The sequence below is a fragment of the uncultured Limosilactobacillus sp. genome (assembly GCF_934202705.1).
Lineage (GTDB): Bacteria > Bacillota > Bacilli > Lactobacillales > Lactobacillaceae > Limosilactobacillus.
Genome location: NZ_CAKPYE010000012.1, coordinates 1 through 53,665 on the forward strand (window position 1 = coordinate 1; position 53,665 = coordinate 53,665).

49 protein-coding genes are annotated in these 53,665 nt (G+C 43.5%); 6 read left to right on the forward strand and 43 right to left on the reverse strand.

The annotated features are described in order from the left end of the window. Window positions 1–471: 471 nt before the first annotated feature. The 11 genes from lysS to pth all read right to left on the reverse strand — a co-directional run bounded on the left by lysS (window position 472) and on the right by pth (window position 13,695). The gene (gene lysS / locus Q0C76_RS07860) at window positions 472–1,971 is read right to left on the reverse strand and encodes a lysine--tRNA ligase (RefSeq protein WP_295731702.1); all 1,500 of its coding nucleotides are present in this window, start codon (window positions 1,969–1,971) and stop codon (window positions 472–474) included. A 14-nt stretch (window positions 1,972–1,985) separates the two neighbouring features. Further along, the gene (gene dusB, locus Q0C76_RS07865; protein WP_295731704.1) at window positions 1,986–2,990 is read right to left on the reverse strand and encodes a tRNA dihydrouridine synthase DusB; all 1,005 of its coding nucleotides are present in this window, start codon (window positions 2,988–2,990) and stop codon (window positions 1,986–1,988) included. A 57-nt stretch (window positions 2,991–3,047) separates the two neighbouring features. Further along, window positions 3,048–3,935 carry an Hsp33 family molecular chaperone HslO gene (hslO, locus tag Q0C76_RS07870; protein ID WP_295731706.1) on the reverse strand — a complete coding sequence of 296 codons (888 nt, stop codon included), beginning with the start codon at window positions 3,933–3,935 and terminating at the stop codon, window positions 3,048–3,050. A 97-nt stretch (window positions 3,936–4,032) separates the two neighbouring features. Continuing rightward, window positions 4,033–6,141, reverse strand: coding sequence for an ATP-dependent zinc metalloprotease FtsH (gene ftsH, locus Q0C76_RS07875; RefSeq protein ID WP_295731708.1), 2,109 nt, complete (start codon window positions 6,139–6,141; stop codon window positions 4,033–4,035). 85 nt (window positions 6,142–6,226) lie between these two features. Continuing rightward, window positions 6,227–6,778, reverse strand: a complete 552-nt coding sequence (hpt, locus tag Q0C76_RS07880) for a hypoxanthine phosphoribosyltransferase (RefSeq protein ID WP_295731710.1) — start codon at window positions 6,776–6,778, stop codon at window positions 6,227–6,229. A gap of 15 nt (window positions 6,779–6,793) precedes the next feature. Further along, entirely contained in the window at window positions 6,794–8,140 is a 1,347-nt protein-coding gene (gene tilS / locus Q0C76_RS07885; protein ID WP_295731712.1) for a tRNA lysidine(34) synthetase TilS, read from the reverse strand. Next, a complete protein-coding gene (locus Q0C76_RS07890) occupies window positions 8,140–8,643 on the reverse strand; it encodes a S1 domain-containing RNA-binding protein (protein WP_295731714.1) in 504 nt (167 codons plus the stop codon). The genes tilS and Q0C76_RS07890 overlap by 1 nt, the downstream gene beginning before the upstream one ends. Window positions 8,644–8,765: 122 nt before the next feature. Continuing rightward, window positions 8,766–9,137: a septum formation initiator family protein gene (locus tag Q0C76_RS07895; RefSeq protein WP_295731716.1), complete on the reverse strand. Its 372-nt coding sequence runs from the start codon at window positions 9,135–9,137 to the stop codon at window positions 8,766–8,768. A 148-nt stretch (window positions 9,138–9,285) separates the two neighbouring features. Further along, on the reverse strand, window positions 9,286–9,561 hold the full coding sequence (locus Q0C76_RS07900; RefSeq protein WP_295731718.1) for an RNA-binding S4 domain-containing protein: 276 nt from the start codon (window positions 9,559–9,561) through the stop codon (window positions 9,286–9,288). Between the two features lie 10 nt (window positions 9,562–9,571). Next, a complete protein-coding gene (mfd, locus tag Q0C76_RS07905) occupies window positions 9,572–13,108 on the reverse strand; it encodes a transcription-repair coupling factor (protein WP_295731720.1) in 3,537 nt (1,178 codons plus the stop codon). A 23-nt stretch (window positions 13,109–13,131) separates the two neighbouring features. After that, window positions 13,132–13,695, reverse strand: coding sequence for an aminoacyl-tRNA hydrolase (pth, locus tag Q0C76_RS07910; protein ID WP_295731722.1), 564 nt, complete (start codon window positions 13,693–13,695; stop codon window positions 13,132–13,134). 181 nt (window positions 13,696–13,876) lie between these two features. Between pth and cbpA the strand changes: the two genes are divergently transcribed. Then, window positions 13,877–14,518 (forward strand): cyclic di-AMP binding protein CbpA, encoded by a 642-nt coding sequence (gene cbpA / locus Q0C76_RS07915; RefSeq protein WP_295731724.1) that lies wholly within the window; start codon window positions 13,877–13,879, stop codon window positions 14,516–14,518. A gap of 131 nt (window positions 14,519–14,649) precedes the next feature. Here the strand turns inward: cbpA and Q0C76_RS07920 are convergent, their stop codons facing one another. The 8 genes from Q0C76_RS07920 to Q0C76_RS07955 form a co-directional block, all read right to left on the reverse strand. Next, window positions 14,650–16,131: an MFS transporter gene (locus tag Q0C76_RS07920; protein WP_295731726.1), complete on the reverse strand. Its 1,482-nt coding sequence runs from the start codon at window positions 16,129–16,131 to the stop codon at window positions 14,650–14,652. A 70-nt stretch (window positions 16,132–16,201) separates the two neighbouring features. Further along, window positions 16,202–16,552, reverse strand: a complete 351-nt coding sequence (locus Q0C76_RS07925) for a type II toxin-antitoxin system PemK/MazF family toxin (protein ID WP_295731728.1) — start codon at window positions 16,550–16,552, stop codon at window positions 16,202–16,204. A gap of 15 nt (window positions 16,553–16,567) precedes the next feature. Next, complete coding sequence (gene alr / locus Q0C76_RS07930; protein WP_295731730.1) at window positions 16,568–17,695, reverse strand: alanine racemase; 1,128 nt, start codon at window positions 17,693–17,695, stop codon at window positions 16,568–16,570. Beyond that, entirely contained in the window at window positions 17,688–18,059 is a 372-nt protein-coding gene (gene acpS / locus Q0C76_RS07935) for a holo-ACP synthase (RefSeq protein WP_295731732.1), read from the reverse strand. The genes alr and acpS overlap by 8 nt, the downstream gene beginning before the upstream one ends. A 19-nt stretch (window positions 18,060–18,078) precedes the next feature. Then, window positions 18,079–19,548, reverse strand: a complete 1,470-nt coding sequence (locus Q0C76_RS07940; RefSeq protein ID WP_295731734.1) for a DEAD/DEAH box helicase — start codon at window positions 19,546–19,548, stop codon at window positions 18,079–18,081. Window positions 19,549–19,632: 84 nt separating this feature from the next. Further along, window positions 19,633–21,012 (reverse strand): UDP-N-acetylmuramoyl-tripeptide--D-alanyl-D-alanine ligase, encoded by a 1,380-nt coding sequence (murF, locus tag Q0C76_RS07945; protein WP_295731736.1) that lies wholly within the window; start codon window positions 21,010–21,012, stop codon window positions 19,633–19,635. Window positions 21,013–21,117: 105 nt separating this feature from the next. Continuing rightward, entirely contained in the window at window positions 21,118–22,011 is an 894-nt protein-coding gene (gene htpX, locus Q0C76_RS07950; RefSeq protein WP_295731738.1) for a zinc metalloprotease HtpX, read from the reverse strand. 14 nt (window positions 22,012–22,025) lie between these two features. After that, window positions 22,026–22,595: a LemA family protein gene (locus Q0C76_RS07955; RefSeq protein WP_295731740.1), complete on the reverse strand. Its 570-nt coding sequence runs from the start codon at window positions 22,593–22,595 to the stop codon at window positions 22,026–22,028. Window positions 22,596–22,724: 129 nt separating this feature from the next. Here Q0C76_RS07955 and Q0C76_RS07960 point away from each other — a divergent pair, with 129 nt between their 5' ends. Continuing rightward, window positions 22,725–23,186: a low molecular weight protein-tyrosine-phosphatase gene (locus Q0C76_RS07960; protein ID WP_295731742.1), complete on the forward strand. Its 462-nt coding sequence runs from the start codon at window positions 22,725–22,727 to the stop codon at window positions 23,184–23,186. A gap of 38 nt (window positions 23,187–23,224) precedes the next feature. Here Q0C76_RS07960 and Q0C76_RS07965 read toward each other — a convergent pair whose 3' ends face one another. Beyond that, window positions 23,225–23,911, reverse strand: coding sequence for a class A sortase (locus tag Q0C76_RS07965; RefSeq protein ID WP_295731744.1), 687 nt, complete (start codon window positions 23,909–23,911; stop codon window positions 23,225–23,227). A 68-nt stretch (window positions 23,912–23,979) separates the two neighbouring features. Here Q0C76_RS07965 and Q0C76_RS07970 point away from each other — a divergent pair, with 68 nt between their 5' ends. Beyond that, entirely contained in the window at window positions 23,980–25,197 is a 1,218-nt protein-coding gene (locus tag Q0C76_RS07970; RefSeq protein ID WP_295731797.1) for a multidrug efflux MFS transporter, read from the forward strand. A gap of 45 nt (window positions 25,198–25,242) precedes the next feature. On the opposite strand, the gene Q0C76_RS07975 is transcribed toward Q0C76_RS07970, so the two are convergent. The 5 genes from Q0C76_RS07975 to Q0C76_RS07995 all read right to left on the reverse strand — a co-directional run bounded on the left by Q0C76_RS07975 (window position 25,243) and on the right by Q0C76_RS07995 (window position 29,903). Continuing rightward, window positions 25,243–25,494, reverse strand: coding sequence for a type B 50S ribosomal protein L31 (locus tag Q0C76_RS07975; RefSeq protein ID WP_295731746.1), 252 nt, complete (start codon window positions 25,492–25,494; stop codon window positions 25,243–25,245). A 96-nt stretch (window positions 25,495–25,590) separates the two neighbouring features. Further along, window positions 25,591–26,853: a UDP-N-acetylglucosamine 1-carboxyvinyltransferase gene (locus tag Q0C76_RS07980; RefSeq protein WP_295731748.1), complete on the reverse strand. Its 1,263-nt coding sequence runs from the start codon at window positions 26,851–26,853 to the stop codon at window positions 25,591–25,593. A gap of 197 nt (window positions 26,854–27,050) precedes the next feature. After that, window positions 27,051–28,655 carry a CTP synthase gene (locus Q0C76_RS07985; RefSeq protein ID WP_295731750.1) on the reverse strand — a complete coding sequence of 535 codons (1,605 nt, stop codon included), beginning with the start codon at window positions 28,653–28,655 and terminating at the stop codon, window positions 27,051–27,053. Window positions 28,656–28,802: 147 nt separating this feature from the next. Continuing rightward, entirely contained in the window at window positions 28,803–29,360 is a 558-nt protein-coding gene (gene rpoE / locus Q0C76_RS07990; RefSeq protein ID WP_295731752.1) for a DNA-directed RNA polymerase subunit delta, read from the reverse strand. Between the two features lie 45 nt (window positions 29,361–29,405). After that, window positions 29,406–29,903, reverse strand: a complete 498-nt coding sequence (locus tag Q0C76_RS07995; RefSeq protein ID WP_295731753.1) for a DUF1934 domain-containing protein — start codon at window positions 29,901–29,903, stop codon at window positions 29,406–29,408. A 49-nt stretch (window positions 29,904–29,952) separates the two neighbouring features. Between Q0C76_RS07995 and Q0C76_RS08000 the strand changes: the two genes are divergently transcribed. Then, window positions 29,953–31,305 (forward strand): HD domain-containing protein, encoded by a 1,353-nt coding sequence (locus Q0C76_RS08000; RefSeq protein ID WP_295731755.1) that lies wholly within the window; start codon window positions 29,953–29,955, stop codon window positions 31,303–31,305. Between the two features lie 63 nt (window positions 31,306–31,368). Here the strand turns inward: Q0C76_RS08000 and Q0C76_RS08005 are convergent, their stop codons facing one another. The 18 genes from Q0C76_RS08005 to Q0C76_RS08090 form a co-directional block, all read right to left on the reverse strand. Further along, window positions 31,369–32,076, reverse strand: a complete 708-nt coding sequence (locus Q0C76_RS08005) for a hypothetical protein (RefSeq protein ID WP_295731757.1) — start codon at window positions 32,074–32,076, stop codon at window positions 31,369–31,371. Window positions 32,077–32,180: 104 nt separating this feature from the next. Next, window positions 32,181–33,164, reverse strand: coding sequence for a ribose-phosphate diphosphokinase (locus tag Q0C76_RS08010; RefSeq protein WP_295731759.1), 984 nt, complete (start codon window positions 33,162–33,164; stop codon window positions 32,181–32,183). Window positions 33,165–33,228: 64 nt separating this feature from the next. Continuing rightward, a complete protein-coding gene (gene glmU, locus Q0C76_RS08015) occupies window positions 33,229–34,596 on the reverse strand; it encodes a bifunctional UDP-N-acetylglucosamine diphosphorylase/glucosamine-1-phosphate N-acetyltransferase GlmU (protein WP_295731761.1) in 1,368 nt (455 codons plus the stop codon). 15 nt (window positions 34,597–34,611) lie between these two features. Then, window positions 34,612–35,442, reverse strand: a complete 831-nt coding sequence (purR, locus tag Q0C76_RS08020) for a pur operon repressor (protein ID WP_295731763.1) — start codon at window positions 35,440–35,442, stop codon at window positions 34,612–34,614. A 156-nt stretch (window positions 35,443–35,598) separates the two neighbouring features. Next, the gene (locus Q0C76_RS08025; RefSeq protein WP_295731765.1) at window positions 35,599–36,393 is read right to left on the reverse strand and encodes a metal ABC transporter permease; all 795 of its coding nucleotides are present in this window, start codon (window positions 36,391–36,393) and stop codon (window positions 35,599–35,601) included. Continuing rightward, window positions 36,386–37,060: an ATP-binding cassette domain-containing protein gene (locus Q0C76_RS08030; protein ID WP_295731767.1), complete on the reverse strand. Its 675-nt coding sequence runs from the start codon at window positions 37,058–37,060 to the stop codon at window positions 36,386–36,388. The genes Q0C76_RS08025 and Q0C76_RS08030 overlap by 8 nt, the downstream gene beginning before the upstream one ends. A gap of 1 nt (window position 37,061) precedes the next feature. Further along, window positions 37,062–37,973 carry a metal ABC transporter solute-binding protein, Zn/Mn family gene (locus tag Q0C76_RS08035; protein WP_295731769.1) on the reverse strand — a complete coding sequence of 304 codons (912 nt, stop codon included), beginning with the start codon at window positions 37,971–37,973 and terminating at the stop codon, window positions 37,062–37,064. A gap of 116 nt (window positions 37,974–38,089) precedes the next feature. Continuing rightward, a complete protein-coding gene (gene ispE / locus Q0C76_RS08040) occupies window positions 38,090–38,941 on the reverse strand; it encodes a 4-(cytidine 5'-diphospho)-2-C-methyl-D-erythritol kinase (RefSeq protein WP_295731771.1) in 852 nt (283 codons plus the stop codon). 121 nt (window positions 38,942–39,062) lie between these two features. Then, window positions 39,063–39,953 carry a 16S rRNA (adenine(1518)-N(6)/adenine(1519)-N(6))-dimethyltransferase RsmA gene (gene rsmA / locus Q0C76_RS08045; RefSeq protein ID WP_295731773.1) on the reverse strand — a complete coding sequence of 297 codons (891 nt, stop codon included), beginning with the start codon at window positions 39,951–39,953 and terminating at the stop codon, window positions 39,063–39,065. Next, window positions 39,940–40,512, reverse strand: coding sequence for a ribonuclease M5 (gene rnmV / locus Q0C76_RS08050; RefSeq protein WP_295731775.1), 573 nt, complete (start codon window positions 40,510–40,512; stop codon window positions 39,940–39,942). The genes rsmA and rnmV overlap by 14 nt, the downstream gene beginning before the upstream one ends. Next, window positions 40,499–41,308: a TatD family hydrolase gene (locus Q0C76_RS08055; protein WP_295731777.1), complete on the reverse strand. Its 810-nt coding sequence runs from the start codon at window positions 41,306–41,308 to the stop codon at window positions 40,499–40,501. Before Q0C76_RS08055 ends, rnmV begins: the two co-directional genes overlap by 14 nt. A gap of 25 nt (window positions 41,309–41,333) precedes the next feature. Then, window positions 41,334–43,358 (reverse strand): methionine--tRNA ligase, encoded by a 2,025-nt coding sequence (metG, locus tag Q0C76_RS08060; RefSeq protein WP_295731779.1) that lies wholly within the window; start codon window positions 43,356–43,358, stop codon window positions 41,334–41,336. A gap of 91 nt (window positions 43,359–43,449) precedes the next feature. Beyond that, window positions 43,450–44,301, reverse strand: coding sequence for a DUF72 domain-containing protein (locus tag Q0C76_RS08065; protein WP_295731781.1), 852 nt, complete (start codon window positions 44,299–44,301; stop codon window positions 43,450–43,452). A gap of 403 nt (window positions 44,302–44,704) precedes the next feature. Further along, the gene (locus Q0C76_RS08070; protein WP_295731783.1) at window positions 44,705–45,892 is read right to left on the reverse strand and encodes an MFS transporter; all 1,188 of its coding nucleotides are present in this window, start codon (window positions 45,890–45,892) and stop codon (window positions 44,705–44,707) included. A gap of 80 nt (window positions 45,893–45,972) precedes the next feature. Then, entirely contained in the window at window positions 45,973–46,674 is a 702-nt protein-coding gene (locus Q0C76_RS08075; protein ID WP_295731785.1) for an NAD-dependent protein deacylase, read from the reverse strand. A gap of 4 nt (window positions 46,675–46,678) precedes the next feature. After that, a complete protein-coding gene (locus tag Q0C76_RS08080; RefSeq protein ID WP_295731787.1) occupies window positions 46,679–47,650 on the reverse strand; it encodes an IpaB/EvcA family protein in 972 nt (323 codons plus the stop codon). A gap of 4 nt (window positions 47,651–47,654) precedes the next feature. Beyond that, on the reverse strand, window positions 47,655–48,902 hold the full coding sequence (locus Q0C76_RS08085; protein ID WP_295731789.1) for a hydroxymethylglutaryl-CoA reductase, degradative: 1,248 nt from the start codon (window positions 48,900–48,902) through the stop codon (window positions 47,655–47,657). Next, a complete protein-coding gene (locus Q0C76_RS08090) occupies window positions 48,895–49,839 on the reverse strand; it encodes a Ppx/GppA family phosphatase (protein WP_295731791.1) in 945 nt (314 codons plus the stop codon). The genes Q0C76_RS08085 and Q0C76_RS08090 overlap by 8 nt, the downstream gene beginning before the upstream one ends. Window positions 49,840–50,015: 176 nt before the next feature. On the opposite strand from Q0C76_RS08090, the gene helD reads away from it, so the two are divergent. Both helD and asd read left to right on the forward strand, forming a co-directional pair. Beyond that, window positions 50,016–52,331: an RNA polymerase recycling motor HelD gene (gene helD / locus Q0C76_RS08095; RefSeq protein ID WP_295731793.1), complete on the forward strand. Its 2,316-nt coding sequence runs from the start codon at window positions 50,016–50,018 to the stop codon at window positions 52,329–52,331. Window positions 52,332–52,479: 148 nt separating this feature from the next. Further along, window positions 52,480–53,574 (forward strand): aspartate-semialdehyde dehydrogenase, encoded by a 1,095-nt coding sequence (gene asd, locus Q0C76_RS08100; RefSeq protein ID WP_295731795.1) that lies wholly within the window; start codon window positions 52,480–52,482, stop codon window positions 53,572–53,574. Window positions 53,575–53,665: the final 91 nt, after the last annotated feature.

Sequence of the window (53,665 nt, forward strand, 5' to 3'; positions counted from 1 at the left end):
CTTTGACCTTCCGATCAAAGACCCTACACATTTGATTCGTCGAAACTTTATTCAGTTTTCAAAGGTCTACCATGCTTTTTGATAACTCAGAAAGCATTTATTATATTACAACGTTACCAATCATTTGTCAACATCTTTTTTGAAGAAGAAAACTAAAACTGACAACTTTTAAAATATATCATATCGTTAACTTAACGTCAACAATAAAATAATTTACTTTTTTATTGAAACGACCATCTGCCGTAACAACGTTTATATACTATAAAGAATCAATTGCCAAAAGTCAACAACCTTTTTTAACGTAAACTTTTTCGATCTTGACAATCACGAACAAAAGTTGGTATTAATGATATTTCATTCATAGATTAAGCTAATATCTCTTTCTGATTCCGTTAAAGTTCTCCTTTAGCATTTTAAAAATTAACAATAAAAAAATAGAGAAAAATCAAAATGATTTTTCTCTAGCAAATTTTAGCTATTTTTCTTTGGCCGCATTGTAGGGAACAACAATATATCACGAATGGATTTGGCATCTGTCATTAACATCACCAGTCGGTCAATGCCAACCCCAAGTCCACCTGTTGGTGGCATTCCGTATTCCAACGCTTCTACAAAGTCCTCATCGATTGGTTGATATTCATCATTACCTTCAGCGTGTTCTTTAGCTTCCGCTTCAAAACGTTGTCGTTGATCAATTGGATCATTCAATTCGGTAAAGGCATTCGCATATTCATTACCAAGAATGTAAAGTTCAAACCGGTCAGTAAACCGCGGATCTTCCCGATTCATATGAGCGAGTGGTGAAATTTCCTTTGGATGACCATAAATGAAAATTGGTTGTTCTAGCTGGTCTTGGACCTTTTCTTCAAAGAAGGCGTTAATGATATGACCAACCTTCCACCAATCTTCATATTGGACCCCATGTTCATCCGCTAATTGGCGGGCTTCTTCAACTGTCATTTCTGGCCAGAAATCAACACCAGTGAACTTCTTAATGGCATCAACCATATGCATTCGTTCAAATGGTTTGCCAAAGTCCAACTCGGTCCCTTGATAATTAACCTTGAGATCATCACTAACAACCTTAGCAGCAGCTTTAAAAATCCCTTCAGTTTCCTTCATGACATCATTGAAATCAAAGTAAGCTGCGTATGTTTCCATTGTGTCAAATTCAGGATTATGGTGAGGGTCCATCCCTTCATTTCTAAAGATTCGGCCTAATTCATAAACCCGTTCCATACCACCAACGATTAACCGCTTCAGCCGTAATTCTGTCGCAATCCGCATGTACATATCAATATCCAGCGCATTATGGTGCGTAATAAATGGGCGCGCTTCTGCACCAGAAGCAACATTTTCCAAAATTGGCGTTTCCACTTCCGTAAAGTCATTACTATCCATATAATTTCGGATTGCCTTAATAATCTTTGTCCGTGTCTGGAAGCGTTCAAAACTATCACGGTTGGTAATTAAGTCTAAGTACCGTTGACGATAAACTAATTCTGGATCTTGTAATCCATGATACTTATCAGGAAGCGGACGGAGCGCTTTCGTGAGGAAGGTCATCTTCCGTGCCCGAATGGTTAATTCACCCATCCGCGTCTTAATCACATCACCAGTAATTCCCCAGAAATCCCCAATATCAGAGTCCTTAAAGATTTTGTACGTATCTTCACCGACAACATCTTGGCGAACGTAGAATTGAATCTTGCCACCGCGGTCTAGCAGGTCCGCAAAACTAGCTTTACCGCTCCCCCGCTTAGCAATCATCCGACCAGCAATGGTCACCTCATTTTGTTGTTGGGCAAGTAATTCTTCACTTTCGTTACCATACTTTGCACGAATATCAGTTGAAATATCATGGTCAGGCGCAAAGCGGTGCCCAAACGGGTCGATCCCTTGTTCACGCAAGGCATCCATCTTTTGACGCCGTACCACCATCTGATCATTCATCTTTTCTTCTTTTGCCATCAAAAATCCTCCTCTTACTGTTCAATATTTTTCTTGGCTAATCGTTCTTTATATTGATCCAAAAACCGATCAAAGATTTCATCAGCTTCGCTCTGTTTCGTTGCAGACATCAATGCCACTTTTGTGCGCGCAGAACGGGGAATTCCTTTCAGGTAATACGCAGCTTGACCGCGAAACTCCCGAATACCAACATATTCACCCTTTAGATCACAAAGTGCCGCCAAATGTTCTTTGGCAGTCTTAATCTTTTGTTCTGGGGTCGCTTCAGGCAGCAGCTCTCCAGTTGCTAAGTAGTGTTCTGTTCGCGTCAGCATCCACGGATTTCCCATTGCTGCACGTCCAATCATGACCGCATCCGCACCAACTTCATCTAACATTCGTTTGGCATCTTCAGGGGTGCGGACATCACCATTACCCATAAATGGAATGGTTAATTGTGAAGCCACTTCTTTTAGAATATCCCAATTAGCATGTCCTGTATACATTTGTTTTCTCGTTCGACCATGCATAGCAATTGCAGCTGCCCCGGCACGTTCTGCCGCTAAGGCATTTTCCACCGCTAAAATATGTTTATCATCCCAACCAGTTCGCATTTTTACAGTCACTGGTTTTTTCACAGCGTCCACAACATAGGAAACCATTTCATAAACTTTATTGGGATCTAAAAGCCAGCGCGCCCCGGCATCAGTATTCACAACCTTATTAACCGGGCACCCCATATTGATATCAATCACGTCAGCATCCGTGTGTTGGTCAATAAACTTGGCGCCTTCCACTAAGGTCTCCTTGGTTCCGCCAAAAATTTGAATCCCCATTGGATGTTCATGCGGATCCACAGTGGTCATCGAAAGCGTTTTTTTATTATGGTACATGATCCCCCGATCGGAGATCATTTCACAAACCACGTAACCTGCACCAAATTTCTTACATATCACCCGAAAAGCCTTATTCGTTACCCCTGCCATTGGCGCAACGACCACTTGATTGGGAATTGTTACGTCCCCAATGTGCCATTCCATGAGCTTTCCTCCTCCATTTTCAAAATCACAATCACTATTGTATCACAGCAACGCAAGCTATTCGTGATCATTCAACATTGCCCGCAATTCATCTTCTGAGAACTCGTAATGCTTCCCACAAAACTGGCAAACTGCTTGTGCTCCATGATCTTGATCAATCATCGCTTTTAAATCATCTTGGTTAACGCTCGCCAATGCTTTCGCAAAACGTTCTTTGTTACAGTTGCATTCATACTTCACCGGCATTTTATCCAACAATTTGAGGTCCTTACCAGCAAAAATCCGTTTTAGAATATCCTCTGGCGTATTACCATTCCGCAGCATTTCTGAAACAAGCGGCAAGCTTTGAATAGATTTTTCCAAATCAGTAATTTGTTCATCCTTGGCTCCCGGCAAGACCTGCACCATAAAACCACCAGCGACACCAATTGAATCGTCTTTTTCTACAAATACCGATAGGCCAACGGCAGATGGAATCTGTTCTGATTGAGCAAGGTAATAGGTAAAATCATCACCCAATTCCCCGGAAACAAGGTTGACCTCACCAGTGTATGGAGTTTTATCACCCGGATTCATCTTGGTGACCGCCAACGTTCCCTGATGGCCGACCGCACCAGCAACATCAATTTTCCCCTGACTGTTCAGCGGAAGGTTAACATGTGGATTGTGAACATAACCTTTGACCGTCCCATCAGCTGTACCATCGGCCACAATAAAACCGACTGGTCCATTCCCTTGAATTTTGACAGTGAGCCCTGCGTCACCTTGTAAACCGGACGTTGATAACAATAATGTTCCAATCAACGTTCGGCCCAGCGCCGCTGAGGCTGCACTCCACGTCTTATGAATTCGTTGGGCGTCAGCAACTAGGTTCGTCGCGTTCACCGCATAAGCGCGAAACATTCCATTTTCTGCTACGGCCTTTACTAAATAGTCTTCCGTCATCTTAACTCCTCCATTTAAAATCTCTGCACTTATTCTATCATCAAATTATTATTAAAAAAGGAATTGTGTTCCTTAATCAACACAATTCCTTAATTATTTATTCACCATCAGTTGAGTGATGATCATCATCATGATCAATCTTTGGTTGGTCATGATTGTCTAATTGTTCTTCGTCTTGGCTATCATCAGATGTTGCTGAATCCTGTTCAGTTTTAGCATTTTCTCGTCGCTCTAACTCACGTTTGGATTCTTCAAAGGTTGCCGCCCGTTGTTCATCCGCAGCAGCTTCAACATCCTTCTCTGGCATCTTACCGTCTTTATAAAGACTAAGAATTTGCTTCTCATCAAGCGTTTCATACTTCAATAATGCTTCCGCAATCAACTTATGCTGGTCACGATGCGTTTCAATAATATGTAACGCCCGTTGGTGACCTTCTGTTAAGATCCGCCGAACTTCTTCATCGACTAACGCAGCTGTCTTCTCAGAGTACGGTGATTGATCGTATCCTTGACCAGTAAAGACTTGACCTGAACTTTGGAGCTCCACCGGACCGATCTTATCACTCATTCCGTACTGGGTAACCATCGAACGAGCAATTTGCGTTGCCTGCTCAAAGTCGTTGGAAGCCCCAGATGATTGGGAATTAAAAATTAATTCTTCGGCTGCACGACCACCCATTAATCCAGCAATTTGTTCTTCAGCATTCTTCTTGCTCATTAACATCTGATCTTCTTTAGGAAGCATGATTGCATAACCACCGGCACGACCACGCGGCACAATTGTGACCTTGTGGACAACTCGAGCATCATTCAACACCAGTCCGACGATCGTGTGCCCTGCTTCATGGTAAGCCACAGTCTTCCGCTCTTGCGGTGAAACGACCCGATCCCGTTTAGCAGGACCAGCAATAACTCGATCTTCAGCTTCATCAACATCTGAAGCATCAATTGCGGTCTTATTTCGCCGGGCAGCCAATAACGCAGCTTCGTTCAGCAAGTTAGCTAAATCAGCACCAACAAATCCTGGCGTCTGCTTAGCAATCTCCTTCAAGTCAACGTCTGATGCCAATGGCTTGTTCTTCGCGTGAACACGTAAAATTGCTTCACGACCCTTAACATCAGGACGACCAACGAGGATCTTTCGATCAAACCGTCCTGGCCGTAGCAACGCTGGATCCAGCACATCAGAACGGTTAGTGGCAGCCATCACAATGACTCCTTCATCCCCTTGGAATCCATCCATTTCAACCAGTAACTGGTTTAGAGTTTGTTCACGTTCATCATGGCCACCGCCCATACCGTTACCACGGCGTCGACCAACCGCATCAATTTCATCAATGAAAATGATCGATGGCGCATTCTTCTTAGCTTGATCAAAAAGATCCCGCACACGACTGGCACCGACCCCAACGAACATTTCGACAAAGTCTGAACCAGAAATCGAGTAGAATGGTACTCCCGCTTCACCAGCGACGGCTTTGGCCAGTAAGGTCTTACCAGTACCCGGAGGCCCCTCCAGCAAGACTCCAGATGGGATCTTAGCACCTAATTTCATAAATTTCTTCGGATCTTTTAGAAATTCAACAACTTCAACCAGTTCCTGTTTTTCTTCTTCTTCACCGGCAACGTCGGAGAAGCGGACCTTATTATCCTTAGAATTAGATGGCTTAGCTTTGGTCTTGCCAAAGTTCATCACGCCACGACCGCCACCTTGACCAGCCTGACCCATCATCATGTAGAAGAAGAGGATCATAATTACAATTGGTAAGGCAGTTACTAACAGGTTCACCCAAATGCTGTTGGATTCTTCGGGATGTGTCGTGATTCTGACGTTGTTTTTATCCGCATACTTCTGTAATTGGTTAACCGTCACGTCACTTTGCAAAATCGAGCTTTGGAAACTCGTAGTGGTACTAGAGTGTTGGTTCATTAAGGAAAAACCAGTTTGGTTGTCACTTGACACTTTTTGTGGCTTTCGGTAAGTCCCCGTAACTTTGTAAACACCACCATTTGGTTGCACTTGGAAACTCTTAACCCGATCCTTCCGCAATGCAGTTACAAATTGGGTTTGAGAAACATTCTTACTTTGACCTGAATTATTATTACCGCCAAAGAAGAAGTAAACAATCCCCATAATACATAGAAAAATAACTGCATAGAAGAGCACGTTATGAGTAAATCCGTTATTTTTACGATTGTTGTTCATAACAACCTCCTATTTCTAGCAGTGTTGGTGCTGTTTGATTACAGTGCATTTATAATAGCATATTTGACTATCACTGACCAATAATTTAGTCATGTTTTTTTTGGTAAACTGTCGGCTTTAAAACACCGATATATGGAAGATTACGATAAAGGCCTTGATAATCAAGTCCATAGCCCACCAGAAATTCATTTGGAACGTCAAAACCAACGTAATCAGCCCGCACGTTGACGACTCGACCTTCTGGTTTATCAAAAATTGAACAAATCTTAATGCTATTGGCCCCACGCCCTTTTAACAGGTCGATCAAAAATTTCAACGTCCGCCCAGTATCGACAATATCTTCACAAATAATGACGTCTTTTCCTCGAATATCATTTTTTAAATCATGCAACAATTTCACGGATCCGGTTGATGATGTTCCACCTTGATAACTGGAAACATCAACGAAATCAATGTGTGCATACAAATCGAGGCGCTTGTATAAGTCCATCGCAAACACGATGGCTCCCGTTAAAACTGCCACAACCACTACATCTTTTTTACCCGCATAGTCATGATTTAATTGTTCCGCCAGTTCTTGGACCCGTTGATCAATTTCCTGTTGATCATAAATAACCCGTTCAATATCGTTGTTCATCATTCTCTCCCGTATCTACTTTTGACAAAAATACTTTTTTTCATATTGTTGCTCACGAACCGGTGCTCGATCAAGCCAGGCCGTTTTTTGACCGATCAACCACAGAACTTGTCCCTGCTGATCAACCACCACTAACCGTTGCTGCCGTTGATTAAGGGGGACTTTTTGGTCAATTAAAATCCTTCGTACGGCCTGATGATTTCCCGATTTCAAGCGAATCCGGTCGGCCGGCTGCCATGGACGAACCTGCAAAGGTAGCTGATTCTTCATTAACCATAATTCAGCCACAGTTTGGCTTTGTGGATGCGCAAAAATTCCCCATTGCTGACCATATGGTTCGCTGTACCAACGGTCAAATTTTACCATAAAACCACCATTTTTTCGGGCTTTCATTGATAAATTATCCACCATTTTTAGCTTGGCTTGCTGATAGTCCTTAATTAACTGACGGCCCTCACCAACCGCAATTAAAGATGATGGTCGTTGGGGATTACACAAGAAGTGATCAATTTGTTGTAACTGCTGTTGAGGAAGGTCAAAGATTTGTTGTGAATTTAGCCAACTCCGTAGTAGCCACTGACGGGTTACCCGGCTATGCTTTTGGTACTCGATTAAATTAAGTTGTCCATCCTGAATCATTTTTGGGAGCAGTTGGGTGATAAGTTCATTCTTCAGTACCAATAATTCGCTTAATTGGTTATGAAATTGTCGTAGGTGTTCAACTACTCGTGGGTTTTCTCGTTCTAATTCCGGCAAATAGTGATTACGAATCCGATTACGAAATGTCAGATCTTGATGATTAGTCTCATCTTCATACCACCGAATGTGATGCCGTTTGGCATATTGAATTAATGACGTCTTGGGTGTTCCTAGCAAAGGACGAATTAACTTTCCATCTGCAAATGGTCGTGATTCCTGAAGGCCAACTACCTCCGCAACATCCCCCGTTCGAATCAATTTCATCAACATCGTTTCAGCAAGATCGTTCTCATGGTGGGCAGTGAGCAAATATGGTGCACGTTCCTGGTTCATCACCCGAGCAAAGAATTGATAGCGTTCCTGGCGCGCTGCTGCCTCAATTCCATGATCAGGATGATGTCTCCACTGATCAACAACCAATTTGATTCCCCATTGCCGACAGACTTGGCGTAAAAATTGTTCTTCCCGTTGACTTTGCTGCCGCAAATGATGATTAACATGTGCGACTACGATCTGCTTTGTTGGAACCAACGTTTTGAGCACATGTAGTAAAGCCATGGAATCAACCCCAGTTGAAACGGCAACTATCAGTGGGTGATTCAACGAAAAAAAACGGTACCGTGTCAGGCACCGCTTTACCGTTAGTTGAAGCCGTTCTGCCATCAGCTTCGCCGTCCTCCACGACCACCACGTTTGCCATCCGTTTGTCGCTTTAATGTGGATAATCGTGATTCGCTTTCTTTCATGTAACTTGCTAGCATGTCATCAAAATGACTCTTTTCATGATGACCACCAAAGCCACCTTGCGAATGGTAATGCTTTTTCTCAACATTTTCTGATCGTTCTGAGTGGTGATCATTTGATGCATGGTATTTATGAGCATGATTTGGTTCATGACTGCCATGAGGTTCATGGTGACGCGAACTATCTTGATCCGCTGCTGCTTTAATGGACAAAGCAATCTTACCATCGTCAGCCACTTTCATTACTTTAACCGTGACTTCATCACCGATTGATAAGACATCATGAATATCCTTCACATAATGATTTGAAATTTGACTGATGTGAACCAATCCGGTTTGGTGATCAGCCAAATCTATAAATGCCCCAAAATTCGTAATGCCTGAGACTTTCCCAGTCACCTTTGCTCCTTCTTCAATTGCCATGAACTAGCAATCCTCCTACTTCTAATAAAATTTTAATCTCCCCGAGTATAGCATATTCTGGGATCAAATTAATAGTCCTAAAAACAAACAGGGCTGATGATCCTCAGCCCCGTCACTAATTGCTACTTAACAAAGTTATAAATTGTTTCGCCGTCTTTCGCGTAATTATACTTTTCACGAACTAATTCCTGCAGATAACTCGGATTATGTAATTTCTTGACTTGTTTTTTTAACTTCTTGTTGGTGGCTTTGCGATTCGTTAACGTCACATTGGCTTTTGCAGTTTGTTGGTTAACCTTTCCCAACTCACGCTTTGTGCCAATAATTTGAATTGCTAAGATTAGGAAGAATACAATAAAAACGCCCAAAATAACTTTCGCTCGTCGCATGTGAACACGGTAGCGATACGATTTTTCGCTACTCTGTTCTAACTCACGCTGGCGGGAAAAGGGGGTATTTAATTTTGTAATGTTATTTTTTAACCCATTTTTCATTCCATAATCTCCACTTTACTTATCAGTAACAAAGTGTACTGATCAATCCAACAAAATTTTTACAACTTTACTAATAATCCTAGCAGAAAATTCTCTGAATTTCTAGCGTTCGTCATAATAATTTATCTTATCTAAGTGCCTGCAGTCATTAAATTGGTTCGTCAAAATTTTCAGCATAACTAACATCTAATATTTCGTACATATCTTCGGCTTCCGACTTTTTCGTGGTTTCTAAGATCCGATTAACCTTAACCTGCTCAGTTTTATTGCCAAACTTAATTGTTAAAATGTCACCTTCCCGAACGTCACTTGATGACTTAGCAACCTTATCGTTCACCATAATTCGTCCTTGATCGGCAATTTTTTTGGCAATTGTCCGCCGCTTAATTATTCGTGAAACTTTTAAAAATCGATCTAAACGCATGTAAATTTCCTCATTTCTCTTCTTGATCCGTTTGCTGACTCTGAGCAGTCGTCGCCAGCAATTCGACAATTTTTAGTAACTGGTGAAGCCAATCTTGTTGGGTCATTTTTGGTTGAATAATCAGTCGCACCGTTAATGAACCATCATCCGCTGTTCCCATCGTAGATTTAAAGCGCGTCTGAGCCACTGCTTGCATCACATCTGCAGCCTTGATGTATCGACTAGCCTGTTTAGTAAATTGCAAATTAATATTGTCACATTTTTGCTTAATTCTGCTCAACATTGCCTGGTCTGCGTCCATTTTCAATTCACCAATCAACAGTAAATTAGCTACTGCCGGACCATATTCACCAAACCGATCAATTAAGTCCCCTTGTAGGTCCAGCAATTCATCTTTACTTTGGGCTTTGCGAATTTGTTTATACAGTTCAATCTTTTGTCGCTGATCTTCTACATAATCGTTTGGTAAGTACGCTTCGACTGCCACATCAATTTCCGCATTAGTCGTTGTCGGTCGCTGGTGACCCTGCTTTTTCGCCACAGCATCCGCCAACATATCTGAATACAGGTCATAACCAACAGAATCGATGAACCCATGTTGCTGCTTACCAAGGAGATTACCAGCGCCACGAATTGCGAGGTCACGCATTGCAATCTTAAAACCGCTTCCCAGTTCAGTAAAATCCCGAATCGCAGCGAGCCGTTTCTCACCCGGCTCTGTCAACACCTTATTCGGTTGATACATAAAGTAAGCGTAAGCGACCCGATTACTGCGACCGATCCGTCCACGAATTTGATATAACTGGGCCAATCCCATCCGATCAGCATTTTCAACAAACAACGTATTCACGTTTGGAATATCCACCCCAGTTTCAATAATGGAAGTTGTCACTAGGACATCATACTCACCGCGAATAAAATCATATAAGACCCCTTCCAATTGGGCTTCCGTCATCTGACCATGAATGTCTGCTACCCGTGCTTCTGGCACAAGCGTTTCAATTTCATGAACGACGCGTTCAATGTCATTTACCCGATTATGCAGGTAATAAACTTGTCCGCCCCGCTTCATTTCCCGCAGGATTCCATCCCGAATTGCCGACCAATTTTGTTCGAGGACATAAGTTTGAATTGGAAACCGACCAACTGGTGGTGTTTCGAGCACTGACAAGTCTCGAACCCCCAGCATTGACATATGAAGCGTTCGTGGAATTGGTGTTGCTGTCAACGTTAAAACGTCAACGTTCGCTTTCAACTGCTTGAGTTTTTCCTTGTGTTTCACTCCAAAGCGTTGTTCTTCATCAACGATTAATAACCCCAAATCTTTAAAATGAACATCTTTAGACAGGAGCCGGTGGGTCCCGACGACAACATCAATTGAGCCATCAGCTAACCCCTTTTCAATCGTTTTCATTTGTTTGGGAGTACGGAACCGCGACATCATTTCAATCTTAACCGGGAAGCCTTCAAACCGTTCACGCATGGTGTCGTAGTGCTGCTGAGCAAGAATCGTGGTGGGCACCAGAAAGGCGACCTGTTTGCCGCCTGTGACTGCTTTAAAGATCGCTCGTAAGGCCACCTCTGTTTTGCCGTAGCCAACGTCACCGACCAATAACCGATCCATTGGCTTTGGCTGTTCCATGTCTGCTTTGACTTCGTTAATACTGCGTAATTGATCTTTCGTTTCCGAATACGGAAATTCGCGATCAAACTTTTCTTGCAGATAGTCATCTTTTGGATAGGCAAAGCCTTTGGCTGTCTTACGCTGTGCATAAAGATCCACCAGGTCACCCGCAATATTCTCGATCTTTTGTGCTACCTGACGTTTAGTTTTGGCCCATTCATTGCCACCCAATTTGTTAATCCGTGGCTTGGAGGACTCTGACGAAACGTACTTTTGCACTAAATTGAGTTGGGTGACCGGGACAAAAATTTGGGCATGGTCACGGTAATCAATCACGATGTAATCCTGGTGAACCCCATCAACCGTCATTGTTTTAATTCCCGCAAAAATACCAATTCCGTGGTTGACGTGGACAACATAATCGCCAGGTTTCAGGTCCGTATAATTTTTTATCCGTTCCGCGTTGGCCAGTTTTTGCGCTCGTGGTCGCCGTTTTTTCACCTGCTGAAACATTTCTGCTTCGGTAATGACTACCAATTGAGCGGCCGGCATGTCAAAGCCATGATTTAAATTAGCAGCCACTAATTGAATCTTATGCAGTTGTAAATCATTCACGGCTGTTTCAACTGAATCAATCTGAAACTCCTGAAGGGTTTGGGCAACTTTGCGCCGCCGCTCATCGCTTTTGGTCATGATAATGACCGTTTCTCCTTGATCACGAAATCGTTCCAACTCCGTCTTTAATAATTCCATCTGACCAAAGAATTGTTGCATGCTCCGCGCGGTCAATTCAGTAATTTGTTTAAACCGCAGCGAACCCATGCCTTTTTTAAAGCGAGCTAAAAACATCCCAGACTGCTGGGCATTGATGATCAATTGTTTAGCGTCATTTCCTAGAGTTCCTTGTTGTTGGCGTTGATGATAACTAATCCGTTCCTGCAACCACTGTTGTTCGTCAGTTGCTAAATTCTGATTGGCCTCTTTGATTCGGGAGAAATCCTCGATAATTAAGCGCCCATCTACTGGTAAGTAATCAAAAAGACTTGCTGGTTTGGGATAAATAAGATCCGCATACGTCAGCAAACCATTTTCCAAGCTACCAGCTGCTAAACTAGCTAAGAGCGGTCGAAAGTGGTTTTCAATTTGGCGAGCATCCTGCTCATCAGTTGCTTTGGCATGTAATTTTGCATACTCATTCTTTAATAATTCCTGGACCTGTGGCAGTTGTTGCGGATCAATTATTAAATCCGTTGCCGGCAACACGGTGACTGATTGAATGTTTTTGATACTCCGCTGACTGTTAGCTTCGAAATATCTTAATGAATCAACTTCCGTATCAAAGAGGTCAATCCGAACTGGGTTGCTAGTATTGAGTGCATAGATATCAATGATTGATCCGCGAATTGCGAAATCACCTGGTGCCATCACCATTTTTTGCCGTTGATAGCCCATCCTGGTCAGCTGCCTAACTGCTGCTTGTGGATCTAAATCGTCGCCAACCTTCACCATTAATCGTGCTTGGGCAAAAATCTGGGGTGCTACTAAGGGGCGTCGCAATCCCCCCGTTGCAGTCACAATTACTGCAGACTTTTTTTGCAGCAGCGCATTTAACGCTTGAACCCGTTGCAAACGAAAATCGGGGGAACTGGTGGCGATCTCCATCGCTAGTGACTCTTCAACCGGAAATTGATAGACCGCTGTTTCTGGTAGGAGGTTTTCCAAGTCCGTTGCGAGTGCTTGCATATGAAATAGACTATCTGTGACGACCACTAGCGGTTGATCGCTTTGCTGTTGTAATGCTGCCAACAACGTTGTTTCTGCCGAACCGCTCAACCCCGTTACTAACTGTCGACCGCCAGCCTGAAAACCAGCTTGAATCTGTTTGAATTGGGACGTCTTTTCAACCAATTCTTCAATTTGCAAGTTGCTTCCTCCTTTGCGATTAATTAGTTATAATCATTCATTAATTCTGCAAAGTTTTCGCCATGAATCCAATCTTCTAAAGCATGCTCCGCCGTTACTACAGCTTCATCAAAATGCGGCCGTTCTTCTTGGCTAAACTTGCCCAACACGTGACTCACCACTGTCCCGTGAGCAGGATGATCAATTCCCAGCTTAACCCGGTTAAACTGATCAGTACCAATGTAATGAATAATACTCTTCAAACCATTATGACCGCCTGATTTACCATGGGTCTTGAGCCGAACTTTACCAACTGGCATATCTAAATCATCATTGACCACCACCATGTCTGGCAAATCGATATCGTAATAGCTCATTAAAGGCTTGACGGCCCGTCCCGAATCATTCATGAACGTTGTCGGCTTGACTAACAACACTTTTTCACCATCAATCACCCCTGAAGCGATGACCGCCTCAATCTGCTTGGCATGTTTAAATGATCCTAAATGATAATCGCGTGCTAGTTGTTCGACCACCATAAAACCTGTGTTATGGCGGGTTTCGTCATAACGAGTGCCCACATTACCAAGCCCAACAATCATTTTCATTTTAAAATCTCCTTTAAACTACAAAAAGGCCGCGCTGGGGCAACTTGCCCCTTGCCCAGCTTTGACTAATTCTATTATACCGTACGTTGGCTAAATACAAAATTTTCTACTTGCTTTCTCATGATTTTTTAATTTTATGGTATGATGAGGGTAAATACAAACGAATAATGGAGTTTTAATTATGATTTTTAATTCACTCATCAAACCACAAAAGGAGCTAACCACGCTGACCGAAAACGTAACCCTTGCAGAAGCTCTCAAGGTTTTGGAGGATTCTGGTTACCGATGCGTACCAGTTTTAGACCCTTCTAAACAAATGTTCCGTGGTAATATTTACAAAATGCACATTTACCGTCATAAATCACGGGGCGGGGATATGAACCTCCCAGTGACCGCGTTACTAAAAAATTCAACGAAATTTATTTCAATTAACGCTGACTTTTACAAAGTCTTTTTTACCATCCGCGACCTTCCCTATATCACTGTTTTAGATAGCAATAATCATTTCTATGGGATTCTGACCCATAACAGCCTTTTAAAATTACTGGCCGAAGCGTGGAACGTTAATAATGGACGGTACGTTTTGAATGTCCATCTCTCTGATGAACGTGGCGAACTCGCACAAACTACGAAGGAAATCACCCGCTTCTGTCGAATTGTCAACGTCATTTCGCTAGACCCAGATGGTCAAGACGGCAAACAAGTATTGTTTACCCTCCCTGAAGAAGTTGACCAGGAAAGAGTTGACAAAATTGTTAAGCGCCTTCAGAAAAAGGGCTTTACCGTGACTGAAGTCGAAGATCTCCATCAAAATAATTTTTAAAAGGCGGTTTACGACTTCGTTTTCATACCGCCGCGAGCATAAATCGGGCTGTAGAGTTTGGCTTTGCCGAGTTCTACAGCCCGATTTGTATACCGCGTTTTCCAGATTTGAAATTAGCAAATGTCCTGGTTTCACATTTCCGTTTGTTTAATTTTCAAATGATGTTGCCAACCCAACGGAATCACAATTATTAGTGAAACCACAATCAGTACCACAGCAGCCCAGATAATATCACGATAGCCCTGGTAAAGAATTCTCCTCATCAGCGGTAGCAAATGCTGTGGCAAATCCACCGCTGTTTTGGCATTTGATAATTGGTTCAACATCCGCAAACTAATTCCAGGATGATCTTTGACCCCGATGAAGAGTTGACGATTTAAAATTACTCCATAGACTGCGGACATTAAAGTTTGACTTAAAATCCGGAGTAAATACCCCAGTGAAGTCGCAATTGGCACATCTCTTAGTTCAGCGTCAGTCTGGACATTAATTTGTAAGATGTTGAAAACTAATCCCACGCCAAATCCTTCAAACGCGCCCATCGCTAAAATCAACCAGAATGGTGAGGACTGTCCACCAATCATAATTCCAAGGTAAGCAATGAAAATTGCTGTCGCCCCGCATGTCACAATCCAATACTTCCCCCACCGATCTTGTAAAACTGGTACTAGTTCTGAACCAATAAAGTTCGTCACGGCTCCAGGAATTTGGGTCATCCCACCGAGTAGGGCACTCAATCCAAGAATTCCTTGCGCCCACATAGGAATATACGTAATAAAAGCAATAAATGATCCCCAAATAATGACAAATAATAGAAAGTCAATTACCAGTTCACGGTTTTTAAATAAGCGGCTTGGGATAATTGGGTCTTCAGCAACTGTGTCTACCCTCATCATCCAAATTAACAATGCTAGCCCACCAACAATTAAGCCAGTAATTATCCATGGTGAAACCGCTCCTAACAGCTGCACTGCCACCAGAATCATTACTAAGCTGATCACCAGTAAGGTGGCTCCTAAGTAGTCAACTGCCTTCCCAGCAGCCTGCTTAGAAACATTTTTATAGAATAAGGCAACGATTGTGATCGCTAACAACGCAATCGGCACATTCACATAAAACACCCAATGCCAGCTCAAAGCGTCAACAATCCAACCACCTAAGAGTGGTCCAATGATTGATGCCGTCCCAAAACAAGCACTAGCAATGCCCAGAACTTGTGCACGTTGGTGTAAATTTTCGTATAACTCTGCGAAGACGATAAAGGGAATGGTATTCATTCCACCGGCCCCAATGCCCATGAATGTCCGAGCAATGATGAACCATAAAATATTTGGAGCGAGCCCTTGAAAAACTGCGCCAATTAAAAATAACGTCGTGGCTGTGATGTATGCTTGCTTATTCCCCTTATGTTCACCGAACTTACTCCAAAGGGGAGTTGCCACTGCCATTCCTAACAAAAAAGTTGCAATGATCCAGCCCATATATTGTAAGCCGTGTAAATCACTCGTAATGGCTGGCAGCGCTGTGTTTACAATCGTTCCATCCATTCCGGCCATAATGTTTGACAACAAGAGGGCCCCAGTCACAATTGTTCGTCGCTGATGCTGTTCCAAAATCCTTCCTCCTTGAAAAGCGGCCCCTAGTCGTCACCAATGGCGAAAACTAGAGACCGTTATTTAATAATTAATTTAGCCCTAAACTAATCCGTAGTGCGTGATCCACCGCACTCATCATCGAATGGTTCAGCTGACCAATTTGATCAGCCAACCGCTGTTTATCAATCGTTCGAATTTGCTCTAATAGGATCATCGAGTCGCGTTTAATCCCCTTCACAACCTGCTTAATTGGGACATGCGTTGGTAGCTGGTGTTTCTGCAATTGTGCAGTAATTGGCGCCACAATCACCGTTGGACTATGTCGATTGCCAACATCATTTTGAATAATCACTACCGGACGAAAACCGCCCTGCTCTGACCCCACTACTGGTGACAGTCGTGCATAGTAAATCGTTCCACGCTCGATTTGTGGCCTCACAAACGTTCACTCCTCTTACTGGCAATCCAAATACCGCCGATGGAGACGGTCACCAAAACCGGTTAAAACTTCATAATTAATTGTTCCCAATTGATCAGCTAAATCAGTTGCTGTGATTTTTTGATTTCCAGACCGTCCTAACAGCACCGCTTCAGTTCCCACCGGCATTTCGTGAGGGAGGCGGACCATCATTTGGTCCATACAAATCCGCCCGAGAATGTCACAAACTTGTCCATCAATTAAAACGTGATAGCCAGTTAAGCCTCGACGGTAACCATCAGCATAACCCACAGGCAAGGTTGCAACCCATTCATCTTGTTGGGCTGTGTAAGTGGCACCATAACTAACGGACTCACCCTGGTGCAATTCTTTAACAAATGTGGCATGGGTAACTAACGATGTCACTGGTTGCAAATCGAAAGTTGGCGTTAAGTCGTGGCCAGATGGATTACACCCATATAGTGAAATCCCCATCCGCACTGTGTTACTTTCGATGTCTTTTTGGTGCCAGAGCCCAGTTGCTGAATTGGCCATATGAACATAACGTGGTCGTTCATCAACAACCGTTAAAAATTCTTTCCACTTTGCGAGTTGTCGATCAAAGTAAGCATGATCGGCGCTATCTGCTGTTGCAAAGTGCGTAAAGATCCCTTCAAAGTCGAATTCCGGTGCTTTAAGCAGTTCAATCGCTTGCTTAAATTGCGCTACATCCTGGAAGCCAATTCGACCCATTCCGGTATCTAATCCTAAATGAACCTTGAGTGGCTGCTGGACATGGTTAGTTTTCGCCACCTGCTGATACTGTTTTAACCAGTCGACTGAGCCGACCGTTAACGAAATATTATTTTCAGCTGCTAATGGCGCATATTGAACTGGGGTAATCCCTAAGACCAAAACGGTTTCCTGTAAACCTTGGTCGCGCAGTGTGATCCCTTCATCTAGTAAAGCCACACAAAAGCCTGCAACCCCTTCTTCAGAAAGGACGCGTGCTACTTGAGGCATTCCATTACCATACGCATCAGCCTTAACGACCCCGAAAATATGACTGCCAGCTGGTAATGCATCCTTTTGGGCACGAATATTATGACGTAATGCACCAAGGTTGACTACCACATCTGTATTTCGTAAACGAGCGCTATTCATGATTTGTCGTCTCCTTTTCTAAAACTACCTGTGTTACTACTAGTTTACCAGTATGGCTAACTGAAGCCAAAGATTGTCCTGGAAAAGGTGACTTAGTGATCACCGGTTTACCCTGGCCATTATCAAGAATTTCAATATCTTGGAAGCCCACTTGCTGACCAATGCCGGTCCCATAGGCTTTCGCGAACGATTCTTTCAGTGACCAGCGACCACTTAAATACTCCCATTGCCGTTGACCTTGCAACTGAGTCATTTGCTGCCGTTCATTGCTGGTTAAGACTTTGGTAATAAATTGCGGTTGGTTTGCGACCACTTTTTTTACGCGTTCAATTTCTGTGAGATCAATGCCAATTCCCTGTAACATTTCTGTCACCTGATTTCAACTAATCCTTTTTGCGACGCACACTAAACTTATGGTTCTTGGAACGGCGCTTCCCATTACCGTAGCGCCGGTGCTCACCTGCATTATGACGACCACGATAATGATGATTATTCCGCCCATTGCGACCGTGATATTGATGACGGTGCCGCTTTGGCAACGGCCGTTCTGGAGTAATCTTGACTGGAACTTGGCTAGCATCATCAGTCGTTAAGTCATTTAATAATGCTGCAACTAGATCAACGGCATCATGGCTAGCCAGTAATTTTTCCGCTGATTCACGATACTTATCGGTAGCATCATCATTAATTAGATCATCAATATCATTAACTGCGCTCGCGACTTGTCCACGGAACGCTTCTTCCTCAGTCGGTGGTTTCAGTGGTAACATCCGCACCCGTGTTAACTTTTCAATTTCGTGGAGATAATCCATTTCATTTGGCGTTACAAAAGTTAACGACACGCCATGATGTCCGGCACGGCCCGTCCGTCCAATCCGATGAACGTAACTGTCCGGATCTGACGGAATATCATAATTATAAACGTGAGTTACTCCAGAAATATCTAATCCCCGGGCGGCGACATCCGTTGCAACTAAGATGTCCAAATCACCATGTTTAAATTTCTTCATGATCTTGGAACGACGATCTTGGGTAAGGTCACCATGAATGCCGGCCGCATTATAACCACGCGCAACGAGTCCCTTTGATAATTCATCGACCCGGCGTTTGGTTCGGCCAAAGACAATCGTTAAATCAGGATCCTGAACATCGATCAGCCGGGTCATAATATCAAACTTTTCATAATCCTTAGCACGGACATAATATTGATCCACTAAATCCGTTGTCAGTTCCTTTGCCTTAATCTTAACGGTTTGTGGTTCATGCATAAATTGCACCCCAATCCGTTTGATTTCCGGTGGCATCGTCGCTGAGAACAATAGCGTTTGTCGCTGTTCGGGAGTTTCCTTAATGATTGCCTCGATATCATCCAAGAACCCCATGTTCAACATTTCATCCGCTTCATCCAAAACTAACGTCTGAATATGGTCTAACTTGACTGTTCCCCGACTAATATGGTCGCGTAACCGTCCTGGTGTACCAACCAAAATTTGGGGGTGCTTTTTCAAGGCATTAATTTGTCGGCGAATATCAGCACCACCGTATACTACTTGAACCTTAACATGCTTGTCATGGCCCAATCGATATAATTCTTCCTGAGTTTGAATCGCTAATTCCCGGGTTGGCGAAATCACGATTGCTTGGATTGCTGGATTGTCTAAATCCACGTGCTCAATAATGGGTAACCCAAACGCCGCGGTTTTCCCAGTCCCTGTTTGAGCCTGACCAATCACATCCTGTCCTTTTAAAACCATTGGAATCGTCTGTGCCTGGATTGGCGTGGCTTCTTCGTAGCCACTTTGTTTAACGGCTCGTAATAAGCTCTTTGATAAACCTAATTCTCCAAATTTCAAAAAATCCACCTCATCTTTGTTTCTGATGAAAACACCACTACTTAATTGGCGTTGATATCTGGCCAATAGTAGTGGTGCCAAACATTATTTTACTTTTAGTGCGTTTAAAACTTTTTCTAAGTGAATGCCATGACTACCCTTTAATAGAACGATATCATCCGCTTGAATTGTCTTTTGTAGATCATTAATCAGCTGATCTTGATCGTCAGTATCATAATGATACAAATCATTTTCTGGATAACCATCTGCCAATAATTGTTTTTGGAGGGCCACCATTTCATCACCCACCAGAAATACCTTTTGGAAGTGTTGGTGATCAATCTCCGCTGCCAATCCAGCATGGAGCTTTGCTGAAGCATCACCAAGTTCGAGCATATCTCCGAGAACGATTACCCGTCGACCGGTTTCCGGTAATTCGTTAAGGGTTTCTAAGACCTCTTTCACGGCCGTTGGATTAGAATTATACACATCAGACAAAATCTTTTCGTCCTGCTGACCAGTTAGCCATTCCGCCCGATTTTCGGTTAGGTGAACGTTAGCTAGTCCGATCTTAATATGGTTTGCTGTTACATGCAAAAGGTGACCAACCATCATCGCAGCAAGGGCATTGTTGACGTTGTACTCACCAATCATTGGCACCTGAAATTCTTCATCCGGCCACAGATTAACCTTAAACCGTAAATCATGATCAGATTGTTCAACACTGGTTGCATAAATATCATTATCTAATTGTCGGCCAAAGGTCCTTTGCACTTGCTTAAGATTTTTGGTGCGTTCACGTAATAACGGTTCATCACCATTATAAACAAACGTCCCATCTTCTCGCAGACCATGGGTAATCTCCATCTTTGCATCGGCAATTCGATCACGAGTGCCAAAAAATTCAATATGCGCCTCACCAATCATTGTTAAAACTGCAATGTCTGGCGTTACCAATTTACTCAATTCATCTAACTCACCAAAATGGCTCATCCCCATTTCGACCACTACGGCTTCCGTATTGGATTCCATATTAAGAAGTGTTACTGGAACACCAATCGCATTGTTAAAATTGGCATGCGTCTTGGTAACGTTCATTTGGGTGCTCAGAATTGAAGCAATCATGTCCTTTGTGGTCGTCTTACCGTTGCTTCCACTGACGGCAACGACCCAAGGATTGATTTTGTGCAGGTAGTACTTTCCTAAGTGCTGGAGCGCCCGCAACGGGTCATCCACGACAATCCGCGGGTAGCCATCGTCATCATATGGATGATCAGCCGCCCATAAGGTTGCGTTCGCCCCATTTTTAAATGCAGTTGCTACAAACTCATGACCATCTCGAGCTCCTTGTAGCGGAATAAATAAATCACCGTTCTTGAGGTTGCGACTGTCAAAAGCAACACCTGATACTTCAACCTCAGACCACTGCTCAATATCATTTTGTGCATCCACCGCCCGGGCGATTTCCGCGATGTTCATTTTCATGAGTATTCCTCTTCTTCTTTCATCCAGTTAATGATCAAGTTAAAATTATATCACTGTTCGCCCTATCGGGACAATATAAAAAGCCAACCATTTCTGGTTAGCTTATTACATCCGCTGTAAACGGGCAATTCGATCGTCCAACGGTGGGTGCGTATCAAAAAGATGACTAAACCACCGTTTTTTTCCATTTTTCTCTGGATCACTAATGTACAGGGCAGACGAATTGGGATCTGGGTCCCTCATTGGCTGCGCATTTTTTAACTTCGTTAACGCTGAGATCATTCCATGCGGATTTCTCGTTAGTTCAACCGAACCAGCATCAGCTAAATACTCACGGTTCCTCGATAACGCCATTTGCGCAATTGAAGCCGCCAGCGGCGCTAAAATAATTAGTAAAATCGAACCAAAGACCGCAATGACCCCTGATCCATCACGATCATCATCACGGTTGCTGCCGCCGAACCACCAAAAGTGACTAACAAATCCCGTCAGAGCACCAATTGCCGAAGCAAGAGCCAACGCAATTGTTTGGAGACGAATGTCATAATTACGAACGTGCGACATTTCATGGCCCATCACCCCTTCTAATTCTTCACGGTTCATCATCTGTAACAAGCCTGTGGTTGCCGCTACTGCCGCATGTTCTGGATTATTCCCCGTTGCAAATGCATTCGGACTAGGATCATCAATAATAAACACTCGTGGCATTGGCACTTGAGCAACCATCGCCATATCTTCAACGACATGCCATAACTCGGGAGCTTCATCTGCAGAGTGAATTTCGCGGGCATGATTCATCCGCATCACCACCTCTGTTGATTGGCCAACCATCACTGAAATGTAGATGAGAGCAATTACCAACGCAATTACGATCCCGCCAGTAGCAGTCCCTGCAAAGAGATAGCCCACTGCCGCGCCAACCAATGCCACAAGGGCAGTAAATCCTGTCATCACCACAATTGTCATCCGTTTATTTCGTGCAATTTGTTGGTATAACATCAGCGTTCACCAACCTATTGGTCTAAGTCACTGAAGTCAACTTGTGGGTTTGCCTTCGCTGATTCAGTAACTTTGAGGTATTCAAGCTTCGTAAAGTGATGAATACCTGCCACAATGTTCGCTGGAAAAGTTTGAATTCGGGCATCAAAAGCAGCGACTGTTGAATTATATAGCTGACGGGAATACGCAATTTTATTTTCTGTATTACTCAGTTCTTCCATTAGCTTGCTAAATTCATTACTAGCCTTTAAATCTGGATAGTTTTCTGCCACTGCGTACAGGGAATTCAGTGCACCAGTCAACCGATCAGAAACCGCCATCTTTTCTTGCCGGGCATCCGCTGGCAAATCTCTAATTTGTTGACGAAGTGCCGTCACCTTTTCCAAGGTTTTGGCCTCATATTTACTGTAGCCTTTAACCGTCCTTACTAAATTTGGAATTAAATCGTTTCGTCGTTGCAATTGCACGTCAATCTGACTCCACGATTCTTCAGCGTTGGTCCGCATCTTGACCAATCCATTATAAATACTGATATATAATAGGACGAGTAAAGCAACGATTACGATAATAATAATTGTTGTCATTCGATCAATCTCCTTTAATATTTTTATATAATGGTACCAGTGATTTGAATGCAGGAAAAGTTAAGTTTTTCCTAAAAACACTGATTATCATCGCCTTTTCCAAAAATCAATCAGAAATGAGGAATCTATATGAAAGTTTTATTCGTTTGTCTCGGTAATATTTGTCGTTCACCACTGGCCGAAGCAATGTTTCGTCAAATGGTAGCAGATCACGGCCTCACTGACCAGGTGACCGTTGATTCTGCTGGGACTAGCAGTGAGGAAGAGGGTAATCACCCCTACCCTGGAATTCAACACATCATGACCAAGTATCACCTGGCTGGTCACCAACTGGTCTCCCGGCCAATCACCCAGGCTGATTTTGAACAATTTGACCTCATTATCGGTATGGACGAGATGAATCTCCACCATCTCCACGCCATTGCCCCTGCAGATGCTCAGCATAAAATCCATGGTATTTACGACTTAGTCCCAGGCAAACAGGGTCGAGCTATTCCTGACCCTTGGTATACTCATGAATTTCAAAAAACCTATGACGCGCTCCATGAAGCACTACCATATTGGTTAGATTATGTGGTTGACCATCAATAATTACTAAAAAAGGAGGGATCCCCCTCCTTTTTTAGTAATTAACGATTTGTATAGCCACGACTAAGGCTCTTTTGTACCTTAACTGGTGCCTGCTTAAACTTCATTGACTTCACATATGCTCCTCTAATCATCAACCGCCGGGAACCGGTTTTATTGCACGTGATGAGGGTAACAATCTTTTCTGGCGTATTGTCAACAACATCCACCCGCGTTGCATCAATAAACTGCCGTTGGGTAATCCGATATTCATAAATATTTGTCATATCCGTCAAATAAATTTTCTGTCCCACTTTGGCATCATAGTACAATGGCGAGAATAAAATCCGTGAGCCATGAGCCATATTGTGGCCGGCCAACGCATAGTTACCTTGGCCCATCTGCTGGTCAGCACGCATTGTTCCTGCCGCTAGCGCTAACGTGTTATTATCAACACCCTTACCAATGGGTACGGACATTTTAATCGCGGGAATTGAGATGACCCCAATTACGTTAATGGACTGGCGTTTAGCTCGCGCTCGTGCTACCGATTGTAAGTTTAAATCTTGCACATTGCTAAAGTCATATCGCGCCTTTTTTTGATTATTCTTTTTCACTGTTTGCTGCGTAATTTGGGGATGATATGTCCCAACTAAGTAATACTTAATCTGTTGGTTAAAGATTAATACTAAGCTCACAATGAAGAGGACGACAATGGTCGTCCAGCGCAACCATGGTTTCTTTTTCATTCTTTTACCTACTTTTCGTTAGTGTTATGATAACAGAATTAGTATACAACATTTTGAACGGGAGTGTGATAATATTGTCCAGTCAACAGCCAGTGTGTATTAGAAATCTCCGGGTACTTTCCGTGGGCGTGTTCTTTGCTGGAATGGGATTTTCTGAAATTATGCCTTTCCTGTCACTCTACATTGCGACACTCGGCCACTATTCACATCAACAACTTAATTTTTATTCAGGCGTTGTTTTTGCGGTTATGTACTGCGTCTCTGCAGTTGTCTCCCCGTACTGGGGAAAACTAGCCGATCAAAAAGGACGGAAGCCGATGATCCTTCGTGCTTCCCTCGGTATGGCAATCGTTATCGCCACAATGGGGCTGGTAACCAATGTTTGGCAATTAATCGCTCTGCGAATGGCTCAAGGAGTGTTTGCTGGCTTCGTTAGCAATTCCAACGCCCTAATCGCAACTGAAACCCCAAAAGAAAAATCTGGTCAGGCCCTAGGAACCATGGCAGCTGGCGTAACTGGTGGCAACTTACTAGGCCCCTTACTTGGTGGAACCCTGGCCGAAATTTTTAATTATCGAGTCACCTTCTTTATCACCGGAACCATTCTCTTCATGATTTTCCTTGGTTGCCTCCTCTTCGTTCATGAGGAAGGTTTCCAACCAGTTCAAGATCAAAAACTCGAACGCGCCAGTGGGGTAATCCATGAATTACACTCACCACAGGTCATTTTTGGTCTCTTAATTACCACGATGATTATTCAAGCCGCCAATAATTCTATTAATCCGATCATTTCGCTCTTCATTAAAGAACTGATGCATAATTGCAAAGGGGTTACCTTTGTCAGCGGCGTGATTGCAGCCCTTCCCGGAATTGCAACAATGGTTGCCGCACCCTTACTTGGACGATTAGGTGATCAAATTGGCACCCAAAAAATTCTGATTGCTGGGTTCATCGTTAGCACCATCTGCTTTATTCCAAGTGCTTTTGTTCAGAATCCCTGGCAATTAGGGGTCTTCCGTTTCACTATCGGCATTGCCGATGCATCACTCTTCCCACAAGTTCAAACGTTGTTAACTAAGAATTCTCCCAGTCAATTAACTGGTCGCATCTTCAGTTGGAATCAAAGTTTTATGTATATTGGTAACATCCTGGGCCCCTTAATTGGGGGCTTAGTTGCCGGCCTATACGATTATCGGGCAGTCTTTCTGTCCACTGCCTTTCTCGTGGTGATTAACCTAATCCTATTTATCATTAACGTTTATCATCCACTGCAAACCCAGAACTAAAAAAGATCCCGGAAAACCGGGATCTTTTTTTGATCATCGTACAGCTTAGTTGTTCTTGAAACCGTACTTCTTGTTGAACTTGTCGACTGCCCCATCGGCTTGAGTAAACTTTTGCTTACCAGTGTAGAATGGGTGTGAGTCAGAAGTAACTTCAACCCGAATCAATGGGTATTCGTTACCGTCTTCCCACTTTACAGTTTCCTTTGAAGTTGCAGTTGAGCCAGATAAGAACTTGTAGCCAGTTGAAGAATCTTCAAAAACTACGTAGTGATAATCTGGATGAATTCCTTTTTTCATAATTTATACGCTCCTTTGCCATGAATCATTGCCTGAAACATAGTTATTTTTACAACTACGATAGAATAACATAAATCGAAACTGAACGCAAACTAATTAATCGTCATCCTCGATCGTGACGTCTCCATTCAAGCGATTGAGTTTCCACACGATCCGGTCATATCCGCGCAAAATATTATCTGCTTTATGAATGACCGTGGTGCCTTCAGCCATCAACCCTGCAATCACTAAGGACGCCCCGGCACGAATTTCACCGGCTTCAACATCCGCCCCATGTAATTTTTCAGTATGGTCAATTGTGATTTGGCCGTTACCAGCACTAATCTTCATCCCCATCTTTTGCAATTCAGGGATATGCTTGACTCGTTTCGGATAAATGGTGTCAACGACCGTACTTTCCCCATCCGCTAACGACATCAACGGCGTTAATGGCTGTTGTAAATCAGTTGCAAAGCCAGGATATGGCATTGTCTTAACATGCACCGGCTTGAGATGGCTGGTCGATGGAACATAAATCTTGTCACTATCAATATCTAGATCAACGCCCATTTCCATTAGCTTGCTGGTATATGCCTCTAAATGTTCTGGGATGACGTTCTTTAGCATCACTCCGTCACCAAGGGCTGCGGCCAATGATAAGTACGTTCCCGTTTCAATCCGATCCGCAATAATCGTATGGGTATTCATTGATTGCAGAGTATCAACTCCGGTAATCCGCACCACGTCTGTCCCCACACCACGGATTTTAGCTCCCATGTTGTTGAGGAAAGTTGCCAAATCAATAATTTCCGGTTCACGAGCTGCATTTTCAATAACGGTCGTTCCTTCAGCACGAACCGCTGCTAAAATTGCGTTAATCGTTGCCCCAACCGACACCATATCCATAAAAATCCGTGTCCCGTGCAATCCATTTGGTGCATCCAAGTGAACTGTTCCAGCATGTTCACTGACACTTGCACCCAGTGCTTTAAACGCCTTCAAGTGCTGGTCGATTGGCCGCGGACCAATATTATCGCCACCAGGAAACGTCAAGGTCGCGCGGTGAAAACGTCCTAATAACGCTCCCATAAAGTAGTATGACGCACGCAAACTCTTAATCGCTTTACTCGGTAGTTCTGCCTCGATGATTTGTGTTGGATCAATGTCCAATACCCCATGGGTAAAGTTTGATTTAACGTTCATTGATTTCAAAATAATCATCAAGTTATGAACATCCAAGATGTCAGGGACAGTATCAAACTGGACTGGCGTGTCAGCCAAGATAGCTGCCGGAATTAATGCCACCGTACTATTTTTAGCACCACCGATGGTCACTTCGCCAGCTATTCGGTTTCCTCCTTGAATGATCAGTTTTTTCATGTTGATCTTTCCTCACTTAAAATCTTATTGTTTAATCTTTTTAGGTATTATTATTTTATTTAAACAGTCACTAAACATAATAAAGAACCTCTGTCTAAATTACAACCTTTTCGTTAAATAATTAAAGTTTCTTCAAACTAATTTGAATAAAAAAAACGTAGTTTGCATTCACTAGCAAACTACACTTTTCATTATGATTACTGATTATCAACTGCAGCCTTCACAAAGGCGCCGAACAGTCCTTCAGGATGATTTGGTCGTGAGAGAAATTCTGGATGGTATTGAGCAGCCACAAAGAACTTCTTTTCTGGTAATTCAATTACTTCCACCAGGTTTCGTTCTGGATTGACACCAGAAACCACCAAACCGGCTTTTTCCATTTCATCACGGTACTGGTTATTAAATTCATAACGGTGACGGTGACGTTCATGAATTAATGATTGATTATTGTAGGCAGCTGCCGCCACTGTTCCCGGCTTTAAGCGACATGCGTAAGCTCCTAACCGCTGCGTTCCCCCCATATCTTCAACATCCGCTTGATCGGCCATCAAATCAATGATGTTGTGGCTAGTATTCGGATCGAATTCAGTGGAGTTAGCATCTTGATAACCCAGCACATCACGGGCAAATTCAATGCAAGCAGTTTGCATTCCTAAACAAATCCCTAAGTATGGAACATCATGTTCCCGCGCATACTTAATTGCGGTAATCATTCCTTCAATACCACGACTACCAAAACCACCGGGTACCAAGATGCCGTCATAATCGCCTAAGGTTTCCGCAACATTGTCTTCGTTAATATTTTCTGCATTGAAATGATCAATCTTCACATCCGCATCAACTGGATATCCAGCATGCCGTAGCGCTTCGTTTACCGAAATATATGCATCTTGTAAGTCGGTATACTTACCAACCATGGCAATCCGCACCGTCTTGGTTAAATCATTTTCAATATGGTCAACCATCTTGGTCCAGTCACGCATATCAGCCACAGGAGCGTCGAGCTTGAAATGATCGACAACCAATTGATCCATCCCTTGCTTTTGCAAGTTCAAAGGAATTTCGTAAAGGTTTGGGACATCTAGTGATTCAATCACTGCCTTTGGATCCACGTCACAGAACAGTGCGATCTTTTTGCGCATTTCTTCAGTGATTGGCTTTTCTGTCCGAACCACCAAAATATTTGGCTGAATTCCCAAACCACGTAATTCACGAACACTGTGCTGGGTTGGCTTAGTCTTCATTTCACCGGCTGCCCGCAGATATGGAATCAAGGTTGCATGAATATAAAGTACATTATCTGCTCCGGCATCCTTCTTCATTTGCCGAATTGCTTCGACGAATGGTTGGGATTCAATATCACCAACGGTCCCACCGATTTCAGTAATGACCACGTCAGCGTCCGTACTTTCACCGGCCCGCTGAATCTTTTCCTTAATCATATTAGTAATATGCGGAATGACTTGAACTGTCCGTCCAAGGTAATCGCCACGCCGTTCCTTCCGTAAGACTTCTGAATAAATCTTCCCAGTAGTAACGTTCGAGTATTGATTTAGATTATTGTTAATGAATCGTTCGTAGTGACCTAGGTCCAAGTCGGTTTCCGTTCCATCATCTGTCACAAACACTTCACCATGTTGGTAAGGACTCATCGTCCCTGGATCCACGTTAATGTATGGATCAAATTTTTGAATTGCAATTTTCAAACCACGATTCTTCAACAGACGACCTAATGATGCCGCAATAATTCCCTTACCCAAGGAAGAAACAACCCCACCAGTTACAAAAATGTACTTTGTCATTCTTACTCTCCTTTTCTTGTGCGCTACAAACGAAAAAACTCCCCATTTCAAAGTGAAACAGGGAGCTATTGAAACGAGATGTCCCAAGTGATCTTGGGAGCCCAAGTAAAATAATACAAAGACTACCTAGAATAGTCAAGAAGAAATTTATTCTTCGTCACCATCGTTATACCCGTCATCATCGTCATGTAATTCTGATAAGTGACTTTCGATATCACTATCCGTATCGTCATCATCAATCGGATTGTCATCATCGTAGTCATCACTATCTTCGTAATCATCTGAGTCGTCATCATCACCCAGATCATCATCTTCCGGATCATCATTGTCGTAATCGATCACGTCATCATCGTCGTCACTACCTGACAAGAACGCATTGACCTTGCGACGACGCTTCTTTGGACGATCCTCATCATCTTCAGATTCACCAACCGTGGCTTCATCAATTGAGTCGTATGGGTACCATGCACGTAATCCCCAAGTGTTATCACCAAGGGAGATAAAACTGCCATCGACGTTCAAATCAGTGTAGAACTGGGAAAGTCGTTCCCGAATTTCCTCATCACTCTTACCAAGATATTGTTGAATTTCATTTGTTAAGTCGGCAAAAGCCATTGCTTCACCATGATAAGCTAAGATGGCGTGGGCGACTTCAATCATTGAAAGTTCTGACTTATCTTGGCCATCGAAAACCTTTAAATCCAAATTGGTGCACATCCCTTCAAAAAGTCTAAATTACATATTACAATATCAGGGCGCAAATTGCAATTGAATTCGGTAAGTTCCAAGGATTTGCCCCTGGTTTTTCAATCGATAGACTGCTTGCAACGTTCCCTGGTGCGCAGTAAAGTCTAATTTCTTAATTAACTGACGCGTTTCAACAACCAGATGAATCACTCCATACTCAGTTTGATAACGCGTCGTCGTGGCCGCTCCTTCTTCAAAAATCAATCGGGTTTGTCGTGGTCCCCGTCGATCTAACTGCACCCGTTCCTCATCAAAGCGAAACTGGACTGGCGTTGCTTGCTGGTCTTGATGCTCTAAATATCTCAGATAAATCTGACCGCCATTTAAACGAATCAACTGTCCGTGCTCGGTAAATTCAAAATGCTCAGTTTCCTGACCCATGGTCATTGAAGTCGTTAAATGCACCGTCACCGGATATATTTCTTTAATCGTTCTCCACCCACCTTTGTTTTGACTTTTATTATAAACTGCTAGCAGACGAATGACTACCAGTGCTTTCAACGCCTGGTTTTTGTATAATAGAGAAAAAGTTTACGTTAGGAAGCGAACTATGAGTTTTAAAGACGAAGATTTAACCCGTGAAAAAGTTTTTCGTGACCCGATTCACGGTCACGTTATTGTTGATAATCAAATCATCCTGGACCTCATTAACACCCCAGAGTTTCAACGTTTGCGACGGATCAAGCAGTTAGGTACTACTTCACTCACGTTCCACGGTGCTGAGCATTCACGCTTTGGCCACTGCCTTGGCGTCTATGAGATTGCTCGTCGAATGTGCAATCATTTTCAAAGAAATTATCCGAGCAGGCAAGCTGGTGACGGCTTATGGGACGATCGAGAACGCCCCGTCGCCTTGGTGGCCGCCCTGCTTCATGACCTTGGTCATGGACCATACTCGCATACCTTCGAACATATTTTTCATACTAATCATGAAGCAATCACCCGTCAAATCATTACCAGTCCTGAGACCAATGTCAACCAAATTCTCCGTCGGGTTAGTCCAGAATTTCCTCAACAGGTCGCCAGTGTTATCGACCATACCTATCCCAATCAACAAGTGGTTCAAATGATCTCTAGTCAGGTCGATGCTGATCGAATGGATTATCTACAACGTGATGCTTACTATACCGGTACTAATTACGGTAAATACGATCTTGACCGTGTTTTACGCGTCATGCGACCAGTTCACAATGGCATCGCTTTTGAGATTTCCGGAATGCACGCGGTCGAGGACTACATCATCAGCCGTCTGCAAATGTACCTCCAGATTTATTTTCATCCGGTTTCCCGCTCAATGGAAGTAATTTTAGACCATTTATTAATGCGGGCGAAATACCTTTACCAACACCCAAATGATTATTCACCACTCTTTACCCCGCATTTGCTAATGCCATTTTTTAATAATCACTACACCATCCATGACTACCTCTCATTAGATGATGGCGTCCTAACAACCTACTTCATTCATTGGCGTGATTCTGGGGATGATATTTTAAGTGACCTGGCCCAGCGATTTTTGGATCGTCGACCGCTCAAATCAGTGCTCTATGACGCTGCCACTGAACCGCTCTTGCCGAAGTTACGTGAATTAATCTCCACTGCTGGGTTTAACGACCACTATTACACGGCAACGAACTCCAGTTATAAATTACCATATGACACTTATAACCCACGCGATTCACAGCCTCAAAGTCAAATTGAACTGATTCAACCCAATGGAGAATTGGTCGAATTATCACAAGTCAGCACCCTTGTGGCCAGCATTGCTGGCAAGGAAGCGGGTGACGAACGATTCTTCTTCCCGAAGGAAATGTTGGTTCAACATGATAACATTGAAATTTTCCAACCAATTTATGACGAATTTCAGCAATATATCAAAAATAACCATATTGTTAAACCGTAATTGATATTAAAAGCGCAGGCTCTGATCAGGGCCTGCGCTTTTTTCGATCAATCAACTGTCAAATTAGTTAATCTTGGTTGCGGTTCCAGTTGTGGCGTTATATTCATAAATACCAATCATATTAGCGACTGAGTTGTCAGCGTTATTTTGCCGAACTTCGAAACGGTAGGTGTTCCCATTCTTCGAAACTGGGATAATTCCATACCCTTTCTTATTGAAGCCCATCTTGTTAGCAAAATTCGTCACAACATCTTCATTGGTTGCCTTAGCAGCATCCGCATTGGCCGCCCGTTGTGAACTAGAACTAGCTTGTGAACTGCTATTTTGCTTAGTTTGCTTGGTAGAACTATTTTCGATTTCACCATTAATGGCTTTAGAAATCTTTACCCGCAAAGCCTTGTAAGCCTTCTTCATTGGCTTGCTGCTGGACTTCATTCCTGGTAATTCAGCTTCAGCCTCTTGGTAGTCACCCTTGTTGTAGTCTGCACGCGCTTCAAGATAACTATCTAAGTCATCTTCGAGGTATTCAACCTTCTTGTTTTCATTTTCAACGTCATCCAAAAGATCATAGGCCTTTTGGTATTGACCCTTACTAATTAAATCATTAGCCTTTTTGTAGGCTTTATCGGCAGCACTTTCCGTGACCTTAGCCGATTTTGCTGAGTTACTATCTGAACTGGCACCACTCTTTTGACCACATCCAGCTAATCCAAATACTAAGGCCAATCCTGCTGTGGAAAGTGCCAATTTAGACATTAAACTCTTTTTCATTTTTGATTTCCTCCTTCATCGGGTTATCGGTATTATACCATTTTTCTGAAATAACCAAAAATCGTTTATTAGGATCATTAGTGATCTTAATAAACGATTTACCATTATTCTTCATTCACTCTGTCAAACAAATTTTTAAAAAGCGGACTGACTGGACGATTTTCATTAATCCGCTTAATAGCGTCCCCAATCAAAGGTGCAACAGATACTTGCTTGATTTTATCAATTTGTTTTTCCTTTGGTAATTGAATGGAATCAGTAACTACCACTTCTTTAATTGGCGAATCCTCTAACCGTTGAATGGCTGGGCCAGAAAGTACTGCATGGGTACAGGATGCATAAACTTCCGTTGCCCCTGCATCCATCAAGGCTTTCGATCCTAAAGTAATTGTCCCAGCAGTATCAATCATATCATCAATCATGATACACTTTTTATTCCGAACATCCCCAATGATGTGCATAATCTTCGCAACGTTAGCTTTTGGCCGCCGCTTATCAATAATTGCAATCGGTGCCTTCAAAAATTCGGCCAATGCTCGGGCCCGAACCACGCCGCCATGATCAGGCGAAATTACCACAGCATCTTTAGCAACGCCCTGTTTAATAAAGTAGTCCGCCAACAGTGGCGCTCCCATTAAGTGATCTACTGGAATATCAAAGAACCCTTGAATTTGGGCTGCGTGCAGATCTAAGGCAATCACCCGATCGACCCCAGAGTTTTGGAGCATATTTGCAACTAACTTAGCAGTAATCGGTTCGCGTGAACGTGCCTTCCGATCTTGACGGGCATAACCATAGTATGGCATGACAACGTTAATTGTCTTGGCGCTTGCCCGACGCAGGGCATCTACCATAATCAACAGTTCCATTAAGTTATCATTTACGGGTGCCGACGTTGACTGAATAATGTAAACATTATCTCCCCGAATACTTTCCTCGATATTGATTTGAATTTCACCATCGCTAAACCGATCCACGGAAAGCTTACCAAGTTCAACCCCGACTTCTTCGGCAATCTTTTCTGCTAGTGGCCGGTTCGAACTTAATGAAAAAATCTTTAGATTCGGGTCAAAATATTTCTGTTTCATGAGGTCCTCCAAATTAAAATCCCTTTTCCATTCTTATCTTATTAATTGGAATGCTAAAAAGCAACTACCAAGGGAGTTTTTTTGCGTAATCTGCCTTATTTGTCTGCCGTTGCCGCGCAATCGCCATGTCAAATTGTTCAGTATCATCTGTAATGGTCGATCCGGCAGCGATAAATGAATCGGCTGCAATATTAACTGGAGCAACCAAATTACTGTTGCTACCGATAAATGCATGGTCACCAACATTAGTATGATGTTTCTTAGCACCATCATAGTTAACAAAGACAACTCCACAACCCACATTAATATTCTTGCCTAAAGTGGCATCGCCGACATAAGTTAAGTGGCCAATTTTGGTGCCTTCACCAATGTATGCCTTCTTAACTTCACAGAAATTACCAATGTGAACATTCTTACCAATTTCTGCCAACGGTCGGAGGTGACTATTCGGCCCAATATCCGAACCATCATGCATTTCCGCTTTTTCAAGGGTGGATGAAATAATTTTGACGCCATCATGAATTCGCGAATCGGTAATTCGGGAACCGGCACCAATCAAACAATCACTGCCGATCACTGTGTCACCCTTAATTACGACGTTACCTTCAACAACCGTGTCACGACCAATCTTGACGCCAGCATCAATGTAAGTCGTTTCCGGATCGACCATTGTGACTCCATTCATCATGAGTTCATTATTGATCCGCCTGCGCATGATTTGGTTGGCTTGAGCTAACGCCACACGGTTGTTAACTCCCATGGATTCATCAAAGTCCGCCATCTTATAAGCTGTTACCACTTCACCTTGTTGTTTCAGAATTGCAATTACATCAGTCAAGTAGTATTCACCCTGAGCGTTATTATTATTAATTTTCTTCAGGGCAGCGAAGAGCTTTTGATTATCGAAGCAGTAAACCCCGGTATTAATTTCGTGAATTTCGCGTTCCTTTTGGTTAGCATCTTTTTGTTCGACAATTCGTTCCACGATCCCAACATCATTCCGTACGATCCGTCCATAACCAGTTGGATCGGGGGCCACAGAAGTCAAGATGGTCACTGCTGCCTTTCGTTGCTTATGATATTCAAATAGTTTCTGAAAAGTGTCAGCAGTAAATAACGGCGTATCTCCACTTACCACCAATGTTTCCCCATCAATGTTACCAAGGAGTTCTTCCGTTTGCATGACTGCATGACCAGTCCCCAGCTGCTGCTTTTGCAACGCAAATTTCGACCGTGGGCCGATGGTATTTTCAACACTTTCGGCGCCATAACCAACCACCGTGACAATGTTATCAATATTAGCAGCTTCTAGTTGACCAAGGACATGTTCAACCATTGTCTTTCCGCATACTTCATGAAGGACTTTGTATAACTTAGACTTCATCCGGGTTCCCTTACCGGCTGCTAAAATAATTGCATTCTTTTGTTGCATGACTCTAACTACTCCTTATTTTTTAAAAACCTTTTCTAGATAGTTACCTGCTTGTGCACTCAAATGGCGGTTCACCCCATCTTGGGCATTCACTTTGATTAATGACGTGCAGTCATTTACTAATCGTTCACCGTCAAATTGTCCTTCCGCAAATGCTGTCATTCCAACAAGATGGGCACCAAATTCTTGAATTAAGGACTTCATCCCATTCATCGTGCCCCCACCTTTTAAGAAGTCATCAACAACGACGACGTTGGCCCCTTCTTTCATTGTTCGCCGTGATAATTCCATCTTCTTAATGCGTTGTGAAGAACCCGAAACATAGTTCACACTAACGGTTGAGCCTTCGGTAATATGGGAGGAGTTGCGCACAATCACAAATGGCCGGTTGAGGTACATCGCAACACTTTGTGCAATCGGAATCCCCTTGGTTTCTACTGTCATAATCACATCAACATCTTGATCAACATATTGAGTCGCAATTAGCCGGCCCACTTCACGTAAAATATCTGGTCGACCAAGCAGGTCCGATAAGTAAACATACCCACCAGGTAGTAGCCGGCTTTCATCATTAACCGCTTGGACAAGTTCGTCAATGACCTTAGCAGCATTGTCTTCTGAATATAGTGGTGTGAGACGAGCCCCACCACTTGCTCCAGGAAGAGTTTCCAAACGTCCCACTCCCCAGCGTTCAACAGTATTCCGAATAATACTTAAGTCTTCACTAATGGAAGACTTTGCGGAATCATACCGTTGGCCAAAAAACTTCAAAGATACCAGCTCTCGTGGATGATCTAATAAATAACGCGTCATATCCACCAACCGGTTACTCCGTCTAACTTTCATATTGTAACTCCTTTAATTCGTTGCTACGTTTTTCTGATGTTCAGTATACCCTCAAATCATAACATAATCGTTCGGTTTTTAATCTAATTTTCCACAATTTAACGAAAAAAAGCGAACCTTATTCGGCTCGCTGACATCGTCTGGATCATTGTGACTTTAATCGTTAGCCCGTTGGCGGTAGACTAACGCGGACAAGTACACTAAAACTTCAATAGTGGCAGTAAAAAAGCTCACTGGCCAGTTAGTAATGTAAGCAAGATAAAGGCCAAGCCAGATTCCTAACAACGCAAATAAAATTGCTAAGCCCACCATTTTAGCGGTCCCGGTCGTATAGTACTTAGCACTGGCTGCCGGCAGAGTTAACAGCACAAAAATCAGTAACGTTCCCACAATCTGCACGGCAACGCTAACGCTCATCGCTAACAGCAATAAAAAGACGATTGAAATTAACGTTTCATTTAGGCCATTTGCAGCCGCTCCTGCCGGATCAAATGAGGAGAACTTCAATTGGCGATACATCAATAATACAACTGCTAGAACAATGACTGATAAGCAGACCAGCTGGATCACTTCGTGACCACTAATTCCGACAACGCTCCCAAACAAAATGCTCGTCGCCGAGCTCGCCGTCTTACTGGATAAATAGAGAAAGAGAATACCGAGACCGATAAATAAGGCCGAAACCGCTGAAATCACTGATTCACGACGTGATTCTTCAATGCTTAATTGACCGACCATGACCGAACTTAAGATCGTGAATAATAACATTCCGTTCAGAGCTGGCCAGCCCATAAACAGGGCAAAGGCAGCTCCCGCAAAGCCAATTTCTGAAAGGGTATGTGTCAAAAATGGCATGTTCCTAGCTACAACAAAAACCCCCATCACTCCACTTACAATTGCAATGAAGGTGCCGGCAACGAACGCATACCGCATAAAGCTTAGACTAAACATTCCGTTCCTCCTCATCACTTGGTAATTCATTAATTGGCCCGCTTTGGTAGGAACCGTCTGGTAATAATTGCAAGTAGCGCGTCCCATACCGCTTTGCTAAGTCCCAGTCATGAGTAATAAACAGCACGCTAAGCCCATTCTGCTGGAACTTCGCCACAAAATCCAATAGCTCATACTTCATCTCATTATCCAAGCTTGCTGTCGACTCATCTAAAATCAATAATTGTGGATTGTCAATCAACGCCTGCGCTAAATAGGCTCGTTGTTTCTCGCCACCAGAAGCTAGCCCCAAAGGTCGATCGGCAATCTTAGTCAAATTTGTCTCGCGAATGATTCGATTTAAACGGTGATCCTCCGTCTTCCTCAACCATGGCCAATGCGACTTAGTTAAATTAAGCGCCACAAAGTCGCGGACTGCCAGTGGATAATTTGTTGGTAAGTTACGGAACTGTGGAACGTAGCCAATTTTTAAATGATCCGCTCGGTTAATTTCACCTTGGCGGGGTTTTAGTTCACCCAATAATGAACGTACTACGGTGGTTTTACCAGCACCATTTTCCCCAATCATCACTAAAAAATCGCCTTGATTAATGACGAAACTCAAGTTTTGAATCACGGTATGGTCACCATACGCTAAACTGAGGTCATCAACCGAAATTAACGCCATTTTATTCACCTCGTTTTTGAATTTTAATTAGTTGCTGATACTGTTTTTGCATCCACGTTAGGTATGTTTCATGTTGCGGCTTGGTTTCAGTAACGTTCAACACTGGAACATGCTCCTGACGGGCTAGCTTCAGCATATTTTTAACAGTTGAGTTGCTCTCTTGCTTGTTGTTAACGAACAAGACGACACGATGTTGGCGGATCGCTCGTTGCATCTCCGTAATGTCCTTTGGCGAAGGATCATTATCATCTTCCACCGCTTTCGCAAAGTGCTGATTATCAATTCGATAACCCAAATTTTCTAATGCGTAATCAAACACCGGCTCACTCACTAGCACTAAATTATGTCTCCGTTGTACTCGCTGCTTAGCCTGGTCAATCGTATGGTTTAACGGTGCCAGTTGTTGCTGGTACTTGCGGGCCCGCGAATAATAATAGGTACGGTGTTGAGGATCTAACTTTGCATATTGGGCAGCCAATCGCTGAGCTAACTTTTCCATGGTGCGAGGTTGATACCAAACATGTTCATTGTCACCAGCCTTCTTTTGTGCAACATTTTTGCCAACATTAATCACCGCCTGGTCACGGCCGCTAGCTGCTGTCATCTTTTGCAGCCAAGCATCATAACCAAGACCATTTTCAATCACAACATTCGCCTCGGCTAACTGTTGCGCCTGCTTAGTAGATGGCTGAAAATCATGAACATCGACCGCAGAACTATTAATAAACGACGTCACGTTACCATACTTACCAGCAACGCTTTTGGCAACTTCACCATAGAAATTCAAACTAGTCACCACGCGAATGGGTCGTTGGCGATGTTGCTGGTGCGGTTGCCAACCGGTAATCATCAAAATCAGGATGATCACCAAACTCGTAATCAAGCCCGCGAGTCCCCACCACTTTTTATTCATTAAATTGCTCCTTTGTGATTAATCGTAATAGTTTTTATTAAGGCATCTATCATATCATACCGAATTTCAACCAAAAAAGTAATAAAAAAACTGGGATTGCTCCCAGCTATCAGTTTTTAAAGTAACATCACTAAGTACACTTCGCCACAAAATCCCCGCATACTATTATAAATTCGTTTGGCCCGTGATTCACTGTGACAAAGACCAAATACAGTCGGCCCAGTGCCACTCATATGTGCCATGTCAGCGCCTAATTTAAGCATTCCATCTTTCAGTTTCCTAATTGTGGGATATTCTTTCATCGTGACTGGTTCCAGCACATTGCCCATTTTAGCAAAGGCACACTGCCAATCTTCTCGCTCAATCGCTTCTAATAACCCCTGGTTATCTAAATGATCGATAACTTGATAATCAATCTGACGCAGAATTGCTGGTGTTGAGACACTGACACTTGGTTTGGCAATCACCGCCCAATAGTGGGGACATTGAGGCAATAAGCGAATTTTTTCACCATGACCGGTCACATGGGCTGTATGACTGTAGATACAATATGGTACGTCTGAATCAATTGTCAATGAAATCTGCGCTAATTCGTCCAACGACAACCCTAAATTCCATCCCTGATTCAACCCGCGAAGCACTGCCGCCGCATCTGACGACCCGCCACCTAGTCCAGCCGCTACCGGGATATTCTTTTTAATGCGGATCGTAATTCCTTCTGGACGATGAAAACGATTCTTCAAAATATGAGCAGCTTGATAGGCAAGATTCCGTTGATCATTGGGCAAAAAACCACTATCCGTGTAAACCTTAATCGTTTGAGGGCGAGAATGAATCTCAATCGTCAGGTAATCTGCTAAATCGATTGAATTCATGACCATATTCCACTGTGGTGAACCATCTTGATAACGCTGTGGTGTATCCAGGGATAAATTGATTTTTGCGGGCGCTTTTTCCGTGACAATCATGGCCTGATCCTCCCTCACTCCATGTTTATTTTCTTATTATAGTAACTTGCCTCCTCGTTAATGGCAAGCAACGTTTAAAAAAAGAGTTATTGCCACTTCACGTGACAATAACTCTTCATCATTAAATGATTTGGTGCTGATGGAGGGCATTGGCTAGTTGAATAAATTGTTCTAACGTCAATGTTTCTGGTCGATCCGTCCATGCAATTTTCAGCGATTCTAAAATTTCTTTGGTCGCTTGTTGCTTGACTATGTCCTTCCCGACTACCGGTTTGAGATTATTCCACAAATTCTTACGGCGGTGTGCAAAGCAGGCCTTAATAAAGCCAAATAAATTTTGCTGATCAAACGGTTGAACAGTTAATGCGTTAGCCCGCGGGGTTAGGACAACAATGGCTGAATCAACATTAGGTGCCGGAACGAATGCATGCCGAGAGACGCCAAACGCTAAACGGGCGGTCATCGAGTATTCAATGGCCAACGTCAACGCGCCATACTGTTTTGTTCCCACCTTCGCGGTTAACCGATCCGCTACTTCCTTTTGCATCATGACACAAATTGCTGCCCACGGAACCGTACTATTCAATAGATTCATTAAAATCGGGCTGGTGATGTAATAAGGCAAATTGGCAACCACTTTTACTGGTCGCGAGGGGTCAGTAAATTCAGCTTGAATTAATTCCGGTAAGTTAGCTTTTAAGACATCCTGATTAATGACCTTGACGTTAGAATATGGCGATAACACATCAGATAAAATCGGCAGTAAATCAGTATCGATTTCTAAAGCCACTACTTCACCAGCTACCTTTGCTAACTGTTCGGTCAACGCCCCTAGTCCGGGACCGATTTCAATTACATTATCATCTTTCGTAATCTCAGCAGCATCAACAATCCCGGTTAAAACATTCAAATCGGTCAAAAAGTTTTGTCCAAACCCTTTTTTCGCATGAATACCATACTTCTTGATAATTTCACGCGTTCGTTGACTGCTCCCAATCTCACTTTTTGCCATCTTGTTCCTCCCGATTTAGTTGTTCCACTGCTTTGTGAAACTGTTGTCGTGATACTCGAAACACGTTTAATCGTTTCAACATTTGTTTACCATTACCGTAACCAATTCCTAATATTTGCCCCAACCGTTCGCGTCGGTAGCGCGCCGCGGGGCCGCCAATTAAGTTCCAGGTTGCCATATCAGTACGGGTAAACAATGGCGTCCTCGGTACTTCTTCAGTATATAGGTTCCTCAACGCTTCACGAATCACACGCTGACTCGCGTGTTCCACTCCTAAACTACCGTGTGCTTCGGTCGGTACTCCCTGCTGTCGTTCAATAAAAGCGTGTTTCACTCCAGGAATCGCTTGACTAATCATCTTGCGCAACCGTTCACCATTAAAGTCGGGGTCGGTAAATATAATTAGGCCACGCCGCTGCTGGAGTTTTTTTAACTGTTCAATGTCAGCTAACGATAAAGCAGACCCGTTTGTTTCAAACGTGTCTGCATCTACCGCCCGCTGAATTTGTTTAGTGTCATCCTTGCCTTCAACAACGATCACTTCTTTAATCTTCTTCATTTGAGACTCTCTTTTTAAATAACTGATCAGCATTTCGATAACTCGCTTGGGCAATTGTTTCTGGTGACTGGTCCAAAAGCTGACTTAATGCTAACACTGTGTAATACGTAAAAGCAGGTTCATTTTGTTTTCCCCGATATGGCATCGGCGTTAAATAAGGGGCATCGGTCTCCACCATCAGGCGATCCAACGGCGTTACCCGGGCTGCTTCATGCACTTCTGTCGCCTTATGAAAACTCACCACACCACTGAAAGAGAGGTTCATCCCCAGGTCAAGAAACTTCCGTGCCCATCTGGCATCACCAGCAAAGCTATGCATCACTCCGCCAAAATCGCCCACATGATTGTCCTTCAGAATCTGGTAGGTATCTGCCAATGCCTCTCGACAATGAATCGAAACCGGTAATTGATATTGACGTGCCAAGTCGAGTTGCTCTTCAAAAACACGTTGTTGCACGGTTTTGGGACTTGTATCCCAATGATAATCTAAACCAATTTCACCAATTCCAACCACCAGTGGGGCTTTCAGTTGTTCTTGGAGAGTCACCCGTGCTTGTTGATCATAGTCTTTCGCATCTTCTGGATGCCAGCCAACAATCGCCCGCAGTTGAGGATAACGATGTGCCAGCTGCACTGCCCGTTCATTTAACAGTTGGTTGGACCCTACCATATTCATTTGATTGACCCCATAATGCTTAGCTCGTGCCAGATAAGCAGGCACATCGTCATAAAAGCAATCATCATTCAGGTGCGTATGAGAATCATAGATATTTAGCGGGATGACTTGATCATTCATTCTTGACTCCTTGTCAACATCCTTTTTAGCCAATTTCAGACCCGGGAACCAAACTATCTGGTAAGATCAACAATTGAACCTTACCATCATGTTCAGCAGACAGTAACATTCCTTGGCTCATTTCGCCACGCATCTTTCGGGGCTTCAAGTTCGCAACGAAGGCTACCTTTTTACCAACCAGTTGTGCTGGTTCTGGATACCATTCAGCAATTCCAGAAAGAATTTGTCGACCTTCAGGAGTACCGTCGTCAATTTGGAACTTCAATAATTTATCAGCACCTGCGACATGATCGGCAGCCTTAATTTCACCGACTTGGAGAGCCACCTTATCAAACGCTTCAATGCGAATTTGTTTCTTGCCAGTTGTCTGCTCTTGTTCCTTTTGCTGAGCAGCCTTTTTTGCTTTTTCCATGGCCTTACGCCCCTTTTGCTTGGTATTGGCTGTCATTTGAGACTTCAAGAAGGCCACTTCCTCCTTTACATCGCGCCGTGGAAAGATCGGGGTCCCCTTCTTGACCACTGTCGCTTCAGTTGGGAAATCATTAAATGATAAATCGGTTAAGGAAATTTCGGTATCCGCAAGGCCCAATTGACGAAGGATTTCCTTTGGTGCATTTGGCATTGCAGGCTGTAACAGCGCCGCAATAAACCGCAATGCTTTCGCCAGATGAGTCATTACATCAGAAAGTTCCGCCTGCTTACTGTCATCCTTAGCTAACACCCACGGTTCAGTTTCATCAATATACTTATTGGCGCGCGCAATTAGCTTCCAAACGCTTGCTAATGCTTCAGCAAAGTGACACTGATCCATTAATTTTTGGTACTCAGTCAGCACTTGTCCAGCAGTTTGTTCTAGATCATCGTCGTATGGCGTCGTCGCATTATTTTGACCTTGTAAACGACCAGCTTGATACTTGTTGATCATCGCGACCGTCCGGTTTAAGAGGTTTCCTAAATCATTCGCCAAATCAAAGTTAACCTTGTCAACAAAATCTTCTGGGCTAAAGATTCCGTCGTTGCCAAACGGCATTGCTCGTAAAAGGTAGTAACGGGTAGCGTCTAGTCCATAACGATCAACTAAGGTTTGTGGATAAATCACGTTACCCTTTGACTTAGACATTTTACCGTCCTTCATAGTTAGCCAACCATGGCCAATCACATGCTTTGGTAATGGCAACCCCAAGGCATGCAACATAATTGGCCAGTAAATCGTGTGGAAACGGACAATTTCCTTGCCGACCATGTGAACATCCGCCGGCCAGTACTTCTTAAACAACTGATCATCATCAGAACCATAGCCTAAGGCAGTAATGTAATTGGACAGGGCATCAATCCAAACATAGACCACATGTTTTGGATCATTTGGCACTTTCACTCCCCAATTAAACGATGTCCGCGTCACTGCCAGATCCTCTAAACCTGGTTTAAGGAAATTATTCAGCATTTCGTTCATCCGCGTATGCGGTTCGATAAAATCAGGGTGGGCTTTGTAGTAGTCCATTAACCAGTCTGCGTACTTGCTCATCTTAAAGAAATATGATTCTTCTTCGACCAGTTGGACTTCATGACCTGATGGGGCTTTACCACCAATCACCTTCCCGTTATCATCACGGTAGACTTCTGCCAGTTGGCTTTCAGTAAAGTATTCTTCGTCATCAACCGAATACCAGCCAGTATACTTTCCCTTGTAAATATCGCCTTGATCAAGCAGCTGTTGGAAAATCTTTTGGACAGCCTTTTCATGGTAATCATCCGTCGTTCGAATAAACTTATCATTACTAATATCCAACGTTTTCCAAAGTTGCTTAATTCCGGCAGCCATTTGATCAACGTACTCTTGGGGCTGCATTCCTAATTGTTCCGCCTTTTGTTCGATCTTGAGACCGTGTTCATCAGTTCCCGTTAAATAAAAGACATCGTAGCCCATCAGACGTTTAAACCGAGCCTCCGCATCACAGGCAATTGTGGTATATGAGTTCCCAATGTGCAGCTTACCAGATGGATAATAAATTGGTGTTGTAATGTAATATGTTGGTTTGGTTTCAACCATGCCAAATTCCCTCTTTCTCGTGTGGTAATTAAAAATAGTATAGCAAAGAACCGCTGAAAATTCGATTGTTCATAAGCATTTAATCGGTTCATCAAAAAAGATCTAGTTGTTGTGGATCGCGTGGTACTAATCCGCTAAAGTGCAGTCCCATCATTTTTTGGAGCGCCTGCGCATTCGGCGCTGCGTCTCGCCCAGAGTTGTTATTAAAAATCACACAAACTTCTTGCGGTTCTGGTTGTAACCCATAAATTAATTGGCTCAAATTGCGTAGTTCTTGATCAGAATAGCGATAAAGTGTCCGTCGCTTACGCCACTCTGGTCCTGGATGATTCCACCCCTGATTGTTGCGCCCATGTAGGCGCAGCAACACTAATCGCCGATTTGTTGTCACCAAATAAAATGGAATCGAGGCCTCAATCTGATGCGGTTCATCAGCTGCCACCAAAGTAAAATTGAGTTCCCGACAATAATCCACCAAAGATTTAACGACTGCTGGGCGATACCAGCTTTGATTCCGTAGTTCAACGGCGACCGGTAATTGTCCCATCCATTGCCGCACCTTCATCAAGTATTCAATATTTTTGACTGTGGCATCGAACTGTGGCGGAAACTGAAACAGTACTGTCTTTAACTGGTTAGTTGCGAGTAATGGACGGACGACCTGACGAAATCGTTCAAACATTTCTGGTAATGAAACATCATCAGGCACCACGGCATGCGGATGTTTGGTCATGGATTGATGCGCCTTAACAATAAATTGAAACCCAGCACTCACTTCATTCACCCACTGTTGCACAGTCTTTAATTGGGGTAACGCGTAAAAAAACGTATCCACTTCGACAGCCGGTAAATATTGCGCATATTCGTGGAGAGTAACTGGCCGTTGTTCATTAATTAATGCTGGATGCTCAGTCCAAGTCGTTAAAGCTAGGGTTGTCTTCATTGAGGTCCTCCTTTCCAAATAAGAAATTTATCTTTTTTTCTCAGAAAGCAGCTTTAGATTAAAAATTACTAAGTGCATATTTTAAGTATTATTCAGTATTAAGGTGCATATTCAACCGCTTAATGACGGCCATTTTGATTTTTTTGCACTTCCCTGAATATTGTCGTTAACGCTGCTTTTATCTCCTTCTCATAGTACCACAAATCCCTTTAAAACAGCATTTCATCGTGGTATTTTAAGGGTGAATGAAAGGAGACGATAGTTATGTTTAAACACTTATTACATCATTCTCACCACACTTCGCACGAACGTAAGGATCGTCTTCCACGGATCTGGAAAGTTGCGGGAAAAACCATTAATTTTAGCTAGCAAAAAGGTCGGCGAAATTGCCGACCCTTTTCAGTTAAACAGTTTTCATTTCATGACTGACGCCAAAAGTAATCAAGAACGAAACCAGCATAAATGCTGCCACAACTAAATATGGTGCCTGATAGTTCATATCTAGCAACGCCCCCGATAACAACGGACCAATAATATTGCCGACACTGGTCAGGGACATGTTAATTCCATTGAGCAATCCCTGATTACTTTCACTCATTTTCGTCAATAATGTTGTGATGGCTGGGCGGAGCATATCAAACCCTTCATAAACCACTAATGTGGCAACAAATAATTGCCAGTGGGAGTGATCATAGATCACGATGAGGGTCCCGATCACGCTGATAAAGAAACTCCACCGAATAATCTGCACTTCGCCGAACCAAATTACCAAATGGTCAAATAAAAAGACTTGCAACAGCAGTGACAAAACTCCATTAACCGTGAGCACTGCGGCAATGGTAGTCAAATCAAAATGGTGGACTTGATTAACGTAGAGACTATAGATACTTTCAAAACCAGCTAAGCCAAATGCGGACACTAAAATCATAATAAACAATACGATTAAGGCTGGGGTGAGCATCTTTTTTACTTCATCCCAACTACTACGGGCCAGCTGTTCATCGGTTCGCTGAGTTTGGCTTTGAAATTGTTCTTCACGATCTGCCGGCAAAGCAAAGAAGGCCACAATCGCGCTAATGATGCCGAGCACCCCTGCAACCCAAAATGGCATCTTGTAGCTAATATTTGCCAACAAGCCACCTAACCCGGGGCCAAGCATTAGACCACCACTGAAAGCTGCAGAAAGCCAACCAATAACCTTAGCCCGTTGTTCACGGGTCGTGATGTCAGCTGCTAAGGCCATGGATGTCGGGACAAACATGGCGGCCGAAAGGCCATCCACCGCCCGTGATAAATCAAAGAGCCATAGTCGGCTGGTCGCTGCAAAAACAAATTCGGCTAATCCGAAGACTACTAGGCCCCACACTAGCATTGGTTTCCGACCCATCCGATCCGAAATCCGTCCGACAATCGGCGAGGCAATAAATTGGACGAGGGCAAAGAGGGACGACATCATTCCCATATCAAACGCGGAAAAATGATACTCATTTCGAATGAACGGCATCACCGGGAAGATGAGACTCATCCCCAGACAAATTAAAAATTCGCAAAATAGCACAATACTAATTGTATATTTGACTTGTTTGGTCACTTGATCATCCTCCTTTTTCGTCATAAAAACCGGCTTGGCACTGTTCGCCAAGCCGGCTTGTTTAATTATTTTTCATTTTATCATTTCACATCTAATTCAGCAAAGTATTTTGTCGCGTCTGCTTGAATCATTGTGAAATGAATTGGCAAAGTCAACCGTTGTTGATTAATCGCCAATACCTGAGCCTGCGGATTGGCATACTGAAGTAAGCCTGCAAATGGGTAAACCTTCATTGAGGTACCAACAATTACCACGAGGTCAGCATTAGTCATTGCATTTAATGATTGTGAGATTGCCGTTTGAGAAATTCCTTCATCATACAATACGATATCTGGACGTAAGCTACCACCATCTTCTTCATGAATGCGGTTTTTTAAATAGTCCGCAACCGGAACCGTTTGATGACACCGTTCGCAATAAATATGGTAAAGGTTACCGTGAAAGTCCACTAAATGTTTCGTTCCCGCTTCTTCATACAGGTTATCAATGTTTTGGGTAATCACAGTTGCCCGATCTTGCTGCGTCAACGCCGCCTGCTTTTTGTGAATTACATTTGGCTTAGCGTCAGGAAAATACAGGTTCTTTTTACAATAATCATAAAAGCCCACTGGATCTTCAACAAAGTAACGATGACTTAAGTAATATTCGGCATTCTTATTTTGGGTATACAAACCATTGGCCGAACGAAAGTCTGGAATTCCAGAAGCGGTTGAAACTCCCGCTCCTGTTAAGAACACGATGTGTTTGGCATCATCAAAAAGCTGCTGTTCTGCGACTGCCATTCGATCACTTCCTTACAATAAATGGCACGTTCAATTCCTTTAACAACTGTTCAACTGGTTCATCATACATCTTAACAAAGGTCTGAGCACGATCCTTGCCTTGCGGGCCGTGCAACGTAAATGAATTTTGGTGATCATTCCGCCGCAAACCAATGTAGACATCATCGTGTCCTTGACGGTCTTTCATATCCGAATGGAAAATTTCAAATACTTGACGAACCTTTAAGCGTAACTGACGTGCACTGAGCACCGGTGAAACCGTCGTAAATTCATTATTATGCAACGCTGGCAAGCCCCAGTTGAGGAGTTGTTCATCAAATAGCTGATACAATTTAACGATTTGGCGACGCATTTCAAATGGTGAATCAATCTGACGTTCAGTAATTTGATCATACATTTTTTGAGCAGCAGCAAAGGCTACTGGATAATCAGCCGTCAATTGGTCTTTTACTTGGTCCAGGTGATCACCATAAAAGACGAGGGCGTCAAGTAACGTCAGCAAGCGTAACGTTCGTTCATCATCGTCGCCCTGATCATGCTCTTTGCTAATGGTTGCTTGGATGCCCTTCAGGTATGCAGACTCAATTTGGTCGTCAATCAAGCCATGCTTTCGTTGTTCGGCTACGACCACGCGGTGCATTGCCACATCGTATAAATCGGTTGACATGATCATCATTTGTTCATCCAACTGTTGATCACCTAATGATACTTGGAAGAAAATCTGTGGAAAGCCCTTCAATAACATCAATAAATGTAGTAATTCATGAGAAGCCGTGTAATTAGGTGCAGTCATGTCGGTCACCGTAATCACAAGACCACCCGGCAACGTGGTTTGTCGTGCCTGATCATGACGAACATAACCAACCGGCTGTTTATCTTGATCAAACTGAACAAAGACACTTCCTTCTGGATAAAGTTCATTAACTGCATCCAGCAAACTCTGTGCTGCTTGGTTTAATTTGAATTTTTCTGGCATGTTATTATTCCTTTCGTAACTGCTGTAATAACTGTTTGGCCACTGTAGTATCAACTTGAGAAACTGTCTGCAGCAATTTAACTAGCGGTTCAATTTCATTTGCCTGAGCACCAACACTAATCGCTAGTGAGCGATACTGTAATTTCATGTGGCCCGCCTGAATTCCACTCGTCGCCAGTGCCCGGAGTGCCGCCAGGTTTTGCGCTAAGCCAACACTAGCAATCACCGTACTCAGCTCTTGTGCACTCTGAATTTGGCTCATCTGATAGTTAATCCGTGATTGGGACGTTAGTTTAATGGAGCCGCCGACAACACCAACCGTTAATGGCAATGCTAAGGTCCCATGCAATCCATCCTCCACGATCGTCCACTGGCTTAATCCGCGATATTGACCACTACGCGCGGCATAAGCGTGCGCACCAGCTTCTACCGCGCGCCAATCGTTACCGCTCGCCATTACGACCGCATCAATTCCATTCATAATGCCTTTATTATGGGTCACCGCCCGGTATGGATCATTTTGGGCGAGCTGGCTTAACTCCACGATCCGTTCAGCAACTTGGTGTCCAGCCATTAATTTAGTGGCTAATGAATCATTACTAACAAAGCAATCAACGGTCTGCACTGCATCCACTGCATAATTGCTCAAGATTGCTGCCAAAACATGCCAACCAGCTTGTTGACAGTATTTGCCAACTGCTTCAGCCATTGTATTGACGCTATTGGCCCCCATTGCTTGATCCACATCAATGAGAATATCTAAACTTAAAAAAGCGCCGTTCTGCCGGACACAACAATCTTGCGCTCCCGCACCGCGCTTTTTCATGGATGGGTGAGCATCATTGGCAACCTTTAAAATCGTCAACCGTTGGGTTCGACACCAACTCGTCAATTGCTGCTGCTCAGCATCAGTAATGATGACCTGACCACGAACAATTCGGGATTGCTCGGCTGCCTGAAATCCACCGCTAGCAGCAACTCGTTTTGCGCCATTACAGGCCGCTGCCACCACTGATGGTTCCTCAGTCGCCATTGGTACTAGATAATGACGACCATTGACAACCAGGTTAACCAGCAATCCTTCTGGAATTTGGTAATCCATCACATAGTTTTCAATTAATTGATTGTGGATGGCGGATGATTGCTGCTTCAGAATGTGGGCCTGCTTCGTCGTTAATTTTGAATGGGCAGCCACCAATGCTTGGCGTTCGCTTAACGGTTTCTGATATAAATTACTTGTCCAATTACTCATCTAGTTCACCATCCTGCTGGTTGCGACGATGAATATATTCCGTGATAATCCCTTCGCGCACACCACTTTCCGAGAAAATTACCCGGCCATCGCTGTTCCGTTGCAAAAGGCAAATTAATGGCAACATCCCGCCAACAATAATGTCAGCCCGATCATTTTCCAAACCTGGCATCTTTTTTCGCTGGGCAAGATTCTTACTCAATAATTCACGGTAAGTCGCATACACGATTCGAGAAGTTAACCGATAGCCATGAATGCCTCGGTATTTAGAATGACGGTGATTTTTACTCATCCGTGCTAGGGTCCGATTGGCTCCCCCTAACAACACAATTGGCACTCGATTAGCAAACCGTAGCCAGGGAACCTTATTGTAACGCTGCGTAATCATTGTCTGGGCACGGAATAATTCAGCTGCTCGTACAAAGCCTCCCAAATGAAATTGCTCTGAAATGTTGACCGCACCAAACGGCAAAGAAATCATATCCCGGGCTTTCCGATGCTGAACCAAAACCAGTTCACAACTGGCACCACCAACATCCAAAATTAAGCAATGATCAAGCTTCAAAGTGCGGATGACACCGAGATAATCATAATACGCCTCTTGACGTCCTGATAAGACCCGTAGTTCCAGGCCGGTTTCGTTTTTCACACGGTCTAAAAATTCTTGTTGATTTCGTGCTTGTCGGACTGCCGCAGTCGTAATTGCCACAACCTGCACATTATTAAACCGTTCATACACTTTTTTAAACCTCTTGAGCGCTGCAATCGTATGATTCATTGCTTTCGTTTGCAACACTTTTTCAGGGCCCATCCCTTCAGAGAGCCGTGTGTTCTCTTTCACGCGTTTAATCTCGTGAAACGTTCCGTTCGGATTGATCTGGGTAATTGCTAGCCGTGCTGAATTAGAACCCAGATCAACAATCGCGAGGTTTTCCACGACCCATCACCTTCTTTTTACATTTTTGTCGAAATTATACCCTTTTAATGGTACCATGATATTTCTTTACTAACATTATTAAAGTTAGCCAATTTCAAAAAAGTTTTATCGCTTTACCAGCGAGATCACTATGCTAAAATAAGTAAAATTAATCAATCTTCAATGGAGGCGTCGGTATGGCACAATCAAAGGAACAAATCGTTGAACAATCGCGCGTCGATCAGGTTATTCAAGAAATTGACCATCAAATTCGCCAAACTAAAGAAGCCATTGACGCTGCTCATCGTGAAACCCGTGCAGTCGAGCAAAATTATGGCGAAAACGCCTCGATTAACCGCTATGAAATCGATGATATTGCTGAATCACGTTCAGCTCTAGAACAACAACGACAATTGGTGGCCCGTGCGACAGAAAATGAAGATATCCTCCGCCACCAGTTAACAACTCTCCAAAAGTTGCGTCAGTCACCATACTTTGGTCGAATCCAAATTCAAGAGCCCGGCGCCGACGAGACTGAAACCCTCTATATTGGAATTGCATCCTTAATGAACAACGATAAAACTGACTTCTTGGTTTATGACTGGCGGGCTCCAATCTCCAGTATCTACTACAACGGTACTTTGGGCCCCGTCACCTATGAGACTCCGGCTGGTCCGCAAAAAGTCCAACTCGTGCAAAAGCGCCAATTTACAATCGTGAATGGTCAGATTACCAACATGTTTGATACTAACGAGACGGTTGGTGACGAAATGCTACAAGCTGCTCTGGGGCAACAAAACACCCAAGCCATGAGAAATATCGTGGCAACAATTCAGCAACAACAGAATGATATTATCAGAAATACCAGTAGTGATCTCCTGATTGTCCAAGGGGTGGCCGGCAGTGGCAAAACCTCTACGATTTTGCAACGAATTGCTTATTTGTTGTACCACGCTAAAGAATCCTTGAATGCTGACCAGATTGTCCTCTTTTCACCGAACCTGCTCTTTAGTCAGTATATTTCTGAAGTGCTCCCCAGCCTGGGTGAACGCAACATGCGCCAAGTAACCATGGCTGGCTTTTTAAAACGGCGATTTGAAGGTCTCAATGTCGAAACGCTATTTGACCGGTATGAAAACCAGCAAGGAGCCGTCCCCGCTAGTCAAAAATTCTTAGAATCTGCTACGGTCATGCAGGCGGTGGAGCAATATCTCAACGTTTTAAAAGCTGGTCAAAACCAGTTAATCTTCACCGATATTAATTTTCATGAACGAGTTTTCTTTACTCGTCACCACATTGCAAAGATTTTCAGCCAACAACCCGTCGCCATGACCATCGCTGATCGTCTGATCCGTACCAAAAATATCCTGATCCGTGAATTACAACAGCGTTCTCGCGTAGAGGCCAAGAAGGATTGGCTCCAAAAAGAACTTAATCAACTTGATCCGCAGGCAATTCACCAACTCATGGGTCGCCATTCAATTGATGAATTTGCAGATGAGCAAGCCCGCGATCGTTATCTCGCGCGTCGTCTGGCTCACCAACGCTTACGAGTCGTGGCTGATGCAATTTATAACAATTACTTTCTTGATTTTGCTAGCCAGTATACTGACTTCCTCCACCAGCTTGCATGGCCTGCAGCCATCAGCGCCCATGATCAACAGGCGATCATCAAGGAATACCAACGGGCCATTGAATTTCATCAATTACCATTGATGCATACAGCACCATTAATGTACCTCCGTGATCTCGTTACCGGTAGTGGTCAAAATCGTAATTATCAATATGTCTTTATTGACGAAATGCAAGATTATTCTGCCGCCATGTTAGTTTACTTGCACCACGCCTTCCCAGTCGCGCGCTTTACAATTCTTGGGGATAGTGAACAAGCGCTTTTCTACCCATTACAGCTACCAGAAAACTTGTTAAGTTCGATTGCGCAGGATCTCCACGCCAAGCATCCGACATTAATTACCTTACGCCAAAGCTATCGATCAACGACTGAGATCACGAACTTTGCCAAAGCGCTCCTGCCAGATGGTCACCAAATTCAGGCCTTTACTCGTCATGGCGAGCAACCAACCCTCACGATGACTTATCATGACCAAGAGTGGTCAGATCAGCTCCAGCGAATTACCCTTCAGGAACTCAAGAAATTCTCCACTGTTGCCATTCTGACCCGCAATCAAGTACAAGCCCAAAAGGTGTACCACTCACTTTATCGCCATGTTACAGAATTGCACCGTCTCACCAGTCGGGACACCCAGCTACCTCACCATGGGGTGATCATTTTACCCGCTTACTTAGCTAAGGGGCTTGAATTCGATACCGTTATTATTGCGGACGTGAGTCAACAAGCCCTCGGTGACCAGGCCACCGGTCTGTTATATACCATGGCATCGCGCGCTATGCATCATCTGACAATGCTCAGTAACGGTCCGGTAGCGGATGCCTTTACGAATCCGGCCACCAAGCAGTTAATTATTAATCGTCGCGTGACGGACAAGGAGTAATAATTATCAACTCAATAAAGCAGCTCCCCCAACAGTTGCCGTTGTTCTTCAACGTCTAATTACTTTAATTTAGTAAAACAGCCTTGGTTTATTCCTGCAATCGGTTTATAATGAGATTTCAATTAGAAAGAAATTGGAGGTTGTGATTATGGATCAAAAGCTCAAGGTCGGAGTCATTGGTGCCACTGGAATGGTCGGCCAACGGTTCGTCACGTTATTAGCTAACCACCCGTGGTTTGAAGTAACAGTGGTGGCGGCAAGTAAACACAGTGCCGGGCAAAAGTATGGTGACGCCGTCAAAGACCGGTGGAAGATGGGGAAGACTCCAATTCCTGATGGTGTCAAGGATCTCACAATCTTAGACGCAGAAAATGTTGATGAAGTTGCTTCCCAAGTTGACTTCGTTTTCTCCGCGGTTCATATGTCCAAAGATGAAATCCGCAAGCTAGAAGAAGAATATGCTAAGCATGAAACGCCTGTCGTTTCGAATAACAGCGCGCACCGCTGGACACCAGATGTTCCAATGGTAATTCCGGAAATTAACCCAGACCATACCGATGTGATTAAGTACCAACGGCAACGCTTAGGGACTGAACGTGGTTTTGTCGCAGTTAAGCCAAACTGTTCTATCCAAAGCTACACTCCAGCTCTAGCTGCTTGGCAGCAATTCGAGCCAACCCAAACTTTGGCATGTACTTACCAAGCCATTTCTGGCGCCGGCAAGACTCTAGAAACTGCACCAGAAATTCAAGGAAACGTCATTCCTTATATTCCTGGCGAAGAAGCCAAGTCAGAAGACGAACCATTGAAGGTCTTTGGCCACGTTGATGATGAAACTAAACAAATTGTTAAGGCTAAGGGGCCAGTCATCACCAGCCAATGTTTACGGGTGCCAGTATTGTATGGACATACCGTAGCGGCTTTCGTTAACTTCAAGCAAAACCCAACGAAGGAAGAGCTCATTCAAGCTTTGGAAGATTACAGCGGAGTTCCACAAAAGCTCGCTTTGCCAAGTGCACCAAAGCAATTCATCCAATACTTAGATGATGATTTCCGTCCACAAGTTCGATACGACGTTAACTTTGAACATGGAATGGGGATTTCCATTGGTCGGCTTCGTCCAGACAAGATCTTTGATTGGAAGTTCATTGGTTTGTCACACAACACTGCCCGCGGTGCTGCTGGTGGTGCCATTGAATATGCCGAACTACTGAAAGCACAGGGTTACATCCAACCCAAGTAATTAAATAAACGAAGGGGGCTGTGACATAAGTCCTTTATAATAAATGAACCGTTCGGAATTCTCAAAATTCCGAACGGTTCTTCTTTTTTAG

What these genes read in the sequence shown, in the direction of transcription:
- rnmV (WP_295731775.1), bottom strand. Translation starts at nt 40,512, where the DNA reads ATGAAGAAGATTAAAGAAGTGATCGTTGTTGAAGGCAAGGATGACACT.
- Q0C76_RS07980 (WP_295731748.1), bottom strand. Translation starts at nt 26,853, where the DNA reads ATGAAAAAACTGATCATTCAAGGAGGAAACCGAATAGCTGGCGAAGTG.
- asd (WP_295731795.1), top strand. Translation starts at nt 52,480, where the DNA reads ATGGATCAAAAGCTCAAGGTCGGAGTCATTGGTGCCACTGGAATGGTC.
- Q0C76_RS08035 (WP_295731769.1), bottom strand. Translation starts at nt 37,973, where the DNA reads ATGAATAAAAAGTGGTGGGGACTCGCGGGCTTGATTACGAGTTTGGTG.
- glmU (WP_295731761.1), bottom strand. Translation starts at nt 34,596, where the DNA reads ATGCAACAAAAGAATGCAATTATTTTAGCAGCCGGTAAGGGAACCCGG.
- Q0C76_RS08075 (WP_295731785.1), bottom strand. Translation starts at nt 46,674, where the DNA reads ATGGCAGTCGCAGAACAGCAGCTTTTTGATGATGCCAAACACATCGTG.
- dusB (WP_295731704.1), bottom strand. Translation starts at nt 2,990, where the DNA reads ATGGAATGGCACATTGGGGACGTAACAATTCCCAATCAAGTGGTCGTT.
- cbpA (WP_295731724.1), top strand. Translation starts at nt 13,877, where the DNA reads ATGATTTTTAATTCACTCATCAAACCACAAAAGGAGCTAACCACGCTG.
- htpX (WP_295731738.1), bottom strand. Translation starts at nt 22,011, where the DNA reads ATGTTATACCAACAAATTGCACGAAATAAACGGATGACAATTGTGGTG.
- Q0C76_RS08085 (WP_295731789.1), bottom strand. Translation starts at nt 48,902, where the DNA reads ATGAGTAATTGGACAAGTAATTTATATCAGAAACCGTTAAGCGAACGC.
- Q0C76_RS07900 (WP_295731718.1), bottom strand. Translation starts at nt 9,561, where the DNA reads ATGCGTTTAGATCGATTTTTAAAAGTTTCACGAATAATTAAGCGGCGG.
- ispE (WP_295731771.1), bottom strand. Translation starts at nt 38,941, where the DNA reads ATGATTGTCACGGAAAAAGCGCCCGCAAAAATCAATTTATCCCTGGAT.
- Q0C76_RS07985 (WP_295731750.1), bottom strand. Translation starts at nt 28,655, where the DNA reads ATGACAAAGTACATTTTTGTAACTGGTGGGGTTGTTTCTTCCTTGGGT.
- rsmA (WP_295731773.1), bottom strand. Translation starts at nt 39,953, where the DNA reads ATGGCAAAAAGTGAGATTGGGAGCAGTCAACGAACGCGTGAAATTATC.
- Q0C76_RS07975 (WP_295731746.1), bottom strand. Translation starts at nt 25,494, where the DNA reads ATGAAAAAAGGAATTCATCCAGATTATCACTACGTAGTTTTTGAAGAT.
- Q0C76_RS07960 (WP_295731742.1), top strand. Translation starts at nt 22,725, where the DNA reads ATGAAAGTTTTATTCGTTTGTCTCGGTAATATTTGTCGTTCACCACTG.
- Q0C76_RS07895 (WP_295731716.1), bottom strand. Translation starts at nt 9,137, where the DNA reads ATGAAAAATGGGTTAAAAAATAACATTACAAAATTAAATACCCCCTTT.
- alr (WP_295731730.1), bottom strand. Translation starts at nt 17,695, where the DNA reads ATGAATAGCGCTCGTTTACGAAATACAGATGTGGTAGTCAACCTTGGT.
- pth (WP_295731722.1), bottom strand. Translation starts at nt 13,695, where the DNA reads ATGAAAATGATTGTTGGGCTTGGTAATGTGGGCACTCGTTATGACGAA.
- Q0C76_RS08065 (WP_295731781.1), bottom strand. Translation starts at nt 44,301, where the DNA reads ATGAAGACAACCCTAGCTTTAACGACTTGGACTGAGCATCCAGCATTA.
- Q0C76_RS07955 (WP_295731740.1), bottom strand. Translation starts at nt 22,595, where the DNA reads ATGACAACAATTATTATTATCGTAATCGTTGCTTTACTCGTCCTATTA.
- lysS (WP_295731702.1), bottom strand. Translation starts at nt 1,971, where the DNA reads ATGGCAAAAGAAGAAAAGATGAATGATCAGATGGTGGTACGGCGTCAA.
- acpS (WP_295731732.1), bottom strand. Translation starts at nt 18,059, where the DNA reads ATGTTACAGGGAATTGGCATTGATCTCACAGAAATTGAACGCGTAAAA.
- Q0C76_RS08030 (WP_295731767.1), bottom strand. Translation starts at nt 37,060, where the DNA reads ATGGCGTTAATTTCGGTTGATGACCTCAGTTTAGCGTATGGTGACCAT.
- Q0C76_RS07890 (WP_295731714.1), bottom strand. Translation starts at nt 8,643, where the DNA reads ATGGCAATTGAAGAAGGAGCAAAGGTGACTGGGAAAGTCTCAGGCATT.
- Q0C76_RS08000 (WP_295731755.1), top strand. Translation starts at nt 29,953, where the DNA reads ATGAGTTTTAAAGACGAAGATTTAACCCGTGAAAAAGTTTTTCGTGAC.
- tilS (WP_295731712.1), bottom strand. Translation starts at nt 8,140, where the DNA reads ATGGCAGAACGGCTTCAACTAACGGTAAAGCGGTGCCTGACACGGTAC.
- Q0C76_RS07965 (WP_295731744.1), bottom strand. Translation starts at nt 23,911, where the DNA reads ATGAAAAAGAAACCATGGTTGCGCTGGACGACCATTGTCGTCCTCTTC.
- Q0C76_RS08055 (WP_295731777.1), bottom strand. Translation starts at nt 41,308, where the DNA reads ATGAATGATCAAGTCATCCCGCTAAATATCTATGATTCTCATACGCAC.
- murF (WP_295731736.1), bottom strand. Translation starts at nt 21,012, where the DNA reads ATGAAAATGAACATCGCGGAAATCGCCCGGGCGGTGGATGCACAAAAT.
- Q0C76_RS08080 (WP_295731787.1), bottom strand. Translation starts at nt 47,650, where the DNA reads ATGCCAGAAAAATTCAAATTAAACCAAGCAGCACAGAGTTTGCTGGAT.
- hslO (WP_295731706.1), bottom strand. Translation starts at nt 3,935, where the DNA reads ATGACGGAAGACTATTTAGTAAAGGCCGTAGCAGAAAATGGAATGTTT.
- purR (WP_295731763.1), bottom strand. Translation starts at nt 35,442, where the DNA reads ATGAAAGTTAGACGGAGTAACCGGTTGGTGGATATGACGCGTTATTTA.
- helD (WP_295731793.1), top strand. Translation starts at nt 50,016, where the DNA reads ATGGCACAATCAAAGGAACAAATCGTTGAACAATCGCGCGTCGATCAG.
- Q0C76_RS08010 (WP_295731759.1), bottom strand. Translation starts at nt 33,164, where the DNA reads ATGAAACAGAAATATTTTGACCCGAATCTAAAGATTTTTTCATTAAGT.
- Q0C76_RS08005 (WP_295731757.1), bottom strand. Translation starts at nt 32,076, where the DNA reads ATGAAAAAGAGTTTAATGTCTAAATTGGCACTTTCCACAGCAGGATTG.
- metG (WP_295731779.1), bottom strand. Translation starts at nt 43,358, where the DNA reads ATGGTTGAAACCAAACCAACATATTACATTACAACACCAATTTATTAT.
- ftsH (WP_295731708.1), bottom strand. Translation starts at nt 6,141, where the DNA reads ATGAACAACAATCGTAAAAATAACGGATTTACTCATAACGTGCTCTTC.
- hpt (WP_295731710.1), bottom strand. Translation starts at nt 6,778, where the DNA reads ATGAACAACGATATTGAACGGGTTATTTATGATCAACAGGAAATTGAT.
- Q0C76_RS08025 (WP_295731765.1), bottom strand. Translation starts at nt 36,393, where the DNA reads ATGTTTAGTCTAAGCTTTATGCGGTATGCGTTCGTTGCCGGCACCTTC.